General features: G+C 63.6%; 52 protein-coding genes and 2 pseudogenes (2 of these 54 cut by a window edge). 3 read left to right on the plus strand and 51 right to left on the minus strand.

The annotated features are described in order from the left end of the window. The 28 genes and pseudogenes from AC1DFC_RS09460 to AC1DFC_RS09595 form a co-directional block, all read right to left on the minus strand. Window positions 1–238, minus strand: the start of a protein-coding gene (locus tag AC1DFC_RS09460) for a Crp/Fnr family transcriptional regulator (protein WP_478179077.1). It extends 488 nt beyond the left edge of the window; 238 of the gene's 726 nt are visible here — the first part of the coding sequence; its start codon is at window positions 236–238; the stop codon falls past the left edge of the window. Next, on the minus strand, window positions 235–1,197 hold the full coding sequence (locus tag AC1DFC_RS09465; RefSeq protein ID WP_478179078.1) for an acyl-CoA dehydrogenase middle domain-containing protein: 963 nt from the start codon (window positions 1,195–1,197) through the stop codon (window positions 235–237). Before AC1DFC_RS09465 ends, AC1DFC_RS09460 begins: the two co-directional genes overlap by 4 nt. 318 nt (window positions 1,198–1,515) lie before the next feature. Beyond that, window positions 1,516–2,700 (minus strand): pyridoxal phosphate-dependent aminotransferase, encoded by a 1,185-nt coding sequence (locus AC1DFC_RS09470; RefSeq protein ID WP_478179079.1) that lies wholly within the window; start codon window positions 2,698–2,700, stop codon window positions 1,516–1,518. Between the two features lie 72 nt (window positions 2,701–2,772). After that, complete coding sequence (locus tag AC1DFC_RS09475) at window positions 2,773–3,630, minus strand: 3-hydroxybutyryl-CoA dehydrogenase (protein WP_478179080.1); 858 nt, start codon at window positions 3,628–3,630, stop codon at window positions 2,773–2,775. Window positions 3,631–3,719: 89 nt separating this feature from the next. Then, entirely contained in the window at window positions 3,720–4,721 is a 1,002-nt protein-coding gene (locus AC1DFC_RS09480) for an alpha/beta fold hydrolase (protein ID WP_478179081.1), read from the minus strand. Next, window positions 4,721–6,295, minus strand: coding sequence for a PHA/PHB synthase family protein (locus AC1DFC_RS09485; RefSeq protein ID WP_478179082.1), 1,575 nt, complete (start codon window positions 6,293–6,295; stop codon window positions 4,721–4,723). Before AC1DFC_RS09485 ends, AC1DFC_RS09480 begins: the two co-directional genes overlap by 1 nt. Window positions 6,296–6,335: 40 nt before the next feature. After that, the gene (locus AC1DFC_RS09490; protein WP_478179083.1) at window positions 6,336–7,436 is read right to left on the minus strand and encodes an enoyl-CoA hydratase/isomerase family protein; all 1,101 of its coding nucleotides are present in this window, start codon (window positions 7,434–7,436) and stop codon (window positions 6,336–6,338) included. Then, entirely contained in the window at window positions 7,433–8,215 is a 783-nt protein-coding gene (locus AC1DFC_RS09495; protein ID WP_478179084.1) for an enoyl-CoA hydratase, read from the minus strand. Before AC1DFC_RS09495 ends, AC1DFC_RS09490 begins: the two co-directional genes overlap by 4 nt. Window positions 8,216–8,258: 43 nt before the next feature. Further along, the gene (mmsB, locus tag AC1DFC_RS09500; RefSeq protein ID WP_478179085.1) at window positions 8,259–9,155 is read right to left on the minus strand and encodes a 3-hydroxyisobutyrate dehydrogenase; all 897 of its coding nucleotides are present in this window, start codon (window positions 9,153–9,155) and stop codon (window positions 8,259–8,261) included. Between the two features lie 50 nt (window positions 9,156–9,205). Continuing rightward, entirely contained in the window at window positions 9,206–10,372 is a 1,167-nt protein-coding gene (locus AC1DFC_RS09505; RefSeq protein ID WP_478179086.1) for an acyl-CoA dehydrogenase family protein, read from the minus strand. Window positions 10,373–10,448: 76 nt separating this feature from the next. Next, window positions 10,449–11,954, minus strand: a complete 1,506-nt coding sequence (locus AC1DFC_RS09510) for a CoA-acylating methylmalonate-semialdehyde dehydrogenase (RefSeq protein ID WP_478179087.1) — start codon at window positions 11,952–11,954, stop codon at window positions 10,449–10,451. Between the two features lie 96 nt (window positions 11,955–12,050). Next, window positions 12,051–13,235, minus strand: coding sequence for an acetyl-CoA C-acyltransferase family protein (locus AC1DFC_RS09515; RefSeq protein ID WP_478179088.1), 1,185 nt, complete (start codon window positions 13,233–13,235; stop codon window positions 12,051–12,053). A gap of 251 nt (window positions 13,236–13,486) precedes the next feature. After that, window positions 13,487–15,181: an AMP-binding protein gene (locus AC1DFC_RS09520; protein ID WP_478179089.1), complete on the minus strand. Its 1,695-nt coding sequence runs from the start codon at window positions 15,179–15,181 to the stop codon at window positions 13,487–13,489. Between the two features lie 187 nt (window positions 15,182–15,368). Continuing rightward, the gene (locus tag AC1DFC_RS09525; RefSeq protein WP_478179090.1) at window positions 15,369–16,724 is read right to left on the minus strand and encodes an MFS transporter; all 1,356 of its coding nucleotides are present in this window, start codon (window positions 16,722–16,724) and stop codon (window positions 15,369–15,371) included. A gap of 160 nt (window positions 16,725–16,884) precedes the next feature. Continuing rightward, window positions 16,885–17,346 (minus strand): hypothetical protein, encoded by a 462-nt coding sequence (locus AC1DFC_RS09530; RefSeq protein ID WP_478179091.1) that lies wholly within the window; start codon window positions 17,344–17,346, stop codon window positions 16,885–16,887. Further along, window positions 17,343–18,878, minus strand: a complete 1,536-nt coding sequence (locus AC1DFC_RS09535; protein ID WP_478179092.1) for a TRAP transporter large permease — start codon at window positions 18,876–18,878, stop codon at window positions 17,343–17,345. The genes AC1DFC_RS09530 and AC1DFC_RS09535 overlap by 4 nt, the downstream gene beginning before the upstream one ends. A gap of 38 nt (window positions 18,879–18,916) precedes the next feature. Beyond that, window positions 18,917–19,456, minus strand: coding sequence for a TRAP transporter small permease subunit (locus tag AC1DFC_RS09540; RefSeq protein ID WP_478179093.1), 540 nt, complete (start codon window positions 19,454–19,456; stop codon window positions 18,917–18,919). Window positions 19,457–19,527: 71 nt separating this feature from the next. Then, window positions 19,528–20,472: an electron transfer flavoprotein subunit alpha/FixB family protein gene (locus tag AC1DFC_RS09545; RefSeq protein ID WP_478179094.1), complete on the minus strand. Its 945-nt coding sequence runs from the start codon at window positions 20,470–20,472 to the stop codon at window positions 19,528–19,530. A gap of 25 nt (window positions 20,473–20,497) precedes the next feature. Continuing rightward, window positions 20,498–21,247, minus strand: coding sequence for an electron transfer flavoprotein subunit beta/FixA family protein (locus AC1DFC_RS09550; protein WP_478179127.1), 750 nt, complete (start codon window positions 21,245–21,247; stop codon window positions 20,498–20,500). Window positions 21,248–21,435: 188 nt separating this feature from the next. Continuing rightward, window positions 21,436–21,862, minus strand: a pseudogene (locus AC1DFC_RS09555) (FAD-binding oxidoreductase); the annotation flags it as partial. A 142-nt stretch (window positions 21,863–22,004) separates the two neighbouring features. Then, entirely contained in the window at window positions 22,005–23,084 is a 1,080-nt protein-coding gene (locus tag AC1DFC_RS09560) for a TRAP transporter substrate-binding protein (protein ID WP_478179095.1), read from the minus strand. Window positions 23,085–23,194: 110 nt separating this feature from the next. Next, window positions 23,195–23,938: a Crp/Fnr family transcriptional regulator gene (locus AC1DFC_RS09565; protein ID WP_478179096.1), complete on the minus strand. Its 744-nt coding sequence runs from the start codon at window positions 23,936–23,938 to the stop codon at window positions 23,195–23,197. A 222-nt stretch (window positions 23,939–24,160) separates the two neighbouring features. Next, a complete protein-coding gene (locus tag AC1DFC_RS09570) occupies window positions 24,161–24,937 on the minus strand; it encodes an enoyl-CoA hydratase/isomerase family protein (RefSeq protein ID WP_478179097.1) in 777 nt (258 codons plus the stop codon). 45 nt (window positions 24,938–24,982) lie between these two features. Beyond that, complete coding sequence (locus AC1DFC_RS09575; protein ID WP_007839175.1) at window positions 24,983–25,816, minus strand: amidohydrolase family protein; 834 nt, start codon at window positions 25,814–25,816, stop codon at window positions 24,983–24,985. Between the two features lie 15 nt (window positions 25,817–25,831). Beyond that, on the minus strand, window positions 25,832–26,554 hold the full coding sequence (locus AC1DFC_RS09580) for an NAD(P)H-dependent oxidoreductase (protein WP_226493221.1): 723 nt from the start codon (window positions 26,552–26,554) through the stop codon (window positions 25,832–25,834). Next, entirely contained in the window at window positions 26,551–27,279 is a 729-nt protein-coding gene (locus AC1DFC_RS09585) for an enoyl-CoA hydratase-related protein (RefSeq protein ID WP_042674581.1), read from the minus strand. Before AC1DFC_RS09585 ends, AC1DFC_RS09580 begins: the two co-directional genes overlap by 4 nt. A 2-nt stretch (window positions 27,280–27,281) precedes the next feature. Beyond that, window positions 27,282–30,824, minus strand: a complete 3,543-nt coding sequence (locus AC1DFC_RS09590) for an indolepyruvate ferredoxin oxidoreductase family protein (protein WP_478179098.1) — start codon at window positions 30,822–30,824, stop codon at window positions 27,282–27,284. Window positions 30,825–31,053: 229 nt separating this feature from the next. Next, a complete protein-coding gene (locus AC1DFC_RS09595; RefSeq protein ID WP_478179099.1) occupies window positions 31,054–31,341 on the minus strand; it encodes a hypothetical protein in 288 nt (95 codons plus the stop codon). A gap of 114 nt (window positions 31,342–31,455) precedes the next feature. On the opposite strand from AC1DFC_RS09595, the gene AC1DFC_RS09600 reads away from it, so the two are divergent. After that, window positions 31,456–32,448, plus strand: a complete 993-nt coding sequence (locus AC1DFC_RS09600; RefSeq protein WP_478179100.1) for a GlxA family transcriptional regulator — start codon at window positions 31,456–31,458, stop codon at window positions 32,446–32,448. Between the two features lie 76 nt (window positions 32,449–32,524). Then, window positions 32,525–33,214 carry a Crp/Fnr family transcriptional regulator gene (locus AC1DFC_RS09605; protein ID WP_478179101.1) on the plus strand — a complete coding sequence of 230 codons (690 nt, stop codon included), beginning with the start codon at window positions 32,525–32,527 and terminating at the stop codon, window positions 33,212–33,214. Between the two features lie 42 nt (window positions 33,215–33,256). Here the strand turns inward: AC1DFC_RS09605 and AC1DFC_RS09610 are convergent, their stop codons facing one another. From AC1DFC_RS09610 to AC1DFC_RS09715, 22 genes and pseudogenes are all read right to left on the minus strand, one after another. Continuing rightward, window positions 33,257–33,868, minus strand: coding sequence for a DsbA family protein (locus AC1DFC_RS09610; protein ID WP_478179102.1), 612 nt, complete (start codon window positions 33,866–33,868; stop codon window positions 33,257–33,259). 2 nt (window positions 33,869–33,870) lie between these two features. Continuing rightward, on the minus strand, window positions 33,871–34,554 hold the full coding sequence (locus AC1DFC_RS09615) for a glutathione S-transferase family protein (RefSeq protein ID WP_478179103.1): 684 nt from the start codon (window positions 34,552–34,554) through the stop codon (window positions 33,871–33,873). 119 nt (window positions 34,555–34,673) lie between these two features. Then, window positions 34,674–34,880, minus strand: a pseudogene (locus AC1DFC_RS09620) (ISL3 family transposase); the annotation flags it as partial. Between the two features lies 1 nt (window position 34,881). Continuing rightward, window positions 34,882–35,850: a Bug family tripartite tricarboxylate transporter substrate binding protein gene (locus AC1DFC_RS09625; protein WP_007839197.1), complete on the minus strand. Its 969-nt coding sequence runs from the start codon at window positions 35,848–35,850 to the stop codon at window positions 34,882–34,884. Window positions 35,851–35,864: 14 nt separating this feature from the next. Then, window positions 35,865–36,638: a class II aldolase/adducin family protein gene (locus AC1DFC_RS09630; RefSeq protein WP_007839198.1), complete on the minus strand. Its 774-nt coding sequence runs from the start codon at window positions 36,636–36,638 to the stop codon at window positions 35,865–35,867. Beyond that, a complete protein-coding gene (locus tag AC1DFC_RS09635; RefSeq protein WP_007839199.1) occupies window positions 36,635–37,420 on the minus strand; it encodes an enoyl-CoA hydratase in 786 nt (261 codons plus the stop codon). Before AC1DFC_RS09635 ends, AC1DFC_RS09630 begins: the two co-directional genes overlap by 4 nt. Beyond that, complete coding sequence (locus tag AC1DFC_RS09640) at window positions 37,417–38,622, minus strand: CaiB/BaiF CoA transferase family protein (protein ID WP_093208849.1); 1,206 nt, start codon at window positions 38,620–38,622, stop codon at window positions 37,417–37,419. The genes AC1DFC_RS09635 and AC1DFC_RS09640 overlap by 4 nt, the downstream gene beginning before the upstream one ends. Further along, a complete protein-coding gene (locus AC1DFC_RS09645) occupies window positions 38,616–39,071 on the minus strand; it encodes a PaaI family thioesterase (RefSeq protein WP_478179104.1) in 456 nt (151 codons plus the stop codon). The genes AC1DFC_RS09640 and AC1DFC_RS09645 overlap by 7 nt, the downstream gene beginning before the upstream one ends. Further along, entirely contained in the window at window positions 39,068–41,170 is a 2,103-nt protein-coding gene (locus AC1DFC_RS09650; RefSeq protein ID WP_478179128.1) for a 3-hydroxyacyl-CoA dehydrogenase NAD-binding domain-containing protein, read from the minus strand. The genes AC1DFC_RS09645 and AC1DFC_RS09650 overlap by 4 nt, the downstream gene beginning before the upstream one ends. A 20-nt stretch (window positions 41,171–41,190) precedes the next feature. After that, window positions 41,191–42,345, minus strand: coding sequence for an acyl-CoA dehydrogenase family protein (locus AC1DFC_RS09655; protein WP_478179105.1), 1,155 nt, complete (start codon window positions 42,343–42,345; stop codon window positions 41,191–41,193). Between the two features lie 40 nt (window positions 42,346–42,385). Beyond that, a complete protein-coding gene (locus AC1DFC_RS09660) occupies window positions 42,386–43,942 on the minus strand; it encodes an acetolactate synthase large subunit (RefSeq protein ID WP_478179106.1) in 1,557 nt (518 codons plus the stop codon). Window positions 43,943–43,988: 46 nt separating this feature from the next. Beyond that, window positions 43,989–45,176, minus strand: coding sequence for an acyl-CoA dehydrogenase family protein (locus AC1DFC_RS09665; protein ID WP_478179107.1), 1,188 nt, complete (start codon window positions 45,174–45,176; stop codon window positions 43,989–43,991). 14 nt (window positions 45,177–45,190) lie between these two features. Beyond that, complete coding sequence (locus AC1DFC_RS09670) at window positions 45,191–45,832, minus strand: 3-oxoacid CoA-transferase subunit B (RefSeq protein WP_478179108.1); 642 nt, start codon at window positions 45,830–45,832, stop codon at window positions 45,191–45,193. Continuing rightward, window positions 45,829–46,521 (minus strand): 3-oxoacid CoA-transferase subunit A, encoded by a 693-nt coding sequence (locus AC1DFC_RS09675; protein ID WP_478179109.1) that lies wholly within the window; start codon window positions 46,519–46,521, stop codon window positions 45,829–45,831. Before AC1DFC_RS09675 ends, AC1DFC_RS09670 begins: the two co-directional genes overlap by 4 nt. Window positions 46,522–46,543: 22 nt before the next feature. Further along, window positions 46,544–47,695, minus strand: a complete 1,152-nt coding sequence (locus AC1DFC_RS09680) for a thiolase (protein ID WP_007839208.1) — start codon at window positions 47,693–47,695, stop codon at window positions 46,544–46,546. After that, complete coding sequence (locus AC1DFC_RS09685; RefSeq protein ID WP_478179110.1) at window positions 47,692–48,105, minus strand: Zn-ribbon domain-containing OB-fold protein; 414 nt, start codon at window positions 48,103–48,105, stop codon at window positions 47,692–47,694. Before AC1DFC_RS09685 ends, AC1DFC_RS09680 begins: the two co-directional genes overlap by 4 nt. Before the next feature lie 4 nt (window positions 48,106–48,109). After that, entirely contained in the window at window positions 48,110–49,102 is a 993-nt protein-coding gene (locus AC1DFC_RS09690) for a Bug family tripartite tricarboxylate transporter substrate binding protein (RefSeq protein WP_007839212.1), read from the minus strand. 187 nt (window positions 49,103–49,289) lie between these two features. After that, window positions 49,290–50,204 (minus strand): LysR substrate-binding domain-containing protein, encoded by a 915-nt coding sequence (locus AC1DFC_RS09695; RefSeq protein WP_007839213.1) that lies wholly within the window; start codon window positions 50,202–50,204, stop codon window positions 49,290–49,292. 731 nt (window positions 50,205–50,935) lie between these two features. Then, on the minus strand, window positions 50,936–51,697 hold the full coding sequence (locus tag AC1DFC_RS09700) for an SDR family NAD(P)-dependent oxidoreductase (protein WP_478179111.1): 762 nt from the start codon (window positions 51,695–51,697) through the stop codon (window positions 50,936–50,938). A gap of 9 nt (window positions 51,698–51,706) precedes the next feature. Further along, window positions 51,707–52,153, minus strand: a complete 447-nt coding sequence (locus AC1DFC_RS09705; RefSeq protein ID WP_478179112.1) for a MaoC family dehydratase — start codon at window positions 52,151–52,153, stop codon at window positions 51,707–51,709. Next, the gene (locus AC1DFC_RS09710; protein ID WP_478179113.1) at window positions 52,150–53,817 is read right to left on the minus strand and encodes an acyl-CoA synthetase; all 1,668 of its coding nucleotides are present in this window, start codon (window positions 53,815–53,817) and stop codon (window positions 52,150–52,152) included. The genes AC1DFC_RS09705 and AC1DFC_RS09710 overlap by 4 nt, the downstream gene beginning before the upstream one ends. Beyond that, window positions 53,814–54,560, minus strand: coding sequence for a nitroreductase (locus tag AC1DFC_RS09715; RefSeq protein WP_478179114.1), 747 nt, complete (start codon window positions 54,558–54,560; stop codon window positions 53,814–53,816). Before AC1DFC_RS09715 ends, AC1DFC_RS09710 begins: the two co-directional genes overlap by 4 nt. Before the next feature lie 203 nt (window positions 54,561–54,763). Here AC1DFC_RS09715 and AC1DFC_RS09720 point away from each other — a divergent pair, with 203 nt between their 5' ends. Next, window positions 54,764–55,453: a Crp/Fnr family transcriptional regulator gene (locus AC1DFC_RS09720; RefSeq protein WP_007836516.1), complete on the plus strand. Its 690-nt coding sequence runs from the start codon at window positions 54,764–54,766 to the stop codon at window positions 55,451–55,453. A gap of 50 nt (window positions 55,454–55,503) precedes the next feature. On the opposite strand, the gene AC1DFC_RS09725 is transcribed toward AC1DFC_RS09720, so the two are convergent. Beyond that, window positions 55,504–57,032, minus strand: the 3' portion of a protein-coding gene (locus AC1DFC_RS09725) for a tannase/feruloyl esterase family alpha/beta hydrolase (RefSeq protein ID WP_478179115.1). 151 nt of this gene lie beyond the right edge of the window; the window shows 1,529 of its 1,680 coding nt (coding positions 152–1,680); the start codon falls outside the window, past its right edge; the stop codon is at window positions 55,504–55,506.

The raw sequence follows: 57,032 nt of genomic DNA on the forward strand, positions 1-57,032 counted from the left end.
TTTCAGAGCCGCGAGCGCCGGTCACGTACATCTGCAGAAAACCATGCATGAGTCCATACCAATCCGTGCAAGGAGTTCCCGCGCGGGCGATGTACTCTCCTGCATCGGCCACGCGTTCGGTCGCCGTCCGCATGACCAGCGAACGCAATTCCGGACTCAGGGCCTGATACCACGGCCAGCGTTCCAGGAAAGAAGGCTGCGATGTCTCCGCTGGGTGGCCCGCTGCTCCCATGTTCATGCTCCTCGCACCTGGGTAGCAGCACCAGTCTCCCGCCGAGTGCGCGCCCAGGACCCGATGGCTCGCAGGCGCCTTGCCTCCTTACCCAGCGAGAGAATTGGCCTGTCGCGTTGCCACCGGTTGTGGGCGATCGCTTGCGCAGGCTGCCAGTGGCTTTCGCTCTCCCGAATCACGTCACCCGCGAAGGACAGGGATCCCGCCACCAGGATGTGCGCACGCGTGTCGCGAGGGTTCAGATCAGCACACACGTGGAGCATCGCGATAGCCGCAATACAGCGCTGGCACCATGTCGTCGGCCAGCCCCCGGACTGCGCCTCAGCGAACAGATACGCCAACGAGCTTCCCGTCACGAAGATGTCCTCCAGCACTCGGAATGGCTTGGCATGTTCGGCGTACCCATCGCCAGGCACCAACTGCTCAGGCGTCAAACGAACCGTATCGAAGCGGACTTCTGAGTGAGCGAGCTCGGGCACAACGGCCTGTGGGCGCGAATGCCCCCGGCTGACGCCGACGGCGCTGGACGGAAGACGCACCATCACGAGACTGCCGGGCCCCTTCTGAGGGCCATCGCTGCGCCTGGCAAGCACCAGCAGGGTCAAGTCTTCGATATTGGTCAAAGCCCATGACTTCTGCCCGTGCAAGCGCGGGATGCGGTCGCAGAGCTCCACGCTCGTCGTGACCTCGGTCATCTTTCGGCCAGCCTCGTGTACACAAAGCGCGCCGACGTGTCCGCCCTCTACCGAATCGGGAAAAGCCGATTGCAGCGCTCCCTGGTATCCACTGAAGAACGCCCAGGCAAGCCGATCGGCCTTGAGCGCGGCGATCAGGCTTGCAACGAACGGATCACGATTCGCGGATGCCGCCTGCATCGTTCGCCAGACTGGCAGCCACTGCGCCAACTCTGGGCACGACGTACGTTCGCCAACGAAAGCCAGCAAAGTGGCAAGGAGCGCGCGCATGGGCATCAAGTCCTTGCGACGCCGAATTCGGCGCTGGCCGCGGCGCGGTATGCAGGTTGCTCGAACAGAGCGGGCTCATCGACAAACTGTTGCGGTTCGCCAGGATCGCGATGCATCGAATCGCGCCCTGCTTTGGGGAGGACACAGAAAGGCCGGTCCTCGAGACTTGCCCAGATGCATGCGCGTATGCACGCAATGACAATCCGAGAATCCTGTTCCGAAGGCACGCTCCGCAAGGTGATCAACATGACCACTCCATCGTTGACGTTGTGAAACAGCAGGACCCGTTTGGCGTGTTCGAAGATCGTGCCTGTCCTTTCACGGACGCAGCGCGGCGAGCCTGGCCACAGCCTCCCGCAACTGCTCCATCGAATTGGCCGTTGAGAAGCGCACGAACCGCGCCGACTCGGCTGTGCCGAAATCGCGGCCAGGCGAGATCGCGACGTGGGCTCTCTTCATGGCCTCGAACGCAAAATCCCAGCTGTTCGAAACGTTCCAGGCATCGAACCACGGCGAGCAATCCGCCCAGGCGTAGAACGCGCCGTCGGGCACCACCGGAACCTTGAACCCGATCTTCTCCAGCTCCGGGATGAACCAGTCGCGGCGCGCCTTGAACTGCGCGCGGCGGCGCTCGTACTCAGCGATGCTGTCGGGTTCGAAGCAAGCCAGCGCGGCGTGCTGGGCGACGGTACTGGGGCAAAGGAAGAAGTTCTGCGCTAGACGCTCGATCACCGGGATCAGAGGTTCTGGAGCCACCACCCAGCCCAGGCGCCACCCGGTCATGCAGAAATACTTTGAGAAGCTGTTGATGCTGATCACGTTCTCGTCAATGGCCAGGCCGGTTTGACCGAAAGCGTCGTCGTGGCTCAGCCCGAGGTAGATCTCATCGAGCAACGTGACGCCTCCCTTGGCCTGGACACAGGCGTGGATGCGGCGCAGTTCGTCCGGATGGATGGACGTTCCCGTGGGGTTGGACGGCGAGGCGAGCAGCACGCCACGCGTCTTGCGGCCCCAGTGGGCCTCGACCTTTTCCGCGCTCAGCTGGTACCGCTCGGCTGCCGTGGTGGGCACCATGACGGGCTGGCCTTCGGCGGCAATCACGAAATGCCGGTTGCACGGATAGCTCGGGTCGGGCATCAGGACTTCATCGCCCGCCTCGATCAAGGCCTGACAAACGAGCTGCAGCGCCGCCGAGGCGCCTGCGGTCACCGCGATCCGGCGTACCGGGATGTTCACGCCGAAACGTTGCCTGTACCAGTCGCTGATGCGCTCGCGCAAGGGCTCCAGCCCGATGGCCGGTGTGTACTGCGTCGTGCCGTTTCGCACAGCGCGCACAGCGGCCTCCTGCACCAGAGGCGGCGCAGTGAAGTCCGGCTCGCCAATGGTCAGGTAGACCATTGGCTTGTCGCCATGAGCGACCTCACGCGCCAACTGCGAGGCAGCCTTGGCCACCTCCATGACGTAGAACGGCTCGATGCGCTCTGCGCGCTTGGAAATTCTCATGACTCGGCCTTGAACAAAAAAACTCAGGAAAAGGACCGAGGCTCTGTGCCGCGCTCTCAGCCCTCCAATCTGTCAACGACCGCTGTAGGTGTAGAAGCCCTGGCCAGTCTTGCGTCCCAGACGGCCGGCATCCACCATTTCCTTGAGCAAGGGTGCAGGCCGGTACTTCGGGTCGCCGAAGCCTTCATGGAACACCTGCATCACGGCCAGCATGGTGTCCAGACCGATCAGATCGCTCAATGCCAGGGGCCCGATCGGATGATTGCAGCCGAGCTTCATGCCGACGTCGATCTCCTCGGCACTGGCGAGCCCCTCCTGCAGGACGTAGATGGCCTCGTTGATCATCGGGCAGAGAATGCGGTTCACCACGAACCCGGGACTGTTCTTGACCGTGATCGCGCTTTTGCCGATCGCCCGTGCAAAGGCCAAGGCCTGCTCGTGTGCCAGATCCGAGGTTTGCAATCCGCGAATCAGCTCCAGCAGTTCCATCACGGGAACCGGATTGAAGAAGTGCATGCCGATGCATCGATCCGGCCGATTCAGGACTGCTGCCAGCTGCGTGATGGAGATCGACGAGGTGTTGGTCGCGATCACCGCATCGTCGCTGACCACTGCCTCGATGTCACGGAGGATGCGCAGCTTGATGTCGAGCCTCTCGGTCGCCGCCTCTACCACCAGCCCGGCACCACGCAGATCCTGGTAGGAGACCGTCGGACGGATCCTGGCAAGCGCCAGATCCTTGGCCTCCGCGCGCAACTTTTCTTTCTTCACCAACCGGTCCAAGCTGGCCGTGATGGTCGAGATACCTCGCCCGAGCGCCTCTTCGGAGACGTCGAGCATCGTGACATCGAGTCCGGCAAGTGCGCACACCTGTGCAATGCCGTTGCCCATGGTTCCGGCGCCGATCACGCCAACGTGCTGTCTGTTCATGATGAATTCGGAGGAGTAGGAACCATCAGTGTCCAGTTACTCAGCTCTGGCAGCCATTGGCAAATATGACATATTCAATGCCATATCCGTCACGCGAAGCGCGATTCCAGGAAGTCGCAGCTCCGGTGGTACAGCTCGATCCGGTTCAGTTCCAACACCATCGAGTGCGTACCGCGCGCAAGCACTTCCAGCCGTTTGTAGGGTGCCTGCGCGAGCTTGGAAAACAACTCCTGCGCCATGTACACCGGCGTATCAACGTCCCACTCACCCAGCAGCAACTGCGTAGGTACGCGAATCCGCTCGGGCTCATAAGTAGGCCGGCCGGCCGACCACAACTCCATCAAATCGGCAATTACACCGTTCGGCGCCAGTACCACCTGGCTTGCATCGCCGGGCTTGCCTTGGATGCCGGACAGCGCATCCCACCAGCGGTCGAACTCCGCTTGAGGCATCAGTTGTTCGGCAACGGAGGCAGCCAGGCCGCGCACCCAGCGCTGGCGCGCTTCTGTTTTGCTGATGGCGCGAAAGTCGCTCAGGTGGGCACCAGGGGCCAGCGAAGGCGGGAGGCCCGCCATCGCCCATCGCATCATGGTGATGCCGGGCGTATTGCGGATCAGCCACAGCGGGGCAAACAAGACCAGATGCCTCACCGCCTCGTTGTTCGCCGCGGTGAAGCCGCCTGCAAGCGCCGTGCCCCAGGACCAGCCAATCAAGTTGACACGGGCGTTGCCGCTTCGGGCACGCACGAAGTCCACCACCGCAGCAAGATCGACCTGCGCCTCCGAAGTCCGCGCGTAGGGCCCCCCATGCTGCGGAAATGTCCTGGGCATGCTCGGATGAAATGAGTGCCCATAGCCGCGCACGTCGAACAGGTATGCATCGAAGCCATGCGCGGCAAGATAGTCGAGCCAGGAGCCCCCCTCAAACGCAGCGTGATCGAAGACAACGCTGCCTGGGTAGGTTGCGCCATGCACGAACAGCACCACCTTGTCTGGATCCTGCGCCCCCTCCCCCGCCAGACGTTTGTTGCGCACATAGAGATCTATGCCGGGTGTTGCGCTGGCGATCCGATGGTCGGTGGCTACGATCATCAGTTCTGCGGTACCTGTTCGAGCACATACGAGCCAGGTGCAGCTTGCAGCGCGGGCCAGGCCTCGCTGCCCAACCGTGCGGGGGCAGGCATCAGCTTGCCGCCGGTCTTGGCGACCCAGTTGCACCATTCGGGCCACCAACTGCCTTGGCGCTTCTCGGCACCGGCCTGCCACACCTGCGGGTCGGTGGTCTTGGGGCCGTTGACCCAGTAGCTCTTGCGCGACTTGGCCGGATGGTTGATGACCGTTCCCGACACGTGGCCGCCTTCGGTCAGCAGGAATTCACACGGCCCGCCTACCATGTCGAGTGTGAGCAGCGTGGTCTGCCAGGGCACGATGTGGTCTTCGGTCGCAGAGACGACGCAGCACGGCATGTTGATGTTGCCCACATCCACCTTGCGCCCGCGCAGGCTCAGCGCGCCCGGTTCGCGCAACTGGTTGTGCAGGTACATGTTCTCGACGTAATACTGGTACAGGTCCCCTGGAACGTTGGCGGTGTCGCTGTTCCAGTACAGCACGTCAAACGGCGGAATCTTCTCGCCCAGCAGGTAGTTGTTGACCCAGAAGTGCCAGATCGAATCGTTGGCGTGCAGCATGGCCATGGCCTTGGCCAGATCCTGTCCGGGCATCACGCCCTTCATGCGCACGCGCGGCTCGAAGGAAGCGATCTGCGGCGCGTCCACGAAGATGCCGATGTCGCCGTGGTCGGAGTAGTCCACCAGCGTGGTGAGGAAGGTGGCCGAAGCCACTCGCTTCTTCTCCTCGGGCGACATCACCGCCAGCGCCGACACCGACAGCGCGCCGCCGATGCACCAGGCCAGCAGGTTCAGGCGCGGCGCGCCGGCGATCTCGCAGGCCACTTCCACCGCCTTATGCACGCCGTCGTAGACATAGTCGTCCCAGCCCTGGCCCGAAGCGCCCGAGCGCGGGTTGCGCCACGACATGATGAAAACGTTGTGCCCCTGCTCCAGCAGGTACTTGACGAAGGACTTCTGCTCGTTCAGGTCGAAGGCGTAAAACTTGTTGACGCAAGGCGGCACGATCAGGATCGGCGACGTGCGCACCTTGTCGGCCCGCGGCTGGTACTGAATGAGCTGGAATATCTCGTTCTGGAACACCACTGCGCCGGCGGTGGTGGCCAGATTGCCGCCCACGGTGAAGGCCTGCGGGTCGCTGGAAGCCGGCAGCGCATTGCGCTGCATGTCGGCCAGCACGCGAGTGACGCCGGCCAGCACGCTCTGGCCCTGAGTGTCCGCCGCCTTCGCCAGCGCCTGCGGGTTGGTCAGGAAGAAATTGGACGGCGACAGCGCATCGAGCGCGTACTGCACATAGAAGTCCCACACCTTCTTCTGATGCGGTGGCAGCGACTCGCCCAGGTGGCCGATCTGTTGCGCCGTCTGACCGGTCACCTGGTACCAGTGCAGCAGCAACTGGCCGTAGGGTGTACCGGCCCAGGCTGGATCCTTGAAGCGCGGGTCGTCGGCCAGCGGATTGGGGGCCGAGGCCCCGGCGGCGGGCGCCGTCCAGATGCGGGTCCAGCTATCGAACAGGCGTTGCAGGCTTTCGGGGGTCATGGTGCTTGTCTCCTGGATGTTCTGTTATGGAGCTGATACCTCACGCCAGGTCGGCCAGCGGGTGAGGCGGCTGGATGAAGGACTGGATGTGGCTCGGCATGACCTCGGCCAGCGTGGCGGGCTTCCAGCGCGGGTTGCGATCCTTGTCGATCATCAGGGCGCGAATGCCCTCGGCGAAGTCGCCGAAGCGTGCGCAGGCCACCGACACGTGGTACTCCAGGCGTAAGACGTCGGCCATCGACAGGTGCAGCACACGCCGCCACAGTGCGAACGACAGCGCCGCCGAGGTCGGCGAGCCGCGCATGAAGGTTTCGGCGCCCTTGGCCAGCCAGGGGTCCTCGTGCCCGGCCAGCCTCTGCAGCCGCCCGGCGATGTCGCCCAGGCTGTCGTGGCCGATGGTCTGGTCGATCAGGTCGTAGTGCTGGCGCAGCTTCGAGTGCGCCTCGCCCTGGCGCAATGCATGCTGGCGCAACAAGTGGCTGAGCCGGGCGGCATTCGGCTCGCCCTCGTCAAGCCAGTGGCCGGCGGCAATGGCCGCCAGCACCTCGCCGTACCGCTCGTGCGGCAGCACGAAATCCGCCAGGCCCACGAACCGCGCATCGGTACCGTTGAACGAGGCGCCGGTGAGCGCCAGGAACAGGCCAATCTTGCCCGGCGCGCGCCGCAGGAACCAGCTGCCGCCAACGTCCGGGTACAGTCCGATGGAAATTTCCGGCATGGCCAGCCGCGTGCTCGGCGTGGCCACGCGGTGCGAGGCGCCGGCCAGCAGTCCGATGCCGCCGCCCATCACGATGCCGTTCCCCCAGCACAGGACCGGCTTGGGGTAGGTGTGGATCTGGTAGTCGAGCCGGTACTCACGCTCGAAGAAGGATGCGGCTTCGCGTGGCACCTCGTCCGACGGCGTGCTGCGCATCGAGGCGTAGAGCCGCTGCAGGTCGCCGCCGGCACAGAAGGCGCGGTCGCCCTCGGCATCGAGCACCACCAGCGCGATGCGCGGATCGCGCGCCCACTGCGTCAGCTGCGGCGCCAACCGATCGATCATGTCGAGCGACAGCGCGTTCAAGGTGCCCGGCGAATTCAGCGTCGCACGGCCGAAGCGCCGCCCGCACGCGGTGGGAGTCTCCTCGAAGCGGACGCTCATGCGTTGCGCCACTGCGGCGCGCGCTTGCTCAGGAAGGCGTTGACGCCTTCGCGCTGGTCCTGGGTGTCGAACAGGTCGACGAAGGCCTCGCGCTCGGCCGCCAGCGTGGCACTGGGCGACTGGGTGCGAGCGCCGTGGATCAGCTTCTTGCAAGCCGCGACGCTGGTAGGACTCTGCCGCTCCACTGACTTGGCCATCGCCAGCGAGCGCTCCAGCGCCTGGCCGCGTGGCACCACTTCTTGCACCAGCCCGATGCGCAGCGCAGTGGCGGCGTCGACACGCTCACCGCACAGGATCAAGCGCTTGGCCCAGGCCTCGCCGACCTGCCAGGAAAGCCATTGCGAGCCGCCTGCAGCGGGCAGCAGGCCCACCGCGGCCTCAGGCAGCGCCATCTGGGCATGCTCCTCGGCAATGCGCAGGTCGCAGGCCAGCGCGCACTCCAATCCGCCCCCCATCGCGAAACCATTGATGGCAGCCACGCTCAGCCCCCGAAAGCCCGCGAGCGCCTCAAAGGCCTCGCCGAAGCGACGTGCTATCGCACGCGCCATCGCCTTGTCCCCGTCGGCGAAAAGCTTGAGTTCTGCACCTGCAGAAAAGAACTTCTCTCCCGCGCCAGTGAGCACAAGGCTGTAGATCTCGCGGTCGGCATTCAAGTCAGCCACGAGCTGGGTCAGCGCCGCGAGGCTTTCCAGCGTCCAGGTATGGGCGGGAGGGTTATCGAGCGTAACCAGTGCGATGTGGTCGCGCTTTTCAAGCTTGAGTCCAGGGTAGTCAACCATTTTCCATGTCCTTTCCTTACGATCTCTGTTCCTGCACCGCGCATCAGCCGTGCTTCTGCAGCATCTTGATCACGCTGGAGAAGTCTTCCCCGCCATGCCCGGCGATGCTGTGCGCGGCGTAGATCGCGCGCGCCAGGCCGCCCAGCGGCGTGCTGGCCTTGGTGGCCATGGCGTTTTCTTGGGCCAGGCCCAGGTCCTTGAGCATCAGGTCTGTGCCGAAGCCACCTGCGTAGCCCTTGCTGGCCGGGGCGTTCTCGTGCACGCCGGGGAAGGGGTTGTATTTTTCGAGCGCCCAGTTGCCGCCCGAGCTGCGGCGCATGATCTCGCTCAGCACCTTGGGGTCCAGCCCGTTGGCCACGCCCAGGGCGATGGCCTCGCTGGTGCCCACCATCAGGATGCCCAGCAGCATGTTGTTGCAGATCTTGGCGGTCTGGCCCGCGCCCACGCTGCCGGCGTGGAAGATGTTGGCGCCCATTTTTTCGAGCAGGGGGCGGGCGCGCTCCAGGTGGGCGTCGCTGCCGCCCACCATGAAGGTGAGGGTGCCCGCGATGGCGCCGCCGGTGCCGCCCGAGACAGGGGCGTCGATGAAGGCGATGCCCGCGGCCTCGGCGGCCTTGGCCACCTTCTGGCTGGTGGCGGCGGCGATGGTGGAGCTGTCGATCACCAGCGCGCCCTTAGCAATGGAGGCCAGCAGGCCCGGGCCGCTGCCGTTGCCTAGGAACAGGCCTTCCACATGCTGGCTGGCGGGCAGCATGGTCACGATGGCTTCGGCGTCCTGCACGGCAGCCTGCGCGCTGGCAGCTACAGCCACGCCATCGGCATGCACCTTGGCGCATGCGTCCTTGTTCAGGTCGAACGCGGTGACGGTGTAGCCCGCCTTGTGCAGGTTCGCGGCCATGGGGCCGCCCATGTTGCCGAGGCCGATGAAGGCGACTTTCATGTGTATCTCCTGGGAATGCTGGAATGGAGTGAATACAGGGGATTCAAGAACTAGCGAATCACGTCCGGCGCATCGCCGTCGAGCATGCGCCGCCCGATGATGACGCGCATGATCTCGTTCGTGCCTTCGAGAATCTGGTGCACGCGCGCGTCGCGCAGCAGGCGCTCCAGCGGGTATTCGCGGATGTAGCCGTAGCCGCCGTGCAGCTGCAGCGCCTCGTTCACCACGGTGAAGCCTGCATCGGTGGCGAAGCGCTTGGCCATGGCGCAGTAGGTGCTGGCGTTGGGGTCGCCCGCGTCGAGCTTGCTCGCGGCCAGGCGCACCATCTGGCGAGCGGCGACGAGCTCGGTCGCCATGTCGGCCAGCTTGAACTGCAGCGCCTGGAAGCTGGCAATGGGCTTGCCGAACTGCTTGCGGTCCTGCATGTACTGCTGCGCCTGCGCGAGCGCACCCTGGGCTGCGCCCACCGAGCAGGTGGCGATGTTGATGCGCCCGCCGTCCAGGCCCTTCATGGCGATCTTGAAGCCCTCGCCCTCGCGCCCCAGCAGGTGGTCGGCCGGGATGCGCACGTTGTCGAAACTGATGGTGCGCGTGGGCTGGCTGTTCCAGCCCATCTTCTCTTCCTTCTTGCCGTAGCTCACGCCCTCAGCGTTGGCCGGCACTGCAAAAGCGCTGATGCCGCTCGCGCCCGAACTGGCATCGCCCGTGCGGACCATGAGCACTAGCACGTCGGTGCTGCCCGCACCGCTGATGAAGGCCTTGGCACCGTTGATCACGTACTCGTGGCCCATCAGCTCGGCGCGGGTCTTGAGCGAGGCCGCGTCCGAGCCCGCGCCGGGCTCGGTCAGGCAGTAACTGGCGAGCTTTTTCCCGCTGGTCAGGGCCTCGCCCCATTCAGCGCGCACCCTATCGGCGCCCCAGGTGCCGAGCATCCAGGTCGCCATGTTGTGGATGGTGATGAATGCCGTGGTGCTGGGGTCAACCGCAGCCATCTCCTCGAAGACCAGCGTGGCGTCAAGCCGGGGCAGTTGCAGGCCGCCGATGCTCTCGGGCGCATACAGGCCGCAGAAACCCAGTCCGCCGGCCTTGGCGATCGCCTCGCGGGGAAAGACGTGCTTGCTATCCCACTCCGCTGCATACGGTGCCAATTCGGCTTGAGCGAATGCGCGAGCCGTGTCGGCGAAGGCGCTTTGCTCCTCGGTCAGTTCAAAGTCCATGTACGACTGTCTCCTCGCGTTTACCTCTTCCCAGATGGCTGCCAGCCCTTGGTGACAAGGTGCTGGCGGCCAAGCTTTACTTCAGGCTGATGGTGGTGTTGACGCCGTGGCTCGTGGTGCTGTCGTCAAACCAGCGCTCGGTCACCGTCTTGGTCTGCGTGTAGAACATCACGACCTGCTTGCCGTAGGGGCCCAGGTCGCCGAGCTTGGAGGCGCGCGAACCGGTGAACGAGAACAGCGGGACGGGCACGGGGATCGGCACGTTGATGCCGACCTGGCCCACGTCGATGTCTTCCTGGAACTTGCGCGCGGCCGCGCCCGACTGCGTGAACAGAGCCGTGCCGTTGCCGTTCGGGTTGCTGTTGATGAACTCGATGGCCTCGTCGATGTCGGCCGCGCCGGACAGGCACAGCACGGGGCCGAAGATCTCCTGGTCGTAGATGGCCATGCCGGGCTTCACGCCGCTGAAGATCGTGGGGCCCACGAAGTTGCCCTTCTCGTAGCCGGGCACCTGGGGCTTGCGGCCATCGAGTTCCAGCGTGGCGCCGTCGGCCACGCCACGCTCGATCAGTCCTTCCACGCGGTCCTTGGCCGCGCACGAGATCAGCGGCCCAACGTCCGTACCCTTTTCCGCGCCGGCGCTGACCTTGAGTGTCTTGGTCTTTTCGATCAGCTCAGGAATCCACTTCTGCGCCTCACCCACGAGCACCACCACCGACAGCGCCATGCAGCGCTGGCCGGCAGCGCCGAAGGCCGCGCCGAGCAGGGCATTGAGCGACTGCTCCTTGTTCGCGTCGGGCAGCACGATGGCGTGGTTCTTCGCGCCCATCATGCACTGCACGCGCTTGCCGTTCAGGCTGGCACGGTTGTAGACGTGCGTTCCAACCTTGGTCGAACCCACGAAGCTGATGGCCTTGATGTCCGGGTGGTCGCAGATGGCGTTGACCACATCCTCGCCGCCATGCACCACATTCAGCACGCCAGGAGGAACGCCCGCTTCGAGCGCCAGCTCGCACAGGCGCATGGTCACCAGCGGATCTTGCTCGGAAGGCTTGAGGATGAAGGTGTTGCCCGTGGCGATGGCCATGGGGAACATCCACAGCGGAATCATGGCGGGGAAGTTGAAGGGCGTGATGCCCGCGCACACGCCCAGCGGCTGCAGCACGGTGTAGGTGTCCACGCCATTGGCCACGTTGTTGGCCAGCTCGCCGAGTTGCAGGTTGCCGATGGCCGAGGCGTGCTCCACCACTTCCAGGCCACGGAACACGTCGCCCTCGGCGTCGGGCAGGGTCTTGCCCTGTTCGGCCGTCAGGATGGCGGCCAGTTCCTTGATGTTCTCGCGGATCAGCTGCTGCAGTTTCAGGAAGATACGCGCACGCTGGCCGATGGGCGTCTTGCGCCAGGTCTTGAAGGCGTCCTTCGCGCTAGCGACGGCGGCGTTGACCTCATCGGGCGTGGCAAAGGGCACGCGTGCCAGCACCTGCTGCGTGGCGGGGTTGACCACGTCGCGCCATTGCGCGGTCTTGGACTGCACGAACTCGCCGTTGATCAACAGCGGTACGTTGGGGAGCTGGCTGGACATGAAGGTTCCTTTGGATGAAGCGGCATCGAACTCGGTGCCTGGATTTCAGAGAGTTCCCGCCGCGGCAAGACACCGCGTGCGAGAAGTGACAAACGGTCAGACACGTTCGAAGATGGCGGCGATGCCCTGCCCTCCACCGATGCACAGCGTCACCAGCGCATAGCGTCCACCAGTGCGGTGCAATTCAGCGATCGCCTTCGTCGTGATGATTGCGCCCGTCGCGCCGACGGGATGACCGAGCGAGATGCCAGAGCCATTCGGATTCACCTTGTCCGGATCAAAGCCAAGCTCCTGAATCACCGCACAGGCCTGGGCCGCGAACGCCTCGTTCGACTCGATCACATCGAGGTCCTGGACTTTCAGGCCCGTGCGCGCCAGCACCTTGCGCGTAGCCGGGATGGGGCCGATACCCATATAGGCAGGCTCCACACCCGCATGCGCATAGCCCACCAGGCGGGCCAGCGGCTTGAGGCCCAGCGCATTCACACGGCCTCCCTCCGCCAGCACCACGGCACCCGCGCCATCGTTGATACCCGATGCGTTGCCAGCAGTGACCAGACCGTCCTTCTTGAAAGCGGGCTTCATCGCGGAAAGGGATTCGAGCGTCGTGTCGCCCCGCACGTGCTCGTCAGTATCGAATAGCACCACGCCCTTGCGGGTCTTCACCTCCACCGGAACGATCTGTTCCTTGAAGCGGCCCGTCGCAATGGCCGCTGCCGCGCGTTGCTGGCTGAGAACCGCCAGTTCATCCTGCTGCTTGCGCGAGATCTTGAAGCGCTCCGCCACGTTCTCCGCGGTAATGCCCATGTGGATCTTGTCCCAGGGGTCATGCAGGATGCCGAGCATGTAGTCAACCAGCGTCGTATCACCCATGCGGGCACCATAGCGTGCCGAAGTGTCGATGTATGGCCCGCGGCTCATCGACTCCGAGCCCCCTCCGATGGCAATCTCGCAGTCGCCCTGCGCAATAGCCTGCGCAGCCGAGACAATGGCCTGGAGCCCAGAGCCGCACAGCCGATTGACGTTGAATGCCGGGGTCTCTATCGGTATACCCGCATCGATGGCGGCGATGCGGCTGAGGTACGCATCCTTCGGATCGGTGGGGATTACATTCCCGATAACGACATGCCCGATGGCGTCGGGCGCAACACCGCTGCGTTCCAACGCGGCCTTCACCGCAGTGGTTGCCAACTGGGTGTTTGGCACGTCCTTCAGCGCACCGCCAAAGGTGCCGATGGCTGTACGAGCGGTGGCGACAACAAAGATTTCGCGAGCATTCATATAGGGCCTGTGAGAAGCTGAAGAAATGGTCGGGTTGCGCCGATGCATGGAGACCGCATGGCACCCGATAGCAAGTACTTTAGAAATTTCAGCCCCTGCCGGACAGTGGCTAAATTGACTGTTTCTATGCGTATTCCGTCAATCCGGAATCGCAAGGATGCGCGCCAGCATCCGCTTCTGGAGTCCAGAAAGAGCAAGAGCGCCTTGCACCCCTCCCAGGCGCTCAGGTCGAGAGATATCTCAGTCGCGACTCACGCAGACGCCGCGTCATTGAGACGTAGTTCTTCCTTCATCATCTCCCGCATCACGAACTTCTGGATCTTTCCGGTGACCGTCATCGGAAAGCTCTCAACGAATCGGATGTATCGAGGGATCTTGTAGTGGGCAATCTGCCCTTTGCAAAACGCCCGCAACTCATCTTCACTAAGCGTGGCACCGTCGCGAAGGACAACCCATGCGCACAGTTCCTCGCCGTATTTCTGGTCCGGCACTCCAATCACCTGCACGTCCTGGATGGCGGAATGGCGATAGAGAAACTCTTCGACCTCCCGCGGGTAGACGTTCTCGCCGCCTCGAATCACCAGATCCTTGATGCGGCCCGCGATGTTGACGTAGCCGTCCTCATCAATCGTGGCGAGATCCCCTGAGTGCATCCAGCCTTCTGCATCGATGGCCTCGGCGGTCTTCGCTGCGTCCTCCCAATATCCGCGCATCACGGAATAACCGCGAGTGCAAAGCTCGCCCACGGCCCCCACAGGAAGAATCTCCCCGGACTCCGGAGATATGACTTTCAACTCCAGGTGAGGCAGCACTTTCCCGATGGTGGAAACACGTTTCTCCAAGGGGGTGTCCGTGGTGCTTTGGCAGCTTGCCGGACTGGTTTCGGTCATGCCGTAAGCGATCGTCACCTCGCCCATGTGCATCTCGCTCACGACACGCTTCATCACTTCAATGGGACAGGGCGAGCCGGCCATCACCCCCGTGCGTAGCGTCGAGAGGTCAAACTCCTTGAAGCGCGGGTGGTCGAGTTCGGCAATGAACATGGTTGGCACACCATGAAGCGCCGTGCATCGCTCGTCTTGCACCGCCCGCAGCACCGACACGGGCTCGAACGCATCGTTCGGGTACACGATGGTCGCGCCATGCGTCAGAGCGGCAAGGTTGCCGACCACCATTCCGAAGCAGTGGTACAGCGGCACCGGAATGCACAGACGGTCATCCGGGGACAGCCGCATGGCTTCGCCAATGAAGAACCCGTTGTTCAGTACGTTGCGATGGGTCAGGGTCGCGCCCTTGGGAGAACCCGTGGTGCCACTCGTGAACTGAATGTTGATGGCATCGGTGTTCCGCAGTCGCGCGCCGAAGGAGCGGACAGCTTGATCGGCCGGATCGCCCATCGCGAGCAGATCCGAGAAGCGCATGAAACCAGGAACCGTATCGCTTCCGATCTGGACGACCGTTTTCAGTGACGGCAGTTTGGCGGACTCAAGGCGTCCGGGCACCGCACCGCTCACCTCCGGTGCGATGCTTCTGATCATCTCCAGATAGTCGGTCGTCTTGAAGCTCGGCATCATGATCAACGCCTTGCATTCGACCTTGTTCAGCGCGTACTCCAGCTCCGCCACCCGATACGCCGGATTGATGTTGACGAGGATGACCCCGGCTTTGGCCGTCGCGAACTGGGTGACGAGCCATTCGACATTGTTGTGCGACCAGATCCCGATCCTGTCGCCGGGCTTGAGCCCCATCCGAAGCAAAGCGCTCGCCATCCGATCGACTTCGCGCTGCAGCTGGAGGTACGTGTAGCGGATGCCTTGGTGACAAGAGACCACCGCCTCTTTGTCCGGGAACCTCTCGATCATCGCGTCGAAGAAAGCGCCGATCGTCTCCTCGATCAGTGGTGTGTCGGTCGCTCCGCGCGAATAGCTCGTCTCTAACTTGGTCATCGATTCAGTCTCCAAAAATTCATTCCCCCAAGCTCCACGCCCTTGGGAGCCGTGCCTAGCGCCACCGTGACCTGCCGCAATGAATAGATGCCTTCGTGTGATTGCGCCTGACCGCCCTTTTCAATAGCGCGGCAATGCTCTGGTGAAGTCTTGATGCACCTGCTCAATGTCCGAGCTCATCAACGGCTCATGAAGCACGTGCGGGGGCTGCGACGCCCTCCCTCGCCACATCTGCGCCGTGGACAGACGCGGCGCGGCGATGGTCGATCAAGGCTACCGCGACGACGCCGACGACTCCCGCCAAGGCGATCGCGATGAAGTTCTGCTCCAACGGCAGCTGCAAGGACATGAGCATGCCGATACCGATCGGCGCCGCGATCCCGCCGGCGCGCCCCACGCCCGAAGCAAAGCCCACCCCAGTGGAACGGACGGCAGCCGGATAGAACTGAGCGGCATAGGCATAGACCAGAATCCCGGTGCCCAGCGTGGAAGCGCCGACGACAGCGACAACCAGGGCCAGCGGCTGCACCCCATAGCCCAGCAGCGTCAACGAAACCACGGATGCGGCGAAGAAGGTGCACAGGACCCACTTGATGTTCAGCTTGTCGCCGAGCCATCCACCAAGCACCGCCCCAACAATGGCACCGCCGTTGTAGATCAGCAGGAAGTTCAGCGCGGAGCCAACGCTGTGGCCTGCCATGGCCATCAGCTTGACGAGCCAGGTGCTCAGTGCGTACATCATGAACAACGCCGTGAAGAAGGCTGCCGAAAACATGACCGTACTGAAGCCGCGCCCATCCTGGAACAGCTTGCCTACGGGCACGCCATCCGCCTTGCCATCCACCGGCATCTGAAAACGCGCATCGGCAGGAAGGAAATGGCCGGACCCGATGCGGGCAACGATCCGCCGAAGGCTTGCATCGTCATTACGCTTCATCAAGAAGGACATCGACTCAGGCATGCATTTCAGAATGAACGGGATCAGCACGACCGGCGCACCCGCGGCGAAGAACACCGACTGCCACCCATAGATCTCCAGGAACTGCTTGCCGATCAGCGTGGCAAGCACACTCCCCACCGCATAGCCGCATAACATCGCTGTCGCCAGCACCCCTCGCAGCTTCTTGGGTGCGTACTCGGTCATATGCGCCGTCGTGCAAGGCAATGCGCCACCAATGCCGAGCCCCGCGATGAAGCGCAGTACGCTGAAAGTGACGGGATCGCTCGCCAGGGCGGCTGCCGCAGTGAAGGCGCTGAAAAGAAGTACCGAGATCGAAAGCGCCCAGCGACGGCCAATCTTGTCGGCGAGCATGCCCAGGCCCATCGCGCCAAACATCATGCCAAACAGTGCCGAACTCGTCATGAACCCGGCCGTTGTCGGGTCGACCCTCATGTCCTTCATGATGGAGGGGAGCGCGATCCCTGCAACGGCCAGGTCGTAGCCGTCGGCGACGATGATCGCGGCACACAAGAAGAGAACAACAAAGTGGAAGCCGTTGAAGCGGGCTTCGTCTACAAGTTTCTGAATGTCGATGCGATGCATACGTCTGTTCCTCGATAGTTCGGGGAAAGTATGGTCTCGACCATGTCTTCTGACTGTTCTGTACAAAACACTTGCGGGGCGGGATTTCCCGGAATTTCAGCGAAGTAGTTCGACTCGCTATCGCTCTGGCCGGTGGTTCAGAACGCTTGCTCAACGCGCCTCAATGAGGAAGCTTTTTCAGCGCCATACGCTGAGCTACCCGGTTGGCAAATGCTGTCAGAAGCCGAGCATCGGCCGAATGGATCCAAGTCGCCGATGCACCGCGCCGCACCAGCAGCCGCGGCGCAACGATGCCGCCGAACGCACCCCAGTGCACCAGCTTGATCTGCGTGATCTCGGCCGCATGGACGCGGCGGCCCCAGATCCATGTCTGCGTGAGCACGTCGCCCTCGAGCCGCGTACGGCTGTGGACGATCCAGAAGCCCACCCACACGATGCTGAACACCGCGGCGCCGAAGAGCAGCAGGCCAGACATGGACCATTTGACGCTGCGCAATGCGGGCAGGCTCCAGAGCCCGAAGGCGACGAGATTCACCACCAGCACCACCGCGAGAATGCGAACGAAGCGCGGGTAGGCCGGGCTTTCCAGCACGACGCCCGCCACTTCCTTCTCCGCGTTCACGGCTTGGGGTCGGCCTTGGGCGTGGGCGACTTGGGCTCCGGCATCAGCAGTCCGTCGGGCTTCTTGTTGCCGAAGGGGTCGTCCATGTTGATCCCGCCGGTCTCCGGGCCCGGGATATCGGCGGGCATCTCCAGTTGGACCTTGTCGACATCCACCTCAACCTTCTTATCCAGGAACACGGTGACGGTCTGCGGGAAGAAGATCACGATGCCTACCAGCAGCAGTTGCAGCCCGACCCACGGAATCGCACCCAGGTAGATGTCGCGCGACTCGATCTTGCGTGGCAACGCGCCGTTCTTGAACAGGGTGTCGGCAATCCCGCGCAGGTAGAACAGCGCGAAGCCAAACGGCGGGTGCATGAACGAGGTCTGCATATTCACGCACAGCAGCACGCCGAACCACACCATGTCGATGCCGAGCTTGGCCGCCACGGGACCGAGCAGCGGCAGGATGATGAAGGCGATCTCGAAGAAGTCGAGGAAGAACGCCAGGAAGAACACGAAGATGTTGACCGCGATCAGGAAGCCAATCTGGCCGCCCGGCAGGCCCGACAGCATGTGCTCGATCCACTTGGCGCCGTCCACGCCCTGGAACACCAGCGAGAACACGCGCGATCCGATCAGAATGAAGACCACCATGGCGGTGAGCCGCATAGTGCCATTCATGGCTTCCTTGAGCATCGGCCAATTCAGGCGTCGATGGACGACGGCCAGCACCAATGCGCCCACTGCGCCCATCGCGCCGGCCTCGGTCGGTGTGGCAATGGCTTTGTCCATGAACGGCAGGCCGCCCATCGAGCCGAGTACCGCGAAGATCAGGATGGCCGAGGGAATGATGCCGCGCAGGCACTTGCCCCACAGCGCCCAGCCGTTCAGCGTGCGCGCGCCGACTGGCAGGCCCGGCACAAAGTGCGGGCGGATGCGACCGACCATGAAGGTGTAGATCGCGAAGATCAGCACCTGCAGGATCGACGGCCCCCAGGCGCCCTTGTACATCTGGCCCACGTCGGTGCCGAGTTGGTCGGCCATCACGATCAGCACCAGCGAGGGCGGCACGAGCTGCGTGATGGTGCCCGAGGCGGCGAGCACGCCCGTGGAATAGCGCATGTTGTAGCCGTAGCGCATCATCACCGGCAGCGAGATCATGGCCATGGCGATCACCTGGCCGGCCACGGTGCCGGTGATGGCGCCGAGGATGAAGCCCACGATGATCACCGAGTAGCCCAGGCCGCCGCGCACCGGGCCGAAGAGTTGGCCCATGGAGTCGAGCATGTCCTCGGCCAGACCGCACTTCTCGAGCACCGCGCCCATCAGCGTGAAGAAGGGGATGGCCAGCAGCGTCTCGTTGGAGAGGATGCCGAACACGTTGAGCGGCAGGTTCGCCATGAAGCCGGCCGGGAACCAGCCCATCTCGATCGCGAAGAAGCCGCAGAACAGGCCCAGCGCCGACAGCGAGAACGCCACCGGGAAGCCGATCAGCATGATCACGACCAGCCCCGCGAACATGATCGGGGCGAAATTTTCCATCTGCATTTCTTGTCCTGGGAAGCGGAGCTTGTGGTGGGCGGCGCTCACTGCACCGGCTTCTCGTAGTGGGTGTCCATCTCGATCAGACCGCGCAGGTAGGCAATGCGCTTGATGATTTCGGCCACACCCTGCAGGAACATTGCACCGAAGCCCAGCGGCATCATCAGCGCGGCCGGCCAGCGGATCAGTCCACCGATGTTTCCCGACATCTCGCCCGTGCGCAGCATGTTCACGAAGAAAGGGAAAGTCAGCCACAGCATCAGACCCATCACTGGCAGCAGGAAAAACAACAGCCCGAACAGATCGACGTACACCGGGCCGTGGCGCTTGAGCTTGCCGTAGAGGATGTCCACCCGCACATGCTCATTGAGCTTGAGCACCAACGGTGCGCCGAGCATCACGGTCGCGGCGAACAGATACCACTGGATCTCGAGCCAGGCGTTGGAGCTGAAGTCCAGCCCATATCGTACGAAGGCGTTGGCGGCGGAGATGAGCGTGGCGACAAGGATCGCCCATCCGGCAAAACGGCCGAACTGGGCACTGATCCAGTCCATCACCAGCGCAAACTTGAGAAGTGCGGACAAAGGTGTCTCCTGTCTGGATGAAGCGTCGGCAAGTAGTTGCGACCTCCTGCAATGCGACGCGAAGCGTGCCTTCAAAGCTCCTGGACCAGTTCCGGCACCACCGTGAACAGGTCGGCCACCAGCCCGTAGTCGGCGACGCTGAAGATGGGGGCCTCTTCGTCCTTGTTGATTGCCACGATCACCTTGGAATCCTTCATACCCGCCAGGTGTTGGATCGCGCCGGAGATGCCGCAGGCGATGTACAGTTGCGGCGCAACGATCTTTCCGGTCTGGCCGACCTGCCAGTCGTTGGGCGCGTAGCCCGCATCCACGGCTGCGCGGCTGGCGCCCAGGCCGGCGTTGAGCTTGTCGGCCAACGGCGTCATCACCTCATTGAACTTCTCGGAGCTGCCGAGCGCGCGACCACCCGAGACGATGACCTTGGCTGCGGTCAGCTCGGGACGATCACTCTTGACGATCTCGGCGCCCACGAAGCTGCTCTTGTCCGAGTCGGCCACGGCGGCCATGCTCGCCACAGCCGCGCTGCCGCCGGTGGCGGCAGCGGCGTCGAAGCCGGTGCCGCGCACGGTGATGACCTTGGTGGTGTCGGCCGACTGCACGGTGGCGATGGCGTTGCCGGCGTAGATCGGGCGCTCGAAGGTGTCGGGGCCGTCGACCCTGGTGATGTCGCTGATCTGGGCGACGTCGAGCTTCGCGGCGACGCGCGGTGCCACGTTCTTGCCTCTGGCGGTGGCAGGGAACAGGATGTGGCTGTAGCCGGAGGCGATTGCCAAGACCTGGGCTGCCAGGTTCTCGGCCAGGCCGTTCTTCAGGCAGGCGCCGTCGGCGTGAATGACTTGGGCGACTCCTTCGATATGGGCTGCAGCGTTGGCCGCCGCTGCGCTTTGAGCGCCTGCGACAAGCACATGCACTTGCCCGTCGTCGAACATGCTGATCTGGCGGGCGGCCGTCACGGCATTCAGCGTGGCGCTCTTGATGCTGGCGTTGTCGTGTTCTGCAATAACGAGTACGGTCATGTTTCTTTTCTCCTGTACTGCGGCCTTAGATGACCTTGGCTTCGTTCTTGAGCTTGTCGATGAGGGTGGTCACATCGGGCACCTTGACGCCGGCACCGCGCTTGGGCGGCTCGGAGACCTTCAGGGTCTTGATGCGGGGCGCGACATCCACGCCCAGGTCGGCCGGGCGCACCGTGTCGAGGTGCTTCTTCTTGGCCTTCATGATGTTGGGCAGCGTCACGTAGCGCGGCTCATTGAGGCGCAGGTCAGTCGTGATGACTGCGGGCAGCGAGAGAGAAATGGTTTCCAAGCCGCCATCGACTTCGCGGGTGACTGTGGCCCTGTCGCCGGCGACTTCGACCTTGCTGGCGAAGGTGGCCTGGGGCAGATCAGCCAGCGCGGCCAACATCTGGCCCGTCTGATTGGCGTCGTCGTCGATGGCCTGTTTGCCAAGGATGACCAGCGAAGGCTGTTCCTTCTCGACGAGCGCCTTCAGGAGCTTGGCGACTGCAAGAGGTTGCAGTTCTTCAGAGGTCTCTACGAGGATCCCGCGATCCGCGCCAATGGCCATCGCAGTACGCAGCGTCTCCTGGCACTTGGCATCGCCGCAGCTGACGGCAATGATCTCGGTGGCCACGCCCTTTTCCTTCAGGCGCACCGCCTCCTCGACCGCGATCTCGTCGAAGGGGTTCATGCTCATCTTGACGTTGGCGATGTCCACGCCGGTGCCGTCGCTCTTCACCCGCACCTTCACGTTGTAGTCGACGACCCGCTTGACAGGGACCAGGACCTTCATATGTTTGCCTCCAAGTTGATCCAAGGGGAATTCCAAACGGGCCATTCGGCTTGCTCGTTTGCGAATCCGCCAGCCTTAATTCATCAGAGCCCTCCCAAGGGCTCATATCAGACCGCTACGGCCTTGCGCCATCGGGCCTCGTGCTCAGGAGCACGGACGCTCTAGGGCATCCAGGAAAAAATCTTTCCCGGATTCATCAGATTGCGAGGGTCCAGAGCTTGCTTGACGGCGCGCATGCGCGAGATACCCGGCTCAACCGTGATGGACAGGTCGTCGGCATTGATCGACAGCACACGATTCATCCCCGACATGTCGATCGTCACTCCGCCTTGTACCGCAAGCAAATGGCCCTCCTGCGAAGATCCGTTGCCATACGGAATGATCGGAACGTGGTACTCCGCGCAGGAGGTTTACGGTGAACTGCACCTCTTGCGTGCTCAGCGCGAATACGACCGCGTCGGGCAACTGGGGGACAAAAGGCGATTCGCCGCGGCCATGGTGCATGCGAACTGCCTCGGCGATCGAGACCCGATCGCCCAGTTCCGCCTTGAGCAACGCGAGTAACTCGGCAGGAAATGGACGGCGCACGGACGCCGGTAGTGTCGGGTGAATCACGCTTGTCTTCTTGTGTTCTTCGATTTCTTCACGCTTCAGTCGTCACGACGCAGTGCGCAGCCTCATTGCGGGGCGAAGGCTCGGCGCTGTATTGCCACGGGGCCGCCTCCCAGCGACGCCACTGGATCGGACCGAGCCGCCATCACAGCTGTTGCTGCTGCATGAATCGGTCGAAAGTGCCTTCTGCAAAACGGAACCACGCGTTCTGGTCCGCCAGGAACCTGGAATAGTCGGTGTAGACCTTCTTCCACTCGGGGTTGCTGTTGTTCAGGTCCGCATAGATCTGCTGAGCCGACTTAAAGGTCGCGCTCATTACGTCCTGCGTGAACGGACGCAGCTTGGTCCCTGATCCGACAAGTTGTTTCAGCGCAGTCGGGTTCTTGGCGTCGTACTTGGCGAGCATTGACACATGGGCATGCGAGGCAGCCGCCTCCACCACGGCCTTGTACTCAGCCGACAGGTCCTCCCAGGCTTTGGTGTTGATGTAGAAGTCCACGTGCGGACCGCCCTCCCACCAACCGGGGTAATAGTAGAACGGAGCGATCTTGTTGAAGCCAAGCTTCTGATCGTCATAGGGACCGATCCACTCCAGTGCATCGATCGTGCCCTTTTCCAGAGCGGGATACAGGTCTGCAGCGGGAAGGGACTGGGGGATCACGCCGAAGGGCTCGAGTACCTTACCCGCGAACGGGTTGGTCCGGAACTTCAGGCCCTTCAGGTCGGAGACCGACTTGATCTCCTTGCGGAACCAGCCGCCCATCTGCGCACCCGTGTTGCCCCCCGGCAGGTTGTAGATGTTGTACTTTGCGTAGAACTCACGCATCAGCTTGAGGCCATTGCCTTCGTACATCCACGCACTGATCTGGCGCGCATTCATGCCGAAGGGCACCGAGCTGCCGAGGCAGAAAGTCGGGTCTTTGCCGTAGAAGTAGTAGCCAGCCGAGTGCGCCATCTGAACGGCCCCGGTCTGCACCCCGTCCACCACGCCGAAAGCGGGCATCAGTTCGCCGCCCGCATGCACGGAAATCTGGAACTTTCCGCCGGTCATCTCGCCCACCTTCTTGGCAAAGAGTTCGGAGGTACCGAAGACGGTATCCAGCGACTTGGGAAAGCTCGAAGCCAGGCGCCAGCGAATGGCGGCTTGCGCATGAACTGACGGTGCGATACCCGCAGCCAGCACACCTGCGATGCCTGCGTGTTTGATAAGAGAGCGACGATTCATTGGGGCCCTTCGAGTCTTGAAACAGAAAATTTGTCTGCTACGCCTTGTGGTTGTCGAAGCGAAGTGTTCGCTTTCATTCCTCAAGAGAATGGAGGAAAGTGTGACGACGATCAGGCTGCAAGACTGTTTTGAACAAGACACTTGCCGGATGGGTTTTCCCGATCCCGCAGGGACAGCAATGCGGACATCTCTGCAGCACGACGCCTGATGGGGGGACAACGCGCTTCGGCGCCTGGCCACGCGCGCAGACCATCAATATCAAGCACTTCGATGCCGCCGTAGCGAACGCGCAGCAGACCCGCCTCTTGTAGTTCGCGGAGTGCCTGATTGGTGTTCCCGCGTGCCAGCCCGGACAACCGCCCAACCTCTTCCTGCGACATCTGCACCCGGCTGCGCATACCGGGATACAACTCCTGGTTGAACAGTTCGGAAAGGCTGTACGCCAAGCGCCCGGTCGCATCGTTCAGCCTGGTGATCTGCACCAGCGCCATGTAGTGCGCAAGGCGCTCGTTCAGTTGGTCGATGACGAATCGGCTGAAGGCCGAATTGTTCTCGAGCAACCACAGGAATGTGCTCTGTGGCACGAAGACGACCGTGCTGTCCTGCAGCGCTACGAAGGAATACGGCCGAGGCTCATCCTTGAGCACCCAGCCTTCGCCGGCCCACGCGCCTGCCGGCACGGCCCCTAACGTGGTTGAGCGACCGGTCACCTCGATGGACTCGCACTTCAGGATGCCCTCGGCAACCCCTATCCAATGGGCAGAAGGAGTACCTTGCTCGCAAACGGTAGCGCCTGCCGGGAACACGCGCTCGAACATCTCGCTGCGGACATACTCATGTTGTTCTGTCGTCAAGCAGGCTCCCCAGGAGGAGCTCGCAAGCAACCGCTCGCCTTGCGCTGTCACGAACACCGTCCTCTCAGGAAATTCACGCCCAGTTCCGGTGCAACGCCAACCAGAACAACTTGATGAGACGCCCCCGTTTCTGCGGAGGCTCGTTGGCATGCGTCAGGCCGACATGTGCCGCTGATCCAGATAGCGATTGCGCGGCGGCATGGGCAGACCCGACGCGCGACCTTACTTGCGCTTGTGCATGATTTCCTGCCGACGGCGATCCTGGGCCTGCCGGTTGCCGGGGTCGCTCATGCCATTCGGCAGCAAGGCATCGAGAGCAACGGTGCGCTCGTCGATCTGCTTGTTCGTCGCATCCTGCAGCGCCTTCTTGGACATCGCATAGGCGACGTTGCAGTCGGGAGTGATGCAGCGCGCATAGCGAATGGCCGTGGACAACAGCTGGTCCGGCTCAACCACCTCATGGAAGAACCCCAGTCGCTCGGCCTCTTCCAGACCGTACAACTCGCCCCGCAAGGTGGTCAGCGCACCCACCTTGTCGCCCAAGGCGTACTTGATGATCTCCACATAGGCGGCAGGCATGGGAATGCCGATGGGGACTTCGTTGAGTCCGAACTTCGCGCTCTTGCGGGCCGCGATGCGGAAATCACAATCCAGGGCAGTGATCAGGCCACCCGCGATGGCATGGCCGTTGATGGCCGCCACCGTGGGCCGGGGGTACCGGAAGATGCGCAGATTGGTTTCGCGGTAGGCCTTGTACCAGTCGCGGATCTTGTCGAGGCTGCCGCTCCCGAAGATCTCGAAGCTGTACTGGAAATCGATACCCGCCGAGAACGCATCGCCCTGGCCCGTCAGGACGACGGGCAGTTCGCTGAACTCGCGTTCGAGGCGATCGAATGCTGCGTGCAGGTCGGCGAAGAACTGGTCGTTCTGGACGTTGACCTTGTTGGTGTTCATGCGCACGACGGCGCACTCATCAATGACTTCGATATCCCATGCCATGTGGCGTCTCCTTCAGTTGAAAAATCGAAACAGCGGCCGGTGGATTCACTCTTCCAGCTTGAACGCGTGACGTGCGTTACCCGCGAGGAACCGGGGGAGCACATCGTCTCCGAGCTCCAGCGCCTGGATGTGCTTCAAGCATTCTGCGGGGGTCAGCATCGGAAAGTTGGTGCCGAACATCACCTTGTTCTTTCCCGGGCCGCGCATGTAGGCCACCAGCTCCGGTGGAAACCGGGAAGCCTTGTAGGCAGAGGTGTCGACGTAGACATTCGGGTGTTTCATCATGAGCGAGATCATCTCGCTCACCCAGGGGAAGCCGATGTGCCCGCCGACGATGCGCAGTTCTGGAAACTCGTGCGCGACGTTGTCCAAGTAGGGGATTGGCCGCCCAGGCTCCGAAGGCCGCATCGGGCCGGCATGGCCCACCTGCAGGCAGAACGTGATGTCGAGCTCGACGCATTCGGCATAGAGGGGGTAGTACCTGCGGTCGTCGGGAGGGAGCCCCCACAGCCAGGGCAGTACCCGCAGGCCCTTGAAGCCGAACTCCTTCACGCATCGGCGCAGTTCCCTCACCGCGTCCATTGGCCTGTTGATGTCGACGGACGCAACGCCGACCACATATCCGCCGTGCGCCTTGACCGCGGCGGCCACTTCGTCGTTCGTGATCATCGGCCCCGCGGGCCCCCACCACGCGCTCGCGATCGTCCGCGAGACACCTTGCTCGCGGAATGTCTTGAGCGCCTCGTCGTGCGAGATGTCCGGGTTGTCCTGCGCCAACGTCCGCCAAGCCGTCGGCCATCGACGCAAAGAATCGAACATAGGGTCCAGCAAGTACGCCTTGTTCGGAAGCTGCATCCATGCATCGATGATTTCGGTCATCTCACTGCTCTTGAGTCAGGTTGATGAAGTCTGCGCCACCTTGGGCCGGAACTGGTCGTCGAAATCATCCAGGCTGGGCATGGGCAGTACCGGCCGGCTGTCGATGTTCTCCACGGCGTGGAAAAGCTTCATGAGCATGCCGGTACGCTCCGTGTTGTCCACGTAGGGGACGTGGTACGCAAAGAACGGCTCATGGACGGAATAGCCTACATACCCCAACGTGCCTTGCAGGAGGTGCTTGAGCATGTCCTTCAGGTCACCATGGATCGAGTCAGGGCCAAACATGTAGTCCCGCCCACCCAGAGACGCTACGACCATCGCGCGTTTGCCGCGCATGCCGCCTTGGTCGTAAACCCGCGTTCCACCGTAAAAGACACCGGACAGGAACACCCGGTCGATCCAACCCTTGAGTTGAGCCGGTACCGAGTACCAGAAGATGGGGAATACCAGCACGAGCAGATCAGCATTGCGCACGGCCTCGACCTCGGCGGCAATCTGCGGGTCGATGGTCTGGTTTTGCCAGGCATGACGCTGCTCTAGTGGGTAGACCAGGTAGTCCTCGCGTGACCTGGCACCAAAATCATCTGCACTGGCCACAGCATTGAAGTTGATAGCCTGCAGATCGGTCACGCTCGTCTGCCAGCCATCTTTCTCCAAGGCCTCCTTGGTCATGTCGCGCATGGCTGCGACGAACGAATTCGGTTCGGGGTGCGCGTAAACGATATGTGCGCGTTTCATTGCGTGCTCTCCATTGCCTTTCGACGGCGGCCGACGGCCGCGTTGATTTCGATCACCTCTTCGTCTATGCGTTGGTGATACTCGCTGCTGGGATGCAGCCAGTCCTTGATGCGCCGAAGAATCGTGGGATCCTTCGAAGCGAGAAGCTTTGCACGCTCCCAGCCTCGTGCATGAATCTCCGCCGCGGGCGAGACCTCTGCGACAAGTCCCCACTCGCATGCCTCGGCGCCCGTGAACTTCTCGCCGCCGAGGAGCAGGCGCTTGGCCCGCGGCAGGCCAACGGCCCGCTGCAACAGCAGCGTGCTGGCCGCCTCCGGAGCAATGCCCAGGTCGACGAAAGGAAGCCGGAAGACCGTGTCGGCACTCGTCACCACCCAGTCGGCATGCAGCAGCCAAGTCACGCCGATCCCGGTGGCGGAGCCATGCACCGCGATCACGACAGGTTTCCTCACGTCGGCGATGGCGTGCAGGAAGGTTGGCACGGCATCCTGCGGCTGCTGAGGCCATTCGTCGAAGGCCTTCAAGTCATGCCCGGCGCAGAACACGTCGCCCGCCCCCGTCACCAGAATGCAGCGCACGTCGTCTCTTTCGTCGGCAGCTCTCAGCGCCTCGGCGATGGCCGCGAACATGGGCATGGTGAGCGCGTTGCGCTTTTCAGGCCGGGCTATGCAGAGATGCCATACCCCGTCCTGCACACTGCACTGGATGGATTCAATGCTCTCCATACTCACGACGAGGCTCCTTGCAAACGGTGTCCATGGGTCATCGGCGGAATGTCCTTGCCGGTAATCTCGCCCAGCAAGGCACGCTGGCGTTCACGCGCCTCCTCGATGGCTTTCAATTTCACGTGCCCGAACCCACGGATCTGCTCAGGAATGCGTGCCAGCTCCAGACACTTCTTCGGCTGGACTGCGATGAAAGGCAGCGTGGCCTGGATACCCTGCTTGTATTCGTCGATGAGCGCGCGCTCCGTCCTGCGCTCGTGCGTGTACCCGAACGGATCGAACAGCGTGCCCCGCAGGAACTTCAGCTTCGCAAGGACTGTGAACGCCGACGCCATCCAGCCGCCGTACAGCCGCTTGCGCGGCAAGCCGTCCGAGCCGCGCCGGGCGAAGAGTGGCGGCGCCAGGGAGAACCCAACTTTGTATTCGCCATCGAACTGGCTTTCGATCAGCTTGCGCAGCTCCGCGGACGAATGCAGGCGCGCCACCTCGTACTCGTCCTTGTAGGCCATCAGCTTGAAGAGATTCCTGGCGACGGCCTGTTCGTAGCCGTCGAGCATCGCAGCACCGGACGAACGTACCTTCCGCAGAAAGCCTTCGTACTGCTGGGCATAGCTGCTGCCCTGGTAGGCCACCAGCCGGTCGCGGCGGTCTTGCACCAGTTGCGGCACGTCTTCCTTGCCGGCCCTGGGGATCCATTGCACGACCGCAGCGGGCTTCGCCACCAGCCGCTCTGGCGACGCCACGTACTGCCGGCCGATCTTGAACGCGCGCAAGTTGGCATCCACCGCCTGCCCGTTCAACTCGATCGCGCGGCGCAGCGCATCGTGCGACAGCGGCACCTGCCCAGCCTGCCAGGCCGCACCCAGCAAGATCATGTTGGCGTAGACGCTATCTCCGCAGTAGCGCACCGCGATGTCATGGGCCGGGATCTTGGCCAGTCTTTTCTCTGCGCACGCCTGCTCGATGGTGGCCCACAGCGCCTCGTTCGGCATGCTGAAGTCGCGGTTGCGCTGGAAGTCGGAGGTAGGCGATACATTGGTGTTCACCATGGCGCGGCAGTCGGACTTCAGCCGGCTGATGGAGTCCGGATGCGCGCTCACCACCAGATCTCCCCCGATGAGCGCATCGGCAGCGGCGTCCGGTATGCGTGGCGCATGGACGTCGTCGGCCGTTGCCGCGATGCGCACATGGCTCCACACCGCGCCGCCCTTCTGGGCCAGGCCGGCCATGTCCATCACGGAGCAATGCAGGCCCTGCAGGTGCGCCGCCATGCCCAGGATGTTGCCAATCGTCAGCACGCCCGTGCCGCCGATGCCGTTGACCAGCACGGCGTAGCTGGTGTCCAGCGCGGGCAGTTGGGGATGGGTCGGCTCGGGCCAGGCTGCCGGATCGCCTTCGGAGCCGGCACCGGAGTCGACCGGCTTCTTGCGCAAAGCTCCGCCCTCCACGGCCACGAAGCTCGGGCAAAAGCCGTCGGCGCAGGAGTAGTCCTTGTTGCAGGAGGACTGGTTGATCTGGCGCTTGCGGCCCAGCGGCGTCTCGAGCGGCTCGATGGAGACGCAGTTGCTCTTGACGGTGCAGTCGCCGCAGCCTTCGCACACTTCCGGATTGATGACGTAGCGGACCGGAGGATCCGGGTACTTGTTGCGCTTGCGCCGGCGGCGCTTTTCGGCGGCGCAGGTCTGGTCGTAGACCAAGGCGGTCACGAAGGGCAATTCGCGCAGTTCGCGCTGGACGACGTCCAGGTCGCGCCGGTGATGGAAGGTCGTGCCAGGCGCAAACGCTGTTTCGTGCCCCTTGTATTTCTCGATGTCGTCACTGACGACCACGACGCGTGCCACGCCTTCGGCATGCAGCAGTTGCGTCAGCATCGGTGCCGTGAGCGGTCCGTCGTGCGGCTGCCCGCCCGTGAGCGCCGTAGCGTCGTTGAACAGGACCTTGAACGTCATCGGCGTCTTGGCCGCCACGGCCTGACGGATGGAGAGCGAACCCGAATGGAAGAACGTGCCGTCGCCCATGTTGGCGAACATGTGCGGCCGCTTGGAGAAGCGGCTTTGCCCCACCCACGGAGCACCCTCGCCGCCCATGTGCGTGTAGCTTTCGGTACGGCGATCCATCCAGTTGGCCATGTAGTGACAGCCGATCCCGGCCGTGGCGCGCGAACCCTCCGGTACCTTGGTAGAGCTGTTGTGCGGGCAGCCAGAACAGAAGTACGGCGTGCGCATGAGGGGCGCCAGGAGCTTTCCCTTTTCTGGCGTGTAGGGGAGCGCCTGGCATGCGTCCATGCCTGCGGCATGCAGCCGCGCCTGCAACGCCGCCGCGATGTCCACGGGCGCGAGTTCGGCATCTCCGCGCAAGAGGCGCTGCTCATGCGGAATCTCGAATTCCGCGCATTGGAGCCCACCGCTGGACTTTCCCACGACCTGGGGCGCTTTCTCGCCGCTTGCGGCAAGCGGGTAAAGGATGTCCTTGACCTGCTGCTCGATCAGCGCCCTCTTCTCTTCGACAACGAAGATCTCATCGAGGCCCTGTGCGAACTCGCGGATGATCTGCGGCTCCAGGGGCCAGACCATGCCGAGCTTCAAAAGGGCAATGCCCCTCGCGGCCAGATCCTGCTCGCCGATGCCGAGCAGCCTGAGTGCTTCGCGCACGTCGTTGTAGGGCTTGCCGCCCGCAATGATGCCGATGCGGGAACCTTCGCTCTTGGCCACGATTCGGTTCAACCCGTTGGCACGGCAGTAGGACAGCGCCAGGGGCAGCTTGGTGCGCACGATCCGCGGCTCCTGCGTCGCCCACACGTCGGGCCAGCGGATGTGGACGTCTTCCGTCGCCTTGAAATCCTCGGGCGGCCGGCATTCGACCCGGAACGGATCAACGTCCGCGATCGATGTGGTCTCGACGATATCCCCCACGCACTTGAGCCCCACCCACAGGCCCGACGCGCGGCTCATTGCCCAGCCATGAATCCCGTAGTCGAGGTATTCCTGTACGTTGCTCGGGTACAGAATGGGGATGAACGACGCAACCAGCAACTGTTCGCTCTGGTGCGCGAACGAGGATGACTTGGCCGTATGGTCGTCGGCGGCCAGCACGAGCGCGCCGCCATGCGGTGAAGTTCCAGCCGCATTGGCATGCTTGAGGGCGTCCGCGCTTCTGTCGACGCCAGGCCCCTTGCCGTACCACATGGCGAACACACCATCGACCGTGGCCTCCTCCGGGTGCTGCATCAACTGCTGGGTTCCCCAGCAGGCGGTCGCTGCCAAGTCTTCGTTGAGGCCCGGGATGAACTCGATCTGCTTTTCCTTGAGCAGTTTCTGGACCCCCCAAAGCACCTGGTCCAGGCCCGACAGCGGCGACCCGCGGTAGCCACTGACGAACCCGGCGGTATTCAACCCTGCCGCGCGGTCGCGAGCGCTCTGGTTGAGCAGCAGCCGGACCAGCGCCTGCGAACCACTGATGTAGGCGGGGCCGCGGTCCAGCTGATAGCGGTCCTCGAGCTTCGCAGGACGCAGCAATGCTCCAGGCAGCGGCGCGACCTCAGACATGCCGCACCTCCCCATGTTGGGCGCTGCCGGCGACAACGGCACTGGGGTGTGCTTCGCGCGAGGCGGCTGCACTCGGTGACAGGCTCATGGGGAACTCCTTGTATTTGTTGCTCGGGCGGGATACTGCCCCTCTATTAACCGACACCTCGCTCCATTCGTACATTGGCGAAATTGACTTTGTTTGTGCTACTTTCGCCATCATCCATCGAGCTGCGCACGGAGGGGGCGCTCAGAACGACAGCCCAAACACGAAATAGGCGATGCCGGCCACGGCTGCCATCGCGATGGCGGGAACGGCCACCAACGCATAGCCACGATAGAAATCCTGCACCTGGCTGGCGGGGACGACAGCGAATCCGTGGCAGCTTCCCAGTACGGCAATTCGGTCGCCCCATTCACGAGCGGGATAGGGTTCTCCGTCGACGACTTGGCGAGAGTTCGCCTTCGTCTGGGGCTGCAAGGCTTGATCGCAGCCAGAGACGTCACTGTGCAATGACGCAACGGGTATGTCGCTCATCTCCGTGCTCCTTTTTGTAGTCGCTGGTCTAGAGGCCAGCAGGGCTCATTAGGCGGATTTCCACGTCTTGGTGTAAATTGTCGAAACTGACATGTTCTATGCCATTTACGACCAATGCCACGTGCCGCCATCCTTACCTTCGACGGCTGCTACGCTTCCAGCGTGGCCGGGTTTGCCGACATCCTTCAGATCGCGAATTCGCATCTGAGGCTCGAACAAGCGCCGGCGAAAGCACTATTCGAGTGGCGTTTCGTGTCGCCGTCGGGCGAAGCGGCGATTGCCAGCAACGGCCTGCCTCTGCAAACCCACAAGTTGGGGCCGCGAGAACGGTATGACTTGGTGTTTGTTCCCAGCTTTCACTATGGCGGGCACCGACAGTTCGACCAGTTCCTCGACCGGCAGGCCGATGCCTGTACCTGGCTGACGGCGCAATGGCGCGCAGGATCATGGGTCGCCGCGAACTGCACGGGCACCTTCATCCTGGCCCAGACGGGCTTGCTCGATGAGCGCGTTGCAACAACCACGTGGTGGCTTGAACGGCAGTTCAGGGAGAAGTTTCCACGTGTCGACCTGCAACTGCGTCCTGTGATCACCGAGATGGACCGCCTGATGTGCGCGGGCGCGTCAGCGTCGTATCTGATTCAGACCATTCGCGTCATTGAGCGCTTCTCGGGGCCGGTCATTGCGTCGCAGTGCGCGAAGGCCATGCTGATTGACGTGAGTCAAACCAGCCAGATTCCCTATCTTCCATTGCTCGCCCAAAAGAACCACTCCGACGCGCTGGTGCATCGAGCCCAGCGCTGGCTGCAGGGCAACATGACCAAGGATCTGAGGATCACCGAGCTCGCCGATACGCTCGCGGTCAGCGACAGAACCCTCATCCGGCGCTTCCGCAGCGTGCTGGACCAAACGCCGCTGGCCTATCTTCAGGATCTTCGGCTGGAAGCTGCGCGTGCGCTGCTCGAGACCAGTTCGCACAGCGTCGAAGAAGTGGCGAGCCAGGTCGGATACAGCGACACCAGTTCCTTTTCCAGACTCTTCCGTCAACGCATCGGGATGAGTCCGGGGGCCTACCGCGGCCGCTTCCAGATGGACTCCTCGCTCTAGTCCGGGCCAACACGATCACCAATGGCTGAGGCTTTGGAAGCGAATGATGGAGCAAAGAATCACCCAATCACCCGCCGTGGACGAAACATCCACGGCAAGCATGGCCGAATTCCTCGGGAAATGGCCATGGTTCCACGCGCTTTCCACCGAACTTCGGGCCCTGACGCTAGAAACGTCAGTGGAGATGAAGGTGGCCGCCGGCCAGTATGTCGCCCGCGCTGGCGAGCCCAGCGCATACTGGTACGGCGTCGTGAGCGGCCAACTGCAGATGTGCATCGTCGGCCCGGAAGGGGACGAGACGACGCTGTACTACCTTCGAGAAGGAGAATGGTGCGGCGACGGATCCTTGTTGAAAAGGGAATTGATGCAGTACGACCTGCGCTCGCTGACCTCCGCACGTCTCTGCCTCGTTCCTGCAAATACCTTCCATGTGCTGCGCAGTTCGTCTCTTGAGTTCAGCAACTTTCTTTGCGATGTCATGAACGCCCGAATGGGTGAGTTCGTCGGGATGCTTGTGGCGTCGCGCCTGCTGGGGCCCGAGAAGCGGGTTGCGAAGGCGCTCCTGATGCTCGCCAAGAGCGGACGCGAAGATGCGCTCAGGCTATCGATCCATCAGCGCGATCTGGCGTTGATCTGCGGCCTCTCGCGCCAGCGAGTGAACATGGCACTGGCATCGTTCAAACAGGATGGAATTGTCCGAACCGAAGGCTCCAAGGGATTCCTGATCGTCCACACGCAGCGCCTGCGCGACTACATTGGGAATTGATAGTCCACCAGGCGCTAAGAATGGGCTATCCCGAGACGACGGCTAGCTTTGCGAAGCCGCGCCCCGGATCGCGGATTCAAGCAGATCCATCCTGTCTCCACCCCAGAACATCTCCCCCTTATAGATGAAAGTCGGAGCGCCAAATACGCCCAGCCTCTCGGCATGTGCGAGCGCCCCCGTCAAAGCTCCCTTGGCTTCTCCTTGCAGGAACTCGTTCCACTCCGAAGACGACAGTCCCGCGTTGACGAGAGCCGCCTCCACCTCCACTGGGGACTCCAAGTCGAACTCGCGCCGCCAGAATGCCGCGAGCAGCGGGTCACAGAACTCCCAAAGCCGGTTCCTGGCCTTGGCAAAAAGGACGGCCTGACTCGCGAGCGTCGGATCCCAGAGCTTCGTCGTAGACCGCACCGTCAACCCCTGCAGCTTTGCGAGCCGCCGGCAATCCATGTAGAGGTACTTCAGCTTCGCGACATCACGGCTCGATCGCTGCTCGACTTCCCCGCCGTATGCGGACTGGAAGTCGGTCACGTAAGGCCACCAATCGAAGGCGACGCCGCTGCGCTGAGCGAGCGCACGGGCCGGGCCGAGCGCGAGGTAGGAGTATGGGCTTCGCAGATCGAAGAACGCTTCCACCCGGGCCGTGTCGATCGACATGGTCAGCGGTTCTTCTGGAAAAGGTTGAGCTTCGCTTCGTCGGACTTCGTCACGTCCACCCATTGGTTTCTCAGAAGATCCAGACCGCGGCCGACGCCGGGGCGGCTGCGTACCCGGCCATACCAATCCTGCACACGAGGGAACTCATCCAGCGGGACACCGGTCATCTTGTGGATCCGGATCCAGGCGAAGCTGGCCATGTCGGCAATCGAGTACTCACCGCAGATGAACTCGCGACCATCAAGACGGTCATCCAGAACCTTCAAGAGACGTCTTGTTTCCGCCTGGTAGCGTGCGATGGCGTAAGGTACTTTTTCGGACGCATAGCGGAAGAAGTGCTGGGCCTGGCCCATCATCGGACCGATCCCGCCGACCTGCCAGAACAGCCATTGAAGTACTTCGCTGCGCTGGCGCAGTTCGGTGGGGAGAAAGCGTTTCTCCTTCTCGGCCAGGTAGACCATGATGGCTCCGGTCTCGAAGACCGTGAACGGCCCGCCACCGTCGGTCGGCGCGTGATCCACGATGGCTGGGATTTTTCCGTTCGGATTGATCGCGCGATAGGTGTCCGTGTGCTGGTCGCCCGTAGTGATGTTGATCGGGATGACTTGGTAGGGAATCTCCAGTTCCTCGATCAGGATCTGCACTTTGTGCCCGTTCGGTGCCGCCCAGCTGTATAGATCGATCATCCTGTCTCCTTTTGTACGAAGCTGATCCACTCGGGTCCGTGGATTACTAAACTCAACTCCGTTTCAGGTTAGCAGGGATAACTGGATCGCAATGTCTTTTCAACGACAGATCGGTCCGCCGAACTGATCTGCGCTGGCGAACAGCCATGAGCATCCAGATCGCAGGCCAGTGCCGCAATGGCCTGAGCATCGCGGCCCTCGGTGACGAAGAGCACGCGGCGAGCGACAGCGTCGGCGGCCAGGGTGACGTAGTCGTGCCCCCGAGCACGCGAAGTCTCGCCGATGGCCAGCGCGGTTACTCCGCTGAAGTCGGCCAGCCCCAACGCCTCACATCTTTTCGAACCGAAGGTCGGCAACAATCTTTGCCCAACGTAGGTTCTCCGCTGCCACGAACGCAGCGAATTCCTTGCGCGGCGTCGGGCTGGGAACGGCACCTTGCTTTTCGATTGCGGAGACCACGGCAGGATCACTCAAGGCCTGATTCAGAGCGCGATTGAGCTGATCCAGAATCTCAGTCGGTATGCCTGCAGGCCCGCCGAGCCCGAACCAGGATGGATTGTTCATGGCCGGCAGCCCCGTTTCGGCATAAGTCGGCACTTGCGGCAGCAACTTCAGGCGGCTCTTGGCGGCAACGACCAGCGGCTTGACACGCTTCGCCTGAATCAGCTCCATGGACGACGGGATGTTGTCGAACACGACATTGATCTGTCCGGCGAGCAGATCGGACAGGGCCGGTCCCAGCCCCTTGTAGGGCACGTGAAGCATGTCGGTGCCGGTGACATGTTTGAAGAGTTCGCCGTTGATGTGACTCAACCCACCGTTGCCGGAGGAGCCGAACGAGTATTTGCTCGGTTGCTCCTTGAGCATCTTGACCAAGCTCTGCACTGACTCGGCCCCAAGGGCGGGATTGGTGACGAGGACATTCGGCACATCCGCGATGTTTCCAATGGGTGCGAAGTCCTTGACAGGGTCATACAGGCTCTTCGCATACACGTTGGGGTTCACGGCGTGCGAGCTCTCCACCACCATCACGAGCGTGTATCCGTCCGCCGGCTGCTTGGCCGCCGCAGCCGAGCCCACCGAGCCCCCGGCTCCGGGTCGGTTGTCGACGACGACTGGTTGCCCGAGGATCGTCGACAGCTTCGTCGCCACGATGCGGGCCAGCAGATCCGTGGTCCCGCCTGGCGCATAGGGCACGATCAGCTTCACGGGTTTGGAGGGATAGGCCTGCGGGGAGGCAAGCGCGTTCAAGGCCGCGCCCGCCAACCCGCCGAGCACCAAGTGTCTTCGATTCATCGATATGCCCTGGTTCAGGTGTCGTAACCCGGATTCACCCGGTCGAGTTTGCGCAGCAAGGCAGGCCAGGCCAGGCGCCCCAGGCTGGTCTGGCCCTGCATCCGCGCCAATGCATCTTTGACGCCGGCGAGTACCTGCGGTGCGACCATGATGAGTTCACCGCCGGCCTGTGCTGTGACCTGGATCTGGCAGGCCGACTCCAGCGTGTACATGCGCTTGAACGTATCCGCCACGGTGCCGCCGACCGTCAGAAGGCCGTGATTGCGCAGCATCAAGTGATCGTGATGGCCGAGGTCGCGTTGCAGGCGCACCTGCTCGTCCTCGTGCACGGCGAGGCCCTCGTAGTCGTGGTAGCCAAGCGACCCCAGAACGAGGGTGGCTTGCTGCGAGATCGGCAGCAGGCCGCAGCGTTGCGCGCTCACGGCAACGCCCGAGCGCGTGTGAGTGTGCAGCACGCAGGCTACGTCTTCCCTTCCCATGTGCACGGCCGAGTGAATGACGAAGCCGGCCCGGTTCACGTCGAAGGGCGACTCGCTCAGCTTGTGACCATCGACGTCGATCTTGACGAGCGACGAGGCAGTGATCTCCTCGAACATCAGGCCGTACGGGTTGATGAGGAACTGATGCGCGTGCGTTGCGCCCGGCGATTGAGGAACGCGGGCGCTGATGTGGGTGGCAATCATGTCGCTCCAGCCATGCAGAGCCACCAACCGGTAGCACGCGGCCAGGTCCACGCGAACGGCCCATTCGTCCGCGCTGACGACTTCCTTGAGAGATGGAATCTTCATTTGCGTGCTCCCCTTTCCTTGCGTTGTGCGAATTCCGCCATGAAGCGCTGCGGCTCGCCGGTATCGAAGGCCTTCGCGAATTCCTCCACGCCTTCGAGAATCGCGGTGTCCAGTGGCTGTTGCTGCCATTGGCGCAGAAGGCGCTTCTGCTGGCGCATCACCTGGGGCCCATGGCCTGCGAGGCGGGCGGCCATGCGCGCGACCTCTGCATCGAGCGCGTCCAGTGGAACCATGGTGTCGACCAAGCCCCATTCCTTCGCCTTCGCGCAGTCGATGTTCTCTCCGGTCAGGAGCATCCAGCCGGCGCGCGCTTCCCCGATCAGCCGCGGAAGCAATGCCGCATGGATGATCGAGGGAATGCCGACCACCACTTCAGGCATACCCAGGAATGCAGAGTCGGCAGCGATCCGGAGGTCGCAGGAGAGTGCGAGTTCGAGGCCTCCTCCAAGCGTCCACCCCGGAATGCGTGCGATCACCGGCGTGGGGCACTGCCGAACGGCTTCGCAAAGGCGGCGCAGGCCGTCGATGAAGCGCCGCGCGGAAGCGCGATCGAGCGCGCCCATCTCCTTGATGTCGGCGCCGGCGACGAAGGCCTTGTCGCTGGTGCCACGCAAGACCACCACACGGACGGACTCGTCGGCAGCGAGGGACTCGAAGGCCTGGCGAAGGTCATCGATCACTGGCGTGCCGAGAATATTCAGCGAGCCGGCGTTCCTGATGGTGAGTGTGGCCACGCCGTGTGCGTCGAGTTCGACACGGGCGTGCGGCAGATCGAGTTTCATGATTCAGTCCTGAAGGCCGGAGGCGGCATGTTCGACATGGGAGTCACCGGCGAAGCCGGCAGCGGCAACGATGGCGGTGCGCCGACCGCGCCGAGTTCGGCCACGCAATTCCAGAGCATCGGATTGCGCACGGTTCGCAAAGCGCCGAACTCGGGATGGTCCAGCGTTTGCACGATGCGGCGATGCTGCACCTGGGCGTCGGCAAACACCTCTTCCATGGTGTTGATGGGGCCCCAGGGCACGCCGGCCGCATCGAAAGCCGTGGACCAACTCGAACGGCTGCGTTTCGGAAACAGTTCCGTGAGCAGGACGCGCAAGGCCGGCAGATTCTCGATCCGCGCCGAGTTCGTCACGAAGCGTGCGTCGTCGGCGAGCGCCGGTTGCTCCGCCACTTCGCAAAATCGGCGGAACTGCGAGTCGTTTCCGATGGCCAGGATCAGGTGGCCATCCGCGCACGCAAACACCTCGTACGGCGCGCAGTTGGGATGGGCGTTGCCGCTGCGTTGAGGGTTGCGGCCCGACGCCAGGTAGTTGGCGGCCTGGTTGGCATTGAGGGCCACGGCCACGTCGAGCAGCGCGATGTCGATGTACTGGCCTTGTCCCGTGCGTTCGCGCTGGAACAGCGCCGCGAGGACGGCCGAGGTCGCATACATCCCGGTGCTGAGGTCGACCACGGCGACGCCGGTGCGCAGTGGCCCTGCGCCTGGCATCCCGTCAGGCTGACCTGTGTAGCTCATCAGGCCGCCCATGCCCTGGAACACATAGTCGTAGCCGGGCTTGGAAGCCATCGGGCCGCTTTGTCCGAAGCCGGTGATCGACACATAGACCAGGCGCGGGTTCAGCTCCCGCAGGCTGGCGTAGTCCAGGCCTTGCCGCGCCAGCGATCCGGCCTTGTAGTTCTCCACCAGCACGTCGGCGTCGCGGATCATGGTCTTGAGGGCCTCGCGGCCTTCGGGCTGTGCGAAATCGATCGCGACCGAGGCCTTTCCCCGGTTGCAGCAGATGAAGTAGGCCGACAGCCGCTCGCCGTCGGCGGACTCCACATAGGGCGGTCCCCATCCGCGGGTGTCGTCGCCGCCGCGTGGATGCTCGATCTTGGTGACCTCGGCGCCGAGGTCGGCGAGGTTCTGCGTGCACCACGGGCCGGCGAGGATTCTCGACAGGTCGAGCACCTTGATGCCCTGCAGCGACTGGTTCAGCATTCGGACTCTCCTTTTCGGGCCTGAGGCCGCTCGGGCAGGACCGCGAAAATGCCGCGGGCCTTGAAGATGACACGCTCTGCCACATGGCCGCTGCATTCCGCGAACACCATGCGGCGGCCGATCTTGTCGATGCGGGTGACGACTTCCACCCACTCGCCCACGCTCGCACGAGCAAGGTAGTCGACTGACAGATTGGCCGTGGCCACGCGCTTTCCCAAGCGCCGTGCCACATTGACTCCCAATGCGTTGTCCGAGAGCGTGGCCACGAAGCCACCGTGCGCGGCCTCCTGGTGGTTCATGTGGGCGGGCAGCAAATGAAGGCCGAGCCTCAGCTGGCCGCCCTCTTCTTCTCTAGCGTGCATCGGGCCCAGCAGCGCCATGAAGGCACTCACCGGCGGGTAAGGCCCGAAACCTGTTGGCACCTGCGGGTCGACGGAAGCGCCGGTCATCGCTGGACTCGCGCGTCGAAGCGCTGGAGGCCTCGTTCCACGCGCTCGACAAGGCCGGGCGCCGGTGTCCAGTGCGCCCCGTGCGTGGCTTGCAATGCCCGGATGCGTTCGAGTGTCTGCGCGAGGCCGAGGGTTTCGGCCCAGAACATCGGGCCGCCGCGCGACGCCGGAAACCCGTAGCCGTGCACGTAGACCACGTCGATGTCGCTGGCGCGTTGCGCCACGCCTTCGTCGAGGATTCGCACACCTTCGTTCACTAGCGCCAGTACGCATCGTTCGACGATGTCTTCGTCTCGCACCGTATGGCGTACGATGCCCGCTTCCGCGGCACAAGACTCGATGATCATGTCGACCAACGGGTCCGAGATCGGTGTGCGGCTGCCGGCCTCGTAGCGGTAGTAACCTGCCGAAGTCTTCTGTCCGTAGCGACCCGCCTCGCAGATGCGGTCGGCCACCTTGGAATAGCGCAGGTGAGCGGGTCGAGTGGGCGCGAGGCGCTTTCGGGTCGCCCAATTGATGTCCATGCCGGCCAGGTCAGCCATCGCGAGCGGGCCCATGGCCATGCCGAAACCCGTCATCGCGCGGTCGACTTGCTGGGGGGATGCACCTTCCTCCAGCAAAAAGCCAGCTTCGCGCCAGTAACCCGTCAGCATCCGGTTGCCGACGAAGCCCTCGCACACCCGAACGAGCACGGGGATCTTGCCGATGTCCTGTGCCATCTTCATGCAGGCCGCAATCACGGCAGGCGACGTGCCTTCGCCTCGCACGACCTCGAGCAGTCGCATGACATTGGCAGGGCTGAAGAAGTGCAGCCCGATCACATCCTGCAGCCGGGAGGTGGACAGCGCGATCTCGTCGATCGAAAGGCGCGAGGTGTTGGAGGCGAGGATCGCGCCGGGCTTGCAGTGCGCATCCAGTTGTGCGAACACCTCCTTCTTCACCGCCATGTCTTCGAAGACGGCCTCGATCACCAGATCGACATCATGAAGAGCGGCGAAATCGAGCGCGGGCTCGATCAGCGCCATGCGGCCCGCCATGGCGGCTTCGCTCAACTTTCCCTTGGCGGCGGTGACGCCGTAGTTGCGGCGCACGAGGTCGAGGCCGCGATCGATAGCTGCCTGCTCGCGTTCGAGCAGCACGACCGGGATGCCCGCATTGGCGAACGCCATCGCGATGCCACCGCCCATGGTGCCGGCGCCAAGCACCGCGACCTTGCGCACGACGCGAAGCTCGGTGGGTGCGAGAGTCTCCGAGAGTTTGGGAGCTTCGCGTTCGGCAAAAAAGAGATGGCGAAGGGCCTTCGATTCAGGCCCGGCGACGAGTTCATCGAACAAGGCGCGCTCGCGCGTGAGGCCGTCTTCGAGAGCAAGCTGCGTCGATGCCTGGACCGCATCGACCGCGGCGCGCTGTGCGGTGGCATTGCGTGCCCGGGCCGGGACCGCACGGCGTCGCTCGGCGAAGTCAACACCCGCAGGCTCCAGTGCTCGCTGCGCCACGAGTGGCAGTGCGGCGCCCTCGGCGACGACGCGTCGGGCGAACGCCTGGGCGCCAGCCAACAGATCGCCCGCGATCACCGCATTGAGGAGCCCCAGCTCGTGCGCACGCGGCGCCTTGATCGGTGCACCCGAGAGAATGATGTCCAGGGCGGCGTTCACGCCGACCAGGCGCGGTAGGCGCTGCGTTCCGCCGCCCCCTGGAATCAGGCCGAGATTGACTTCAGGCAGCCCAAGCTTGGCATCGGCAGAGGCCACGCGGTAGTGGCAGCCCAGCGCAAGCTCGAGGCCGCCTCCCAGCGCCACGCCGTGAATGGCGGCGATGACCGGTTTCGTGGATCGTGCAATAAGCGTCAGCACGTCGCGCGTCAGCGGCTTCTCTGTGGCCGCTGGCGTGTTGAACTGGCGGATGTCGGCGCCGCCGCAGAACTGCCGTCCCGCGCCGATGAGCAGCACGGCGTCGATGTCGGTATCGGCCATGGCACGCTCGATACCCGCGTAAAGGCCCTGGCGAACAGTGTTGCCGATGCCGTTGACCGGCGGGTTGTCGAGGGTCAGCACGGCAACGCGTCGCTGCTCGGTGTAGTGAACGGTGGAAGAGGACATGGGTGATCGATCGTTATGAGTCAGGCCACGGCTGCAAGCGGCAATGATTGCGAGCCAGGCGCCGGTGCAGTCGTGGTCGGGACGGCGCGCATGAGGTCGACGAGGCGCCCGAGATGGTGGCGCGGATCGCCCCAGCTGTGGGCGATCGCCAGCAGTCGCTTGACGCATCGGCCGACGGGCAGTTCGTCGGTCATCCCCATGCCGCCGTGCAGGTGGATGCTCTGCAGGCCGATGAAGCGGCCGCTTTCGGCACATCGGACTTTGGCTGCGGCGACCGAGCGGGTCCGGGTCGTTGCGTCGTCGTCCAGGCTGCGGGCTGCCAGCCAGGACAGGGACTTTGACTGCTCCACCGCCACGAGCATTTCGGCCAGCCGATGCTGGATGGCCTGGAGGCTACCCAGGGCCACGCCGAACTGGCGCCGTGTCTTGACATAGTCCAGGGTCATGTCGAACAGGGTCGACTGCAGACCCGCGGATTCGGCGCACAGTCCTGCGGTCGCCGCGTCGGTCGCCGCGGCGATGGCCGTCGTCACGTTCATGCCAGTCGAGCCGATCCACGCGGCCGCCGGCAGTCGAAGTTCATCGAACCACAGATCGGCGCCGGTGCTCCCATCGATGCAGGGATAGCGCTCGACGCGAAGGCCGGTGGCGGCGGCGTCCACCCAGAAGAGTGCCGTCTCGTTCGATCCCACGCGTGCCGAAACCAGCCAAGCGGTCGATTCGCCGCCATGCAGCACCACGGTCTTGCGGCCGCTCAGTATCCAGTCGTCGCCCTCGCAACGCGCGTGCGTCGACAGATGTCGAGGCAGGTGCTCGCCCTGCGGCTCCCCGTGGGCGAATGCCAATACGTGTTCTCCGGATGAGAGCGCTGGCAGCCAACGGGCTTGTTGTCCCTCATCTGCGAGCTCGAGCAGCAGCCGGGTGCAAAGGACCGCCGACACGACGAAGGGCGTGGTGAGGCGGTTGCGTCCCAGGCTCTCCATGACCGCGTGCATGCTGCCGCCGTCGAGCCCGAGGCCGCCGAGCGCCTCGGGAACGAGCAGGCCGGGAAGGCCCATGGCGACCAGTTCCGGCCAGGGATCCGTGGCGGCATGGTCGCGCCGCTGGGCAAAGCTGGTGATCGCCTCGGCCAGGCTGCGTTGGTCTTCGTCGTGTTCCGTTTGTTGGGGATTCATGTGTTCGTTCCTGTGCCAAGTTCAGCACCCATGTCTCGATTCAGAGGATGGCCTCGATCAGGGTCGGGCCGGAGGTCGCGTAGGAGCGTGCCAGCGCGCCGTGCAAGGCCTCGGCATCACCGACGCGGATCGCAGCCACGCCCATGCCCTTGGCGAGACAGGACCAGTCGAGGTCCGGCCGGTCCAGCGACAGCATGTCGGTCGCCCGGACACCGGGCGCGCCCGCGCCCACCGCCGCGAGTTCGCGCCGGAGGATGCTGTAGGCGCGGTTCACGAAGATCAGCACGGTGACGTCGAGGTTCTCCCGCGCCATGGTCCAGAGCGCCTGCAGCGAGTACATGCCGCTTCCGTCGCCTTCCAGGGCCAGGACGCGTCGTCCGGGTGCTGCGATCGCGGCGCCCACGGCCGTGGGCAGGGCAAAGCCGATGGATCCACCGCAACCGGTCAGCCAGTCATGCGGGGCGGCGGTAGCGGTGAGCCCATCGAAGCCCCAACCGGTGGTGACGGCTTCGTCGACGACGATCGCGTTCTCCGGCAGCGTCGCGGCGATCGTCCGGCCGATGGTCTCGGAGGTCAGCGCGCCGCTGACCGGCGCATGCGCCTCGGCCCGGGCAATTCCCGCCGGTGCGGCGGCGGTCGCCCCCAGCGCTTCGCAGAGCGCCGAGAGCGCCAGACGCGGATCGTCCTCGACGGTGGACAGCGTGAGGAACTCGCACCCCGGCGCCGTCAGCCGCCCGGGCTTGTCCGGATAGGCGAAGAACGCGACCGGCGCCTTCGCGTTGACGAGCACGATGCGCTTGAAGCGCTGGAGCAGTGCCATCGCGGGATCGATCGCGTACGGGATGCGCGGGATGACGAGGCGACCGGCACCGCGCTCCAGGCGCGCGAAGTAGAACTCGGCGCGGACTTCGGCCCCCGTCGCGGCGGCGATCCGCCCGGCCAACTCGGTCGAGGTGGCCCGCAGCGCCCGGTCGCCGAGCAGCAGCAGCGTCGGCTGAGGGTCGTCGCGCATCGCCTTCACGATGCGGTCGAAATCATGCTGCGCATGGCCGGAGGAAGCCGTGGGCAACTGCTTGCCCGAACCCCTCCCCTCAGGGACTGCGGTCCATGCGACGTTGGCGGGCAGCACGAGCGTGGAAATTCGGCCGGGGCGCGCATTCGCCTGCCTGATCGCTTCCTTGCCATCGGCCGCGACCTCCCCGACGCTGGGCGTGCTGCGCACCCAATGAGACATCGATCCTGCGATGGCGTCGATGTCCGAAGTCAGCGGCGCATCGAGCTTCAGGTGTTCTACCGCGTGATCCCCGACGATGTTGACGATGCCGGAGCGGGCCTTGCGCGCGTTGTGCAGATTCGCCAGACCGTTGGCGAGGCCCGGTCCCAGGTGGAGCAGCGTGGCGGCCGGCTTGTCGGCGATACGGTAGTAGCCATCGGCCGCACCGGTGACGACGGTCTCGTGCAGGCCCAGCACGCAGCGCATGCCCTCGATGCGATCGAGGGCCGCCACGAAATGCATCTCCGAGGTGCCTGGGTTGGTGAAGCACACATCGACATTGCCGTCGATGAGCGTATGGACGAGCGTCTCGGCACCGTTCATTGGAAGTCTCCCTGTCGATGAGAATTTTGGATGAGTGGTGGCGCGACTAGAGGCCCAGCGCGACCTTCGCGATGATGTTCTTCTGAACCTCGTCGGTGCCGCCGTAGATGGAGATCTTGCGCAGGTTCAGGTGGAAGCCCGCCACCGGAGCGGCCCAGTCGTCGTGGGCCAGGACGTCGTCGGTTCGCAGCGCGTCATAGCTGCCGTCCCGGCACGGCAACGCGAGCACGCCGGCGCATTCGACCGTCTTTTCGACGATCGCCTGCGCCACGGTCGTGCCCATCAGCTTGAGTACCGAGGCCTCCGCACCGTGGCCCTCACCCGCCGCCATTCGAGCCAGCAGGCGCAGATTGGTCTGCTCGAGGGCCAGCAGGTCGACATCGAGCCTTGCGATGTCCGCCGCCACCGAGGCGTCGTCGATGAGGCGCAGACCATCCACCCTCCGTTGCGCCGCGATGTCCTTGAGGAAAGCCATCTCCCGCTTGGCCCGACCGACCCGTGCGGCGCCGGTGCGCTCATGCGAAAGAAGGTACTTGGCGCAGGTCCAACCTTCATTCAGGACGCCCACGAGGTTCTCGCGTGGCACCTTGACGTTGTCGAGGAAGACCTCATTGATTTCGCAGTCGCCGTCGAGCGTGCGGATCGGCCTCACGGTGACGCCCGGGGAGCGCATGTCGATGAGCAGGAAGGAGATTCCCTTTTGCGCCTTGGCGGCAGGATCGGTCCTGACCAGGCAGAACATCATGTCTGCGTACTGCGCGTAGGTGGTCCAGGTCTTCTGTCCGTTGACGATGAAACCATCGTCCACGATCTGCGCCTTAGTCTTGAGCGAGGCCAGGTCGGAGCCCGACCCCGGCTCCGAGTAACCCTGGCACCACCAGTCCTCACCCTGCAAGATGCGCGGCAGGTACCGGGCGCATTGTTCCGGAGTGCCATAGCGAATGAGTACCGGGCCGATCATCCGGACGCCGAAGGGCGGCACCTCGGGTGCTCCGGCAATGGCGCATTCTTCCTCGAAGACGTGGCGCTCGAGCACGTTCCAGCCCGGGCCGCCATGCTCCTTCGGCCAGGTCGGCGCCACCTTGCCGGCGGTGGCCAGGATCCGGTGCCAGCGCAGGTAGTCGTCCTTGCCGAGGCGGCGGTGCTGAAGAATCGATTGCCGAAGATCCTCCGGCAGGGACTGGCGCAGAAATTCGCGCGTCTGCGCACGGAAAGTTTCGATGTCGATGCTCATGTCCGAAGCCTTCTTCACAGGAAGCGCAGCGGCGCATCGGTCGCCGCTTGCAATTGGGTCGCCGTCAGGCCTGGGACCATGTCGCGAACGATGAAAGCGCCGTCTGCGACGTCCAGCGTCGCCAGGTCGGTGTAGACGCGCTTGACGCATCCCAGCCCCGTCAGAGGCAGCGTGCACGAGCGCAGCAGCCGCGATTGCCCTTCGCGCGTCTGGTGCTCCATCAGCACATACACCTGCTTCGCGCCGACGGCCAGGTCCATGGCACCGCCGACGGCTGCCGCCACGCCCGGCTGGCCCAGCGACCAGTTGGCCAGGTCACCGCTCGCGGACACCTGGTAGCCGCCGAGCACGCAATAGTCGAGGTGGCCGCCGCGCATCATCGCGAAGGAGTCGGCGTGGTGAAAGTAGGCTCCGCCCGATTCGATGGCGACCGGCTGCTTGGCCGCATTCACGACGTCGGGATCGGCGGCTTCGCCGTCCGCGAGCGCGCGCATGCCCAGGATGCCGTTCTCGCTGTGCACGATGATTTCCTGCTCGGCATTCCAGTAGGGCAGCACCAGCACCGGCATGCCGATTCCGAGATTGACGGTCGAGCCATCGGGGATGTCGCGTGCCACGCACTGGGCCATTTGTTCGCGTGTTCGGCGAGTCGTCATGCGGCCTTCCTTTCGGTGATGGAGGCACTGTTCAGCACGACCACGCGCTGTACGAAGATCGAGGGAGTCACGATGTGCTCCGGGTCCAATCCGCCCAGCGGTACCGCGTGAGCAACCTGGACGATGGCCGTGCGCGCCGCCGTGCACATGGGCGGCCCGAAGTTGCGACCTGCCTTGCGGTACACCAGGTTGCCCCAGCGGTCTGCGGCTTGCGCTTTCACGAGGGCGAAATCTCCGTGCAACGGCGCCTCGAACACATAGCCGCGCCCATCGATGACCCGGGTTTCCTTGCCTTCGGCCAGTGCCGTGCCATAGCCGGTCGGCGTGAAGAAGCCGCCCAGCCCTGCGCCGGCCGCATGCAGGCGCTCGGCAAGAGTGCCCTGGGGCACGCATTCGTACTCCAGTGCATTGCGTGCGTAGGCTTCCTCGAAGGCCATGGCCTCGGCGCCGCGCGGAAACGAGGCGATCAGACGGCGCACTCGGCCGAGGCGGATGAGTCGCGCCAGCCCTTCGTCGCCGCTGCCGCTGTTGTTGCAGACCACGGTCAGGTCGCGTGCACTCTGGGCGGCGAGCGCATCCAGTAGTTCGATGGGCTGGCCAGCGAGGCCGAAGCCGCTCACCAGCACCGTGGCGCCGTCGAAGATGTCAGCCACTGCCTCTTCAGCGGTGGCCACGAATTTGTCGGTCATAAGAGTTGTCAGTCGTCGTGCGTCAAAGGGCGTTCGCGAGAATGGCGGTGGCTTGGCTGGACAGGACGCCGCCGTTGCCGTGCACCATGGCCACCTCGGCATCAATCACCTGGCGATCGCCAGCTTCGCGACGCAGTTGAGCCACGGCCTCGATAACGAGGAAGATGCTGTACATGCCCGGGTGCGTGCAGGACAGGCCGCCGCCGTTCGTATTCATGGGGAAGCTGCCGCCTGGCGCGACGCGTCCACCTTCGACGAAGGCGCCGCCTTCGCCCTTCTTGCAGAAGCCCAGGTCCTCGAGAAAGAGGATCGGGTTGATGGTGAAGGCGTCGTAGCACTCGAGCACGTCGATGTCCTTGGGCGACAGCCCTGCCTGCGCATAGGCCAAGCGGCCCGATTCGAGCGCTGGCGTCACGGTCAGGTCTTCCATGCACGAGATCTGACGATGCCAGTGCGCATGGCCGCAACCCAGCACGTAGATCGGGTTGGCGTGCAGCGACTTGGCGCGCTCGGATGAACTGACGACGAAGGCGCCGGCGCCATCGGTCACCAGGCAGCAGTCGCGCACCGTGAGCGGATCCGAGATCATCTTGGCGCCCAGTACGTCGTCGATGCTCAACGGACCGCGCGCGAATGCATCGGGATTGCGCTGAGCCCACTGCCGTGCCGCCACGGCCACTTCGGCAAGCTGGCGCCGCGTGGTGCCGAATTCGTGCATGTGCCGCGCCGCGGCCAGCGCGTAGCTGGACACCGGATTGAACGGCTTGTACGGATGCTCGTAAGGCTGGGGGTCGAGCGCCGCGCGCATCTGGTTTTGCTGCGAGCTGCTGGGAATGCTGCGCGGCGTACTGCCGTAGCAAACGAGGACGTTCTCGCATTCGCCTGCCTCGATGGCCATCGCCGCGATCCGCAGATCGGCGATGAAGGACGATCCGCCGAACATGGTGCTGTCCGAGAAGCGCGGCCGGATGCCCAGGTACTCGGCCATCCGCATCACCCACCAGGGCGAAGTCAGGCTCGAGGTGACGATCCCGTCGATGTCCGACATGCGCAGCTGGCTGCCGGCGACCGCCTGGCTGGCCGCTTGCGCAATGATTTCCTGCTCGGTGCGTCCACCAGCATGGCCGAGACCCGCCAGACCGGTGCCGAGGATGGCGATGTCGCCGCGTTTCATGCCAGATCCTCCAGCGGTTTGAAGACCAGCAGTGGCCCGGCTTCCAGCATGTCGATGCGCGCCTGGACGGCCATGCCGATATGAACCGCGTCGGGTGCGATCTCGACGACGCGACTCATCAGGCGCGGACCTTCGGCGAGATCGATGAGGCAGACGGTGTAGTCGCCCTCGGGGCGCCGCACCACCGTGGTCGAGTACACGGTGCCGCGGCCGCTCGGGACCGTCCAGTTGAGGACTTCCGAGCCGCAATGCGGGCAGAGCACCCGCGGGAAGAAGTGGTGACGTCCGCAGGTGTCGCACTGTGGAATCTCGAAGCGGTTCTCGGCGAGCGCGGCGAAGTAGCGGGCATCGGCGCCAAGCGCCTGTGTCTGCTTCGCGTTTGCGCCGGGTTCGGTTGCGCTGCCAGCCATGGGATCAGTCCTCGACCTTGACACCCGTCGTGCGAACCAGGTCACGCCATTTCGTGAGCTCGCCCTCGACGAACTTGCGTGTCTGCCCAAGATCCCTCGGCGCCATCGGCTCGCTGGATTGCTTCTTCAGACTCTCGATCATCTCCGGCGATTGCATGATCTTCGTCGTTGCGGCATTGATCTTTTGCAGGACCTCAGATGGCGTGCCGGCCGGCGCAAACAGCCCGAGCCAGGTGTAGACGTCGAAGTCTGCAAAGCCGGATTCCTTCAGCGTCGGCACGTTCGGGAACAGCGGACTGCGCTGCGCGCTCGTGACCGCGATGGGCTTGAGCTTTCCCGCATTGAGGAACGTGGCGATCGTGACGGAATCCTGCACGGCCACCTGGACCTGGCCGCTGACGGTATCTGCCACGGCGGGTGCGGCACCGCGATAGGGCACGTGGGTGAACGGCGCGCCGCTGACCTTGCGCAGCAGTTCGCCCGCCAAGTGGGTGGAGCCGCCGGCGCCCGAAGTGGCATAGGGCACGCTGGGCTCCTTGCGGGCCCAGGCGAGGAATTCCGGGACGGTGTTGGCCTTGACCGAGGGGTTGACCACGATCATGTTGGGCGTCTGGACCAGCGCGGCGAGCGGAATCAGATCCTTCAGTGGGTCGTAGTTGACCTTCGGGCGGGTGAACGGGGCGATCACATAGCCGGTGGCAGTCACCAGCAGCGTGTAGCCGTCGGCTGGGCGATGGGCGACGTATTCGGTGCCCACCTGGCCAGCGGCGCCGGCCTTGTTGTCGATGATGAAGGGCTGGTTGAACGTCGCCGTCAGCTCCTTGGCGAGCAGCCGAGTGACGATGTCCGTCATGCCGCCGGGCGGATAGGCCACCACGATGGTCACGGGCTTCGTCGGCCAGGCAGGAGACTGTGCGAACGCAGCGCCCGCAATCAGAAGGGAGGGCAAGAGGCACAGCGCGGCACAGGCGCGACGCTGCGACGAGAAATTGAACATTCTGTCTCCTTCGGCCTCTGGCAAGAGGCGATTGATGAGACGGTCGGCAGCAAGGCTTCCCGTCCTCCGCCGGTGATCAGCAAGAGTGGGAGAAGTCTAGGGACGGGGATGTTTCGAGGCCATCCGAATGATTCGAACGACGGATTCGCCGAATCTCAGCACCTGGCTCGGGTTTTCCCTATTGCCGTTAGATTTCGTCGCGGGTCGACGCGGCCAGGGGATCGTCGAGCAGAAACTGTATGAATGCCTGCGTGAACCCTGGCAACCTCGCATCCTCTCGAACAACCAGCTTGAGTTCTCTCAGGCTCCAGTCCTCGGCCAATGGCACCATCGACAAGCCCTTCGATAGCCCGGTCGCCAGGACCACGCTGCGCGGAACCAGCGCGATCCCGACGCCCAACTCCACCAGGGCCAGCACCGCATCGAAACTGTGGGCATGAAGTCGCGCGCGCAGCGGCCGTCCCAGCTTCTGCGCCATGTCGCGCAAGAACAGAAAGTTGCTGCTGGAGCGACTCATGCAGACGAAATCGAAGTCCAGCGCATGTCCCAGCTTGGTCTCAGGCAACGTCGCGATGGAATGGTCAGGCGCCGCCACGATCACCAAGCGGTCCAGTGCATAGCGATGCACGAGCAGGCCTTCCGCCGAGGTCGCACCGGCGAAGATGCCGATGTCTGCCTCCCGCGCCAACACGGCGGCGGGGATGGTTTCACTCTGGCGTTCCTCGACCTCGGCATCGACGTCGGGGTTGAGCACCAGGAAGCGGCCCAGGCTCTGCGTGACGAATCCGTTGAGAGCGCTGCTGTTGGCCGCCAGCCTCACGTGCCCCTTGAGTCCGGCGGTGTAACGGCCGACGTCGCCGTGCATGCGCTCGACGCCCTCGAACAGCTCCCGCACGTGCCGAAGGGCGGCTTCGCCTGCCAAGGTCAATTCCATGCCGCGGGCCGTCCGGGTGAACATTGGCGTGCCCATGGCGTGCTCGAAGTTCTTGAGCCGGTAGCTGGCGGAGGACGCGGTGATGTGGACCTGGGCTGCGCCCATCGACAGGTTTCCCGCCTGCGCGATCGCCATGAAGAGGCGCAGATCCGTCAGTTCGTATCGCATGGCGCATGGTAGTTCTTTCGGAATGGACTCCTGCTGACGAGGGGCGCCTTGCAGTTGGGGGCGCCCGCTGAAGGACAGGGAATCGAATGAACTCCTGCCGGGGCGTGATCGCCAAAGCCTCCAGGATCGCGCATCCGCCGCCACGACCTAATGCGAGCTATCGCGCTGCTCTACAGCAGGAGGACAGTGGCCTTGGGAGTCGATAGGACCTGCTAACAGAAAGTGGGCTTTGCAAACAGAAAGTTGGCTTTGAAGCACTTGCGATTTTCCCCCTCTAACAGAAAGTTGGCGCCCGGCATCGCCTCAACTGCACCACGCCCACGGCTTCGGCCAGTCCGCCATCGCCCCACCGTAGTCTTACGACACTCGATGAATGCATGCGTCCGGTCAACTCACATTAAAGTTCAGTAGTCGACCATGGGTGCTTATGTCCACGGACTTTTGCACGGAAACATGGATACTTCAGGAACGAGAGTGGCGGTTGAGACGCCGCCCAGGCAAGGCTGGCGGCGGCATCTTGACGAATGCGGGTCATCGAGTGGGCACGCCAGCCGAATGCGTCGGCGGCCGGAGTGGCACTGGCCAGTGGACTGAATGCGAACATGCTGCGCCGCTGGGTTCAGGTGGCGCGCATGGCGGGAGCTGCCTCGTCCTTGCCACGTCTTCTGAAACTTGTTCTTCGTGCGACTAAAGTCGGCCATCTTTAGCGCTCTCATCGCAGCGGCGAGACTTCAGCGCGGCTGCATCCGCAGCGCCCCATCCAGCCTGAGCGTCACACCGTTTAGCATAACGCTGCGCACCATGTTGAGTGCTTGCTCGGCATACTCTTCGGAACGTCCGAGCCGCTGAGGAAACGGGGTGACTGACGCCAGATTCTTGCGCACCGATTCAGGCATCCCGGCCATCATCGGCGTCTCGAACAGGCCTGGTGCGATGGTACAGACGCGGATGCCCGCTGATGCAAATTCGCGCGCCGCCTGGAGCGTGAGCGAGACGACGCCGCCCTTCGAAGCCGCATACGCCGATTGCCCGACCTGTCCTTCGAAAGCCGCGACCGACGCTGTGTTCACGATCACGCCCCGCTCGCCATCTTCCATCGGCTCGAGCGCCATCATCTGCGCGGCGGCAAGCCGGATCATGTTGAAGGTGCCGACGAGATTGATGTCCACCGCCAGCTTGAACTCCTCCAGCGCCATCGGGCCGTTGCGCCCGACGATCTTCACGCCCGGCGCAATGCCGGCACAGTTCACGAGGATGCGAGCAGGACCGTGCGCGGCCGCAGCGGCCGCAATGGCACGCTCCGCGGAAGGTCCATCCGACACGTCACATTCGACGGCAATGCCGTCGATCTCCATCGCAAGCTGCGAAGCCCGCTCCTTGCTCAAGTCGAGCAAGGCCACTCTTGCGCCCGCCTTGGCGAGCGCCTTCGCTGTGGCTGCACCCAGCCCCGATGCCGCGCCCGTCACCAGCGCGCTATGGCCTTCAATTCGCATTCTGGTCTCCTATTGATTTGATATGTTCATGGGCGCACCGACTCGAACGGTGCCCCGTGCAGCCACGCACTCTTCACCCACCTCGTCACGCATCGATCCCCGAAGCGTCACCCGCTGTGAACCGCGATCGCCGTGCGTGACCGCAATGACTTCCCATTCCATCCAGACCGTCGCATCGGCGCAGACCGGCCGGTGCAGATCGACGGAAAACGAGATGCCCACGACCGAATGCATCTGGGAAAAATGCGAAGCCGTCAGCCCCAACAACAGCGCCGTTGTGTGCGTTCCGCTGGCGATCAATCGGCCGTATCGGGAGACCTCGGCAAATGCGATATCGTGATGCAATGGATTGGTGTCGCCCGCCGCACTCGCGAACGTGCGAACCTGGGCCTCATCGAAGGTATGGACGCCGGTGAACCGGTGACCCACTTCGACTCGGTCGAATTTCTCGCTCATCCACGCACGGAGAAATCGGCAAGGCGAGTGATGGCGGACTGGCTGCCGGCCAACTCGCGAAGCCTGAACTTCTGGATCTTCCCGGTCGCCGTCTTTGGCAACGCGGTGAACACCACCTTGCGTGGGCACTTGAAATGCGCCAGCCGTTCACGGCAGAAGGCGATAACCTCGGATTCCTGAAGACTCAGAGACTCCGGCTTGAGCTCGATGAAAGCGCATGGCACCTCCCCCCACTTCTCGTCGGGCTGCGCCACAACGGCCGCGTAGAGGATCGAAGGATGCCGGTGCAGAACGTCCTCGACTTCGACGGACGAGATGTTCTCACCGCCGGAGATGATCACGTCCTTCGATCGGTCGGTGATCTGCACGTAGCCATCGGCATGAACCACCGCGATGTCGCCGGTGCGGAACCAGCCGCCTTCGAAGGCTTTCTGCGTCGAAGCCGTGTTCTTCAGATAGCCCTTCATGACGGTGTTCCCGCGGATCACCAGTTCTCCTGCAGTGGTTCCGTCGAATGGCACCGGGCGCATCGTCTCGGGGTCGACGACCTGCAAACCCTCCAGCGCCGCGGCACGAACGCCCTGGCGGGCCTGGAGCCGCCCCCGTTCGGCCGCGCTCAGCCCATCCCATGCCGGTTGCCACGCACAACTGACTGGCGTTCCGCTCACCTCGGTGATGCCGTAGACATGATCGACGTCGAAGCCCATCACCGCTGCCGCTTCCAGCACAGCGGCGGGCGGAGGCGACCCGGCGGTGAGAACACGCACGCGGCCGGGGAGAGGCCGACGTTCTTCATCGCGCGCATTCACCAGCAGGCCCATGACGGTGGGCGCCGCGCAGAAGTGATCCGCCTTGTGGTCGGCGAGCGCCTTGTAAATGCCGGCCGCCGTGACCTTGCGCATGCACACGTGCGTACCTGCGGCGGCGGTGATGGCCCATGTGAAGCACCAGCCGTTTGCATGAAACATCGGCAGTGTCCACAGGTAGACGGGCGCTTTGGGAACGGCCCAGTCGGTCAGCTGCAACAGGCTCATGAGGTAGGTACCGCGATGACTCGGCACCACGCCTTTCGGGTCGCCCGTGGTGCCCGATGTGTAGTTCAACGCGATGGGTTCGCACTCGTCGGTAGGCCACACGCCATCGAAGTCGGGGTCTCCTTCGGACAGGAGCGTCTCGTAGTCCAAATCACCCACGGCCTCGCCGTCCGGAGCTTCATGGTCATTGATGTCTACGAGGAATGGCGGGTAGTCCAGAAGCGCAACTGCATGCTTCGCCAATGCACCGAACTCCCTGTCCACCAGCAGCAGCCTGGACTCGCTGTGCCGCAAGATGAACGCGAGTCCCTCCACGTCCAACCTCGAGTTGATCGCATTCAGCACCGCACCGGAGAGTGGAACGCCGAAATGGGCCTCCAGCATGGCCGGCGTATTCGGCGCCATGATGGAAACGGTGTCTGCGCGGCGGATGCCGCGCTTGCTCAAGGCAGATGCCAAGCGATAGCAACGCTCGCGGGTCTGCGCCCATGACCGGCGAAGCTCGCCATGAACAATTGCTGTGCGATCCGGGTAGACATCGGCAGCCCGATCGAGAAAGCGCAGCGGGCTGAGCGGAACGAAATTGGCCGCGGTGCGGTCCAGGCCTTTGTCATAGATGCTGGTGCTCATGAGCGGACCTCCTTGCGCGTATCGTCGTGAAAGGTAGTGAAGCGTTCCACCGGCTCGCGCTCCGTCACCAAGGTGTTCTCGACACGAGACATGTCTGCGTGGCCGAGGCTCATGCCGCACACCAGCATCTGGCTGTTCGGTATGCCGAGTTCGGCGGCAATCACGCGATGGAACTTCGTGAAAGCGACCTGCGGACAGGTGTCCAGCCCGCGCGCCCGCGCACTGACCATGACGCTTTGCAGGAACATGCCGTAGTCGATGAGGCTTCCTTGCTCCATCACCCGGTCCACGGTGAAGAAGAGGCCCACCGGCGCATCGAAGAACCTGTAGTTCCGCCCGTGCTGGGCGTGCATGCGCGCCTTGTCGCCCTTCTCGATCTCCAGCAGGCCATACAGGTCCCACCCCACCTTGCGGCGCCGGTCGACGAACGGCGATGTCCACGTCACCGGGTAGTACTCGTAGGGCTCCTTCAGCGCGAGGCTTCTGTCCGGATCATTGTCGATCTCTGCAATGGCCGCGCTGATCCGGTCCTTGACCGCGCCGCGCACCACATGTACATGCCAGGGCTGCGTGTTCATTCCGGAAGCGGCATGGCGTGCCACGTCCAGGATGTCGGCGACCTGCTCGTTCGATACGTCGCGAGGCAGAAAAGCGCGCACGCTGCGGCGCGACACGATCGCCCAGTCGACGGCAAGCCGCAGATCCTGGCCKTCGAGCGAGGGCGGATGGGATAGTCGATGCATTTGTCTCCTTGCACTTGTTCGGGAACTGCAGGAGATCCTAGGTTTGGCTGCTGTCCGTGAATGTCTTGCACAAGACATACAGGACAGCTTCCGACCCTGAAATTCGGGGGCACCGCACCTCTGCATGGGTAGGGTTGGTCTTGTTGCGATCCCCATCGCAGCGACAGAAAATAAAAGCAATACCGCTATATCTGTCGCAACCCATGTCCGGCACGAGTCGATTGCAGGAGTTTCTTTCGTCCTCCACCTGGAGCACCGGACTGACTGACGAGCAGTTGGCCCGCGTCAGCCGAGACGCGTTCGCACGCGAGTACCAGGCCGGCGCCACGATATGCGCTCTCGGCCAGCCCGCCGTGCACTGGATGGGCGTTGTCGAGGGCATGCTGAAGGTGGACAAGGTCGCCGAGGACGGCCGAAGCACCACGTTTTCGGGAGTTCCGTCCGGCTCATGGTTCGGTGAAGGCGCTGTCATCAAGGGCGAACCCAGGCCCTATGCGGTGGTTGCCATCCGCGACAGCTGCGTTGCATTCCTGCCGCGCGCCACGTTCCAGTGGCTCATCGACGACAGCTCGTTCTTCAGCCGCTGGGTCATCGATCAACTCAATGCACGCCTCGCGTATTACGTCTCCCTGGTCGAGACCTTCAGGTTTCAGGAGGCCACGGCGCGCGTGGCTTTCTGTGTGTCGGAGCTGTTCAATCCACAGCTCTTCCCCTCCACAAACAAGCAGCTCGCGATCTCTCAGGAAGAGATCGCGCGCCTCAGTGGTCTTGCGCGGCAGAACACCAACAAGGCCCTTCACGAACTGGAGGAGGCCGGGCTGCTGCGCGCCCGCTACGGGACCATCGAGATCCTTGACCTGCCCGGCCTGCAGCACTTCGCCCGCACGAGCTGATCGCTTTCAAAGCGCTACAGCCCGGCCCTCCCCCGGGCGGGCAGGAAACGCTAGGTTGACGCGCACACAAAGCTGGCGGCCGCATCGGGGTCGCCGCCAATGTACTTCGGATACTGGGGATACCTGCACAGAGGCCGGCTTTTGGACGTGGTCCCCGGAAGCACGAACAGCGTCGATGCGGTGATCGGCGCACTCGATGGCGCGACGCCGTGTTCGAGCCACTCGAACATGGGACCGGCCAGGTCCACCTTGTCGGCTCCATTTCCAAGTGCACAGTGACCTACCCCGGGCGCGGTGTAGTACTCGACGAACTCGTCGGCAGCAGCCTGCCCTCCGCTCCTCTGCACGACGCTTTGATAGTAGGCCGTGGCATTGTTCGCGGTGATGAGCCAGTCCGACAGGCCTGTCCACAGAATCAACTTGCCACCGCGCGCCTTGAATCTGCTGAGGTCAGGGTCGGTCGCATCCATCATCGAGACAAGCTCGTCGATCCGCGCGGTGTACTGCGCAGGGTCGAGCTGAAGAGGGTCAATGGTGCCATCCCGGGCAACCATGTACTTGATGTAGCCCTCCATCAAGCCCTTCGATGTCGCGCCGCCCCACTCCGACCCCGTGAATGAAGATCCCTCTTCGCCGCCTGGCGGAAAGGCCGGCCAGACATAGCGGCCATTGGCCACGTTGGTCGACGAGTAGATGGTTTGCGCCGACTCGACCTGTGCCGGCGTGAGGCAGGAGTCAGTCTCTGCGCCCGTGCAAGCAAGCTCGACAGGATCGAAGCTGCACGCATCGGGTCGACCGATGATTCTGTCGTTCAAACCATCGAGGCCATCGCATTTCGCGTACACGGCATTGGCGATGGCATTGATCTTGGGCGCAGTCAGCGCGGCACCCGGCTTCGCGAGTTGCTTGAAGACCTTTTGATAGGAAAGGAACTGCGGGTTGAAGGCATTGGCAGGAGCCCGTGCAATGATCCCGTCGAACAACTCGGGATTGCGCTGGGCCTGCAACAACGCCTGCCGTCCTCCGCCAGAGCAGCCTTCGAACACGATCTTGGTGTTCTGAGTGGCATTGCCATAGCGAGCCTTCAGAATCGCCTTCGCCGGCGCGAGCACTCTTGGAACCGACTGATTCGCATAGTCGCTGAACATCTGGTCGTCGAGTGCCCACGAGGCATCCATTCCGTTGGTGCTGTTGTGACCGTGGTTGGTCGCAATCGTCGCGTAGCGGCGAACGGCCAGATCAGGGCTCACCGAGGGATAGACGGCGGGCGACGCAATGACGCCGTCGAAGCCCCCCCCGCCCATGAACACCGTGCGATGGTTCCAATCGGTGGGCATGCGCACCTCGAAGTCCAGGTCTTTCGCCATCTCACCAAGCACTACGCAATACTCGGGCACATTGCCGGTCGTCGGCACGAAGGTGGCTTTCGTCACAGTCGCATCCCCGAAGGTTTGGCCGACGAACGCGTGGCACTGACTCTCGGCACTGACTTGCGGAGTCTCCGGCACCACTGGCCCGGCCGGCGGTGCGGGCGATACGGGTGCCGGAGGGGTCGTTGGTAGCGTCAGTGCAGGACTGC

The sequence above is a fragment of the Variovorax sp. 10L421 genome (assembly GCF_056395365.1).

Coding starts and splice junctions, on each gene's coding strand:
- AC1DFC_RS09465 (WP_478179078.1), bottom strand. CDS start 1,197: ATGCGCGCGCTCCTTGCCACTTTGCTGGCTTTCGTTGGCGAACGTACG.
- AC1DFC_RS09470 (WP_478179079.1), bottom strand. CDS start 2,700: ATGAGAATTTCCAAGCGCGCAGAGCGCATCGAGCCGTTCTACGTCATG.
- AC1DFC_RS09475 (WP_478179080.1), bottom strand. CDS start 3,630: ATGAACAGACAGCACGTTGGCGTGATCGGCGCCGGAACCATGGGCAAC.
- AC1DFC_RS09480 (WP_478179081.1), bottom strand. CDS start 4,721: ATGATCGTAGCCACCGACCATCGGATCGCCAGCGCAACACCCGGCATA.
- AC1DFC_RS09485 (WP_478179082.1), bottom strand. CDS start 6,295: ATGACCCCCGAAAGCCTGCAACGCCTGTTCGATAGCTGGACCCGCATC.
- AC1DFC_RS09490 (WP_478179083.1), bottom strand. CDS start 7,436: ATGAGCGTCCGCTTCGAGGAGACTCCCACCGCGTGCGGGCGGCGCTTC.
- AC1DFC_RS09495 (WP_478179084.1), bottom strand. CDS start 8,215: ATGGTTGACTACCCTGGACTCAAGCTTGAAAAGCGCGACCACATCGCA.
- mmsB (WP_478179085.1), bottom strand. CDS start 9,155: ATGAAAGTCGCCTTCATCGGCCTCGGCAACATGGGCGGCCCCATGGCC.
- AC1DFC_RS09505 (WP_478179086.1), bottom strand. CDS start 10,372: ATGGACTTTGAACTGACCGAGGAGCAAAGCGCCTTCGCCGACACGGCT.
- AC1DFC_RS09510 (WP_478179087.1), bottom strand. CDS start 11,954: ATGTCCAGCCAGCTCCCCAACGTACCGCTGTTGATCAACGGCGAGTTC.
- AC1DFC_RS09515 (WP_478179088.1), bottom strand. CDS start 13,235: ATGAATGCTCGCGAAATCTTTGTTGTCGCCACCGCTCGTACAGCCATC.
- AC1DFC_RS09520 (WP_478179089.1), bottom strand. CDS start 15,181: ATGACCAAGTTAGAGACGAGCTATTCGCGCGGAGCGACCGACACACCA.
- AC1DFC_RS09525 (WP_478179090.1), bottom strand. CDS start 16,724: ATGCATCGCATCGACATTCAGAAACTTGTAGACGAAGCCCGCTTCAAC.
- AC1DFC_RS09535 (WP_478179092.1), bottom strand. CDS start 18,878: ATGCAGATGGAAAATTTCGCCCCGATCATGTTCGCGGGGCTGGTCGTG.
- AC1DFC_RS09545 (WP_478179094.1), bottom strand. CDS start 20,472: ATGACCGTACTCGTTATTGCAGAACACGACAACGCCAGCATCAAGAGC.
- AC1DFC_RS09550 (WP_478179127.1), bottom strand. CDS start 21,247: ATGAAGGTCCTGGTCCCTGTCAAGCGGGTCGTCGACTACAACGTGAAG.
- AC1DFC_RS09560 (WP_478179095.1), bottom strand. CDS start 23,084: ATGAATCGTCGCTCTCTTATCAAACACGCAGGCATCGCAGGTGTGCTG.
- AC1DFC_RS09570 (WP_478179097.1), bottom strand. CDS start 24,937: ATGGCATGGGATATCGAAGTCATTGATGAGTGCGCCGTCGTGCGCATG.
- AC1DFC_RS09575 (WP_007839175.1), bottom strand. CDS start 25,816: ATGACCGAAATCATCGATGCATGGATGCAGCTTCCGAACAAGGCGTAC.
- AC1DFC_RS09580 (WP_226493221.1), bottom strand. CDS start 26,554: ATGAAACGCGCACATATCGTTTACGCGCACCCCGAACCGAATTCGTTC.
- AC1DFC_RS09585 (WP_042674581.1), bottom strand. CDS start 27,279: ATGGAGAGCATTGAATCCATCCAGTGCAGTGTGCAGGACGGGGTATGG.
- AC1DFC_RS09590 (WP_478179098.1), bottom strand. CDS start 30,824: ATGTCTGAGGTCGCGCCGCTGCCTGGAGCATTGCTGCGTCCTGCGAAG.
- AC1DFC_RS09595 (WP_478179099.1), bottom strand. CDS start 31,341: ATGAGCGACATACCCGTTGCGTCATTGCACAGTGACGTCTCTGGCTGC.
- AC1DFC_RS09600 (WP_478179100.1), top strand. CDS start 31,456: ATGCCACGTGCCGCCATCCTTACCTTCGACGGCTGCTACGCTTCCAGC.
- AC1DFC_RS09610 (WP_478179102.1), bottom strand. CDS start 33,868: ATGTCGATCGACACGGCCCGGGTGGAAGCGTTCTTCGATCTGCGAAGC.
- AC1DFC_RS09615 (WP_478179103.1), bottom strand. CDS start 34,554: ATGATCGATCTATACAGCTGGGCGGCACCGAACGGGCACAAAGTGCAG.
- AC1DFC_RS09625 (WP_007839197.1), bottom strand. CDS start 35,850: ATGAATCGAAGACACTTGGTGCTCGGCGGGTTGGCGGGCGCGGCCTTG.
- AC1DFC_RS09630 (WP_007839198.1), bottom strand. CDS start 36,638: ATGAAGATTCCATCTCTCAAGGAAGTCGTCAGCGCGGACGAATGGGCC.
- AC1DFC_RS09635 (WP_007839199.1), bottom strand. CDS start 37,420: ATGAAACTCGATCTGCCGCACGCCCGTGTCGAACTCGACGCACACGGC.
- AC1DFC_RS09640 (WP_093208849.1), bottom strand. CDS start 38,622: ATGCTGAACCAGTCGCTGCAGGGCATCAAGGTGCTCGACCTGTCGAGA.
- AC1DFC_RS09645 (WP_478179104.1), bottom strand. CDS start 39,071: ATGACCGGCGCTTCCGTCGACCCGCAGGTGCCAACAGGTTTCGGGCCT.
- AC1DFC_RS09650 (WP_478179128.1), bottom strand. CDS start 41,170: ATGTCCTCTTCCACCGTTCACTACACCGAGCAGCGACGCGTTGCCGTG.
- AC1DFC_RS09655 (WP_478179105.1), bottom strand. CDS start 42,345: ATGAATCCCCAACAAACGGAACACGACGAAGACCAACGCAGCCTGGCC.
- AC1DFC_RS09660 (WP_478179106.1), bottom strand. CDS start 43,942: ATGAACGGTGCCGAGACGCTCGTCCATACGCTCATCGACGGCAATGTC.
- AC1DFC_RS09665 (WP_478179107.1), bottom strand. CDS start 45,176: ATGAGCATCGACATCGAAACTTTCCGTGCGCAGACGCGCGAATTTCTG.
- AC1DFC_RS09670 (WP_478179108.1), bottom strand. CDS start 45,832: ATGACGACTCGCCGAACACGCGAACAAATGGCCCAGTGCGTGGCACGC.
- AC1DFC_RS09675 (WP_478179109.1), bottom strand. CDS start 46,521: ATGACCGACAAATTCGTGGCCACCGCTGAAGAGGCAGTGGCTGACATC.
- AC1DFC_RS09680 (WP_007839208.1), bottom strand. CDS start 47,695: ATGAAACGCGGCGACATCGCCATCCTCGGCACCGGTCTGGCGGGTCTC.
- AC1DFC_RS09685 (WP_478179110.1), bottom strand. CDS start 48,105: ATGGCTGGCAGCGCAACCGAACCCGGCGCAAACGCGAAGCAGACACAG.
- AC1DFC_RS09690 (WP_007839212.1), bottom strand. CDS start 49,102: ATGTTCAATTTCTCGTCGCAGCGTCGCGCCTGTGCCGCGCTGTGCCTC.
- AC1DFC_RS09695 (WP_007839213.1), bottom strand. CDS start 50,204: ATGCGATACGAACTGACGGATCTGCGCCTCTTCATGGCGATCGCGCAG.
- AC1DFC_RS09700 (WP_478179111.1), bottom strand. CDS start 51,697: ATGCGAATTGAAGGCCATAGCGCGCTGGTGACGGGCGCGGCATCGGGG.
- AC1DFC_RS09705 (WP_478179112.1), bottom strand. CDS start 52,153: ATGAGCGAGAAATTCGACCGAGTCGAAGTGGGTCACCGGTTCACCGGC.
- AC1DFC_RS09710 (WP_478179113.1), bottom strand. CDS start 53,817: ATGAGCACCAGCATCTATGACAAAGGCCTGGACCGCACCGCGGCCAAT.
- AC1DFC_RS09720 (WP_007836516.1), top strand. CDS start 54,764: ATGTCCGGCACGAGTCGATTGCAGGAGTTTCTTTCGTCCTCCACCTGG.